This is a genomic window from Paenibacillus ihumii, assembly GCF_001403875.1.
Classification (GTDB): domain Bacteria; phylum Bacillota; class Bacilli; order Paenibacillales; family Paenibacillaceae; genus Fontibacillus; species Fontibacillus ihumii.
Genome location: NZ_LN884299.1, coordinates 1,674,823 through 1,730,993 on the forward strand (window position 1 = coordinate 1,674,823; position 56,171 = coordinate 1,730,993).

At 52.3% G+C, this 56,171-nt stretch carries 66 protein-coding genes and 1 other annotated feature (2 of these 67 only partly in view); of the genes, 63 read left to right on the forward strand and 3 right to left on the reverse strand.

Annotation, left to right across the window (positions count from 1 at the left end; all coding sequences use genetic code 11):
- The 4 genes from resB to BN2762_RS14985 all read left to right on the forward strand — a co-directional run.
- Positions 1-310, forward strand: partial view of a cytochrome c biogenesis protein ResB gene (gene resB / locus BN2762_RS14970; RefSeq protein WP_055107735.1) — the 3' end only. 1,367 nt of this gene lie to the left of the window's left edge; 310 of the gene's 1,677 nt are visible here — the last part of the coding sequence; its start codon lies off the left edge, out of view; its stop codon occupies positions 308-310.
- Positions 307-1,560, forward strand: coding sequence for a cytochrome c biogenesis protein CcsA (gene ccsA, locus BN2762_RS14975; RefSeq protein WP_055107736.1), 1,254 nt, complete (start codon positions 307-309; stop codon positions 1,558-1,560). Before resB ends, ccsA begins: the two co-directional genes overlap by 4 nt.
- Before the next feature lie 62 nt (positions 1,561-1,622).
- Positions 1,623-2,339: a response regulator transcription factor gene (locus BN2762_RS14980; protein ID WP_055107737.1), complete on the forward strand. Its 717-nt coding sequence runs from the start codon at positions 1,623-1,625 to the stop codon at positions 2,337-2,339.
- Positions 2,340-3,782 (forward strand): ATP-binding protein, encoded by a 1,443-nt coding sequence (locus tag BN2762_RS14985; protein ID WP_055107738.1) that lies wholly within the window; start codon positions 2,340-2,342, stop codon positions 3,780-3,782.
- 150 nt (positions 3,783-3,932) lie between these two features.
- On the opposite strand, the gene serA is transcribed toward BN2762_RS14985, so the two are convergent.
- Complete coding sequence (gene serA, locus BN2762_RS14990; protein WP_055107739.1) at positions 3,933-5,522, reverse strand: phosphoglycerate dehydrogenase; 1,590 nt, start codon at positions 5,520-5,522, stop codon at positions 3,933-3,935.
- Between the two features lie 348 nt (positions 5,523-5,870).
- Positions 5,871-6,100, reverse strand: a binding site (T-box leader).
- Positions 6,101-6,246: 146 nt separating this feature from the next.
- Positions 6,247-7,158 carry a hypothetical protein gene (locus tag BN2762_RS14995; protein WP_055107740.1) on the reverse strand — a complete coding sequence of 304 codons (912 nt, stop codon included), beginning with the start codon at positions 7,156-7,158 and terminating at the stop codon, positions 6,247-6,249.
- A 111-nt stretch (positions 7,159-7,269) separates the two neighbouring features.
- On the opposite strand from BN2762_RS14995, the gene BN2762_RS15000 reads away from it, so the two are divergent.
- The 3 genes from BN2762_RS15000 to BN2762_RS15010 all read left to right on the forward strand — a co-directional run bounded on the left by BN2762_RS15000 (position 7,270) and on the right by BN2762_RS15010 (position 8,863).
- Positions 7,270-7,869, forward strand: coding sequence for a CPBP family intramembrane glutamic endopeptidase (locus BN2762_RS15000; RefSeq protein ID WP_055107741.1), 600 nt, complete (start codon positions 7,270-7,272; stop codon positions 7,867-7,869).
- Positions 7,862-8,335, forward strand: coding sequence for a hypothetical protein (locus BN2762_RS15005; protein ID WP_055107742.1), 474 nt, complete (start codon positions 7,862-7,864; stop codon positions 8,333-8,335). Before BN2762_RS15000 ends, BN2762_RS15005 begins: the two co-directional genes overlap by 8 nt.
- A 111-nt stretch (positions 8,336-8,446) precedes the next feature.
- Positions 8,447-8,863 carry a pyridoxamine 5'-phosphate oxidase family protein gene (locus BN2762_RS15010; protein WP_055107743.1) on the forward strand — a complete coding sequence of 139 codons (417 nt, stop codon included), beginning with the start codon at positions 8,447-8,449 and terminating at the stop codon, positions 8,861-8,863.
- A gap of 117 nt (positions 8,864-8,980) precedes the next feature.
- Here BN2762_RS15010 and BN2762_RS15015 read toward each other — a convergent pair whose 3' ends face one another.
- Positions 8,981-9,820 carry a polysaccharide deacetylase family protein gene (locus BN2762_RS15015; protein WP_055107744.1) on the reverse strand — a complete coding sequence of 280 codons (840 nt, stop codon included), beginning with the start codon at positions 9,818-9,820 and terminating at the stop codon, positions 8,981-8,983.
- Positions 9,821-9,925: 105 nt separating this feature from the next.
- On the opposite strand from BN2762_RS15015, the gene BN2762_RS15020 reads away from it, so the two are divergent.
- From BN2762_RS15020 to BN2762_RS15285, 56 genes are all read left to right on the forward strand, one after another.
- Positions 9,926-10,291, forward strand: a complete 366-nt coding sequence (locus BN2762_RS15020; protein WP_055107745.1) for a hypothetical protein — start codon at positions 9,926-9,928, stop codon at positions 10,289-10,291.
- A 189-nt stretch (positions 10,292-10,480) separates the two neighbouring features.
- Positions 10,481-11,098 (forward strand): genetic competence negative regulator, encoded by a 618-nt coding sequence (locus tag BN2762_RS15025; RefSeq protein ID WP_055107746.1) that lies wholly within the window; start codon positions 10,481-10,483, stop codon positions 11,096-11,098.
- 78 nt (positions 11,099-11,176) lie between these two features.
- Entirely contained in the window at positions 11,177-11,887 is a 711-nt protein-coding gene (gene prsW / locus BN2762_RS15030; protein WP_055107747.1) for a glutamic-type intramembrane protease PrsW, read from the forward strand.
- A gap of 56 nt (positions 11,888-11,943) precedes the next feature.
- Positions 11,944-12,093 (forward strand): hypothetical protein, encoded by a 150-nt coding sequence (locus tag BN2762_RS27315; RefSeq protein WP_187386534.1) that lies wholly within the window; start codon positions 11,944-11,946, stop codon positions 12,091-12,093.
- Positions 12,094-12,196: 103 nt separating this feature from the next.
- Positions 12,197-13,564 (forward strand): germination protein YpeB, encoded by a 1,368-nt coding sequence (ypeB, locus tag BN2762_RS15035; RefSeq protein WP_055107748.1) that lies wholly within the window; start codon positions 12,197-12,199, stop codon positions 13,562-13,564.
- A gap of 224 nt (positions 13,565-13,788) precedes the next feature.
- Positions 13,789-14,442, forward strand: a complete 654-nt coding sequence (locus tag BN2762_RS15040; protein ID WP_055107749.1) for a flagellar brake protein — start codon at positions 13,789-13,791, stop codon at positions 14,440-14,442.
- A gap of 108 nt (positions 14,443-14,550) precedes the next feature.
- Positions 14,551-14,760 carry a hypothetical protein gene (locus BN2762_RS15045; RefSeq protein WP_055107750.1) on the forward strand — a complete coding sequence of 70 codons (210 nt, stop codon included), beginning with the start codon at positions 14,551-14,553 and terminating at the stop codon, positions 14,758-14,760.
- A 128-nt stretch (positions 14,761-14,888) separates the two neighbouring features.
- A complete protein-coding gene (gene cmk / locus BN2762_RS15050) occupies positions 14,889-15,599 on the forward strand; it encodes a (d)CMP kinase (protein ID WP_055107751.1) in 711 nt (236 codons plus the stop codon).
- Entirely contained in the window at positions 15,589-16,158 is a 570-nt protein-coding gene (locus tag BN2762_RS15055; protein ID WP_055107752.1) for a lysophospholipid acyltransferase family protein, read from the forward strand. The genes cmk and BN2762_RS15055 overlap by 11 nt, the downstream gene beginning before the upstream one ends.
- 136 nt (positions 16,159-16,294) lie before the next feature.
- Positions 16,295-17,527, forward strand: coding sequence for a 30S ribosomal protein S1 (gene rpsA / locus BN2762_RS15060; protein ID WP_055107753.1), 1,233 nt, complete (start codon positions 16,295-16,297; stop codon positions 17,525-17,527).
- Between the two features lie 267 nt (positions 17,528-17,794).
- Positions 17,795-19,117, forward strand: coding sequence for a ribosome biogenesis GTPase Der (gene der, locus BN2762_RS15065; protein ID WP_055107754.1), 1,323 nt, complete (start codon positions 17,795-17,797; stop codon positions 19,115-19,117).
- A gap of 12 nt (positions 19,118-19,129) precedes the next feature.
- On the forward strand, positions 19,130-19,741 hold the full coding sequence (gene plsY, locus BN2762_RS15070) for a glycerol-3-phosphate 1-O-acyltransferase PlsY (protein ID WP_055107755.1): 612 nt from the start codon (positions 19,130-19,132) through the stop codon (positions 19,739-19,741).
- Positions 19,734-20,771: an NAD(P)H-dependent glycerol-3-phosphate dehydrogenase gene (locus BN2762_RS15075; protein ID WP_055107756.1), complete on the forward strand. Its 1,038-nt coding sequence runs from the start codon at positions 19,734-19,736 to the stop codon at positions 20,769-20,771. The genes plsY and BN2762_RS15075 overlap by 8 nt, the downstream gene beginning before the upstream one ends.
- Positions 20,772-20,870: 99 nt before the next feature.
- Positions 20,871-21,143, forward strand: a complete 273-nt coding sequence (locus BN2762_RS15080; protein WP_055107757.1) for a stage VI sporulation protein F — start codon at positions 20,871-20,873, stop codon at positions 21,141-21,143.
- A gap of 231 nt (positions 21,144-21,374) precedes the next feature.
- Positions 21,375-21,554 (forward strand): DUF2768 family protein, encoded by a 180-nt coding sequence (locus BN2762_RS15085; protein WP_055107758.1) that lies wholly within the window; start codon positions 21,375-21,377, stop codon positions 21,552-21,554.
- Between the two features lie 67 nt (positions 21,555-21,621).
- The gene (locus BN2762_RS15090; protein WP_055107759.1) at positions 21,622-22,263 is read left to right on the forward strand and encodes a nucleotidyltransferase family protein; all 642 of its coding nucleotides are present in this window, start codon (positions 21,622-21,624) and stop codon (positions 22,261-22,263) included.
- Positions 22,264-22,274: 11 nt separating this feature from the next.
- Positions 22,275-22,622, forward strand: a complete 348-nt coding sequence (locus tag BN2762_RS15095; RefSeq protein ID WP_187386535.1) for a 2Fe-2S iron-sulfur cluster-binding protein — start codon at positions 22,275-22,277, stop codon at positions 22,620-22,622.
- Positions 22,623-22,669: 47 nt separating this feature from the next.
- A complete protein-coding gene (locus BN2762_RS15100; protein WP_055110086.1) occupies positions 22,670-23,407 on the forward strand; it encodes a hypothetical protein in 738 nt (245 codons plus the stop codon).
- A 302-nt stretch (positions 23,408-23,709) separates the two neighbouring features.
- Positions 23,710-25,188, forward strand: coding sequence for a stage IV sporulation protein A (gene spoIVA / locus BN2762_RS15105; RefSeq protein ID WP_055110088.1), 1,479 nt, complete (start codon positions 23,710-23,712; stop codon positions 25,186-25,188).
- A 158-nt stretch (positions 25,189-25,346) separates the two neighbouring features.
- Entirely contained in the window at positions 25,347-26,453 is a 1,107-nt protein-coding gene (locus tag BN2762_RS15110; RefSeq protein ID WP_055107760.1) for a sugar ABC transporter substrate-binding protein, read from the forward strand.
- Positions 26,454-26,568: 115 nt separating this feature from the next.
- Positions 26,569-28,059, forward strand: coding sequence for a sugar ABC transporter ATP-binding protein (locus tag BN2762_RS15115; protein WP_055110090.1), 1,491 nt, complete (start codon positions 26,569-26,571; stop codon positions 28,057-28,059).
- Positions 28,060-28,070: 11 nt separating this feature from the next.
- Complete coding sequence (locus tag BN2762_RS15120) at positions 28,071-29,042, forward strand: ABC transporter permease (RefSeq protein ID WP_392391593.1); 972 nt, start codon at positions 28,071-28,073, stop codon at positions 29,040-29,042.
- A gap of 185 nt (positions 29,043-29,227) precedes the next feature.
- Entirely contained in the window at positions 29,228-29,500 is a 273-nt protein-coding gene (locus BN2762_RS15125) for an HU family DNA-binding protein (protein ID WP_055107762.1), read from the forward strand.
- A gap of 122 nt (positions 29,501-29,622) precedes the next feature.
- Positions 29,623-29,883, forward strand: coding sequence for a trp RNA-binding attenuation protein MtrB (gene mtrB / locus BN2762_RS15130; protein ID WP_055107763.1), 261 nt, complete (start codon positions 29,623-29,625; stop codon positions 29,881-29,883).
- Positions 29,884-29,985: 102 nt separating this feature from the next.
- A complete protein-coding gene (locus tag BN2762_RS15135; protein ID WP_055107764.1) occupies positions 29,986-30,528 on the forward strand; it encodes a hypothetical protein in 543 nt (180 codons plus the stop codon).
- Between the two features lie 184 nt (positions 30,529-30,712).
- Positions 30,713-31,555 (forward strand): heptaprenyl diphosphate synthase component 1, encoded by an 843-nt coding sequence (locus BN2762_RS15140; protein WP_230202522.1) that lies wholly within the window; start codon positions 30,713-30,715, stop codon positions 31,553-31,555.
- 13 nt (positions 31,556-31,568) lie between these two features.
- On the forward strand, positions 31,569-32,294 hold the full coding sequence (locus BN2762_RS15145) for a demethylmenaquinone methyltransferase (RefSeq protein ID WP_055110092.1): 726 nt from the start codon (positions 31,569-31,571) through the stop codon (positions 32,292-32,294).
- On the forward strand, positions 32,287-33,159 hold the full coding sequence (locus BN2762_RS15150; protein WP_055107766.1) for a UbiA-like polyprenyltransferase: 873 nt from the start codon (positions 32,287-32,289) through the stop codon (positions 33,157-33,159). The genes BN2762_RS15145 and BN2762_RS15150 overlap by 8 nt, the downstream gene beginning before the upstream one ends.
- Positions 33,159-33,785, forward strand: a complete 627-nt coding sequence (locus BN2762_RS15155) for a UbiX family flavin prenyltransferase (RefSeq protein WP_055107767.1) — start codon at positions 33,159-33,161, stop codon at positions 33,783-33,785. Before BN2762_RS15150 ends, BN2762_RS15155 begins: the two co-directional genes overlap by 1 nt.
- Entirely contained in the window at positions 33,766-34,632 is an 867-nt protein-coding gene (locus BN2762_RS15160) for a menaquinone biosynthetic enzyme MqnA/MqnD family protein (protein ID WP_055107768.1), read from the forward strand. Before BN2762_RS15155 ends, BN2762_RS15160 begins: the two co-directional genes overlap by 20 nt.
- Positions 34,629-35,603, forward strand: coding sequence for a polyprenyl synthetase family protein (locus BN2762_RS15165; RefSeq protein ID WP_055110094.1), 975 nt, complete (start codon positions 34,629-34,631; stop codon positions 35,601-35,603). Before BN2762_RS15160 ends, BN2762_RS15165 begins: the two co-directional genes overlap by 4 nt.
- A 137-nt stretch (positions 35,604-35,740) precedes the next feature.
- Complete coding sequence (gene ndk, locus BN2762_RS15170) at positions 35,741-36,184, forward strand: nucleoside-diphosphate kinase (RefSeq protein WP_055107769.1); 444 nt, start codon at positions 35,741-35,743, stop codon at positions 36,182-36,184.
- Positions 36,175-37,005 carry a CheR family methyltransferase gene (locus BN2762_RS15175; protein ID WP_055107770.1) on the forward strand — a complete coding sequence of 277 codons (831 nt, stop codon included), beginning with the start codon at positions 36,175-36,177 and terminating at the stop codon, positions 37,003-37,005. Before ndk ends, BN2762_RS15175 begins: the two co-directional genes overlap by 10 nt.
- Before the next feature lie 60 nt (positions 37,006-37,065).
- Positions 37,066-37,236: a hypothetical protein gene (locus BN2762_RS27320; RefSeq protein ID WP_187386536.1), complete on the forward strand. Its 171-nt coding sequence runs from the start codon at positions 37,066-37,068 to the stop codon at positions 37,234-37,236.
- Positions 37,237-37,439: 203 nt separating this feature from the next.
- Positions 37,440-38,543, forward strand: coding sequence for a 3-dehydroquinate synthase (gene aroB, locus BN2762_RS15180; protein ID WP_055107771.1), 1,104 nt, complete (start codon positions 37,440-37,442; stop codon positions 38,541-38,543).
- Positions 38,536-38,910 (forward strand): chorismate mutase, encoded by a 375-nt coding sequence (gene aroH / locus BN2762_RS15185; RefSeq protein WP_055107772.1) that lies wholly within the window; start codon positions 38,536-38,538, stop codon positions 38,908-38,910. Before aroB ends, aroH begins: the two co-directional genes overlap by 8 nt.
- A 404-nt stretch (positions 38,911-39,314) precedes the next feature.
- Positions 39,315-40,868 carry an anthranilate synthase component I gene (gene trpE, locus BN2762_RS15190; protein WP_055107773.1) on the forward strand — a complete coding sequence of 518 codons (1,554 nt, stop codon included), beginning with the start codon at positions 39,315-39,317 and terminating at the stop codon, positions 40,866-40,868.
- Between the two features lie 25 nt (positions 40,869-40,893).
- Positions 40,894-41,934, forward strand: coding sequence for an anthranilate phosphoribosyltransferase (gene trpD, locus BN2762_RS15195; RefSeq protein WP_055107774.1), 1,041 nt, complete (start codon positions 40,894-40,896; stop codon positions 41,932-41,934).
- Positions 41,924-42,727 (forward strand): indole-3-glycerol phosphate synthase TrpC, encoded by an 804-nt coding sequence (trpC, locus tag BN2762_RS15200; RefSeq protein ID WP_055107775.1) that lies wholly within the window; start codon positions 41,924-41,926, stop codon positions 42,725-42,727. The genes trpD and trpC overlap by 11 nt, the downstream gene beginning before the upstream one ends.
- A 30-nt stretch (positions 42,728-42,757) precedes the next feature.
- Positions 42,758-43,426 (forward strand): phosphoribosylanthranilate isomerase, encoded by a 669-nt coding sequence (locus BN2762_RS15205; RefSeq protein WP_055107776.1) that lies wholly within the window; start codon positions 42,758-42,760, stop codon positions 43,424-43,426.
- Entirely contained in the window at positions 43,423-44,622 is a 1,200-nt protein-coding gene (gene trpB / locus BN2762_RS15210) for a tryptophan synthase subunit beta (protein WP_055107777.1), read from the forward strand. The genes BN2762_RS15205 and trpB overlap by 4 nt, the downstream gene beginning before the upstream one ends.
- Positions 44,619-45,440 (forward strand): tryptophan synthase subunit alpha, encoded by an 822-nt coding sequence (trpA, locus tag BN2762_RS15215; protein WP_055107778.1) that lies wholly within the window; start codon positions 44,619-44,621, stop codon positions 45,438-45,440. Before trpB ends, trpA begins: the two co-directional genes overlap by 4 nt.
- A gap of 27 nt (positions 45,441-45,467) precedes the next feature.
- On the forward strand, positions 45,468-46,565 hold the full coding sequence (gene hisC / locus BN2762_RS15220) for a histidinol-phosphate transaminase (RefSeq protein WP_055107779.1): 1,098 nt from the start codon (positions 45,468-45,470) through the stop codon (positions 46,563-46,565).
- Between the two features lie 52 nt (positions 46,566-46,617).
- Positions 46,618-47,718, forward strand: coding sequence for a prephenate dehydrogenase (locus tag BN2762_RS15225; RefSeq protein WP_055107780.1), 1,101 nt, complete (start codon positions 46,618-46,620; stop codon positions 47,716-47,718).
- 445 nt (positions 47,719-48,163) lie between these two features.
- On the forward strand, positions 48,164-48,757 hold the full coding sequence (locus tag BN2762_RS15230; protein WP_055107781.1) for an RNA polymerase sigma factor: 594 nt from the start codon (positions 48,164-48,166) through the stop codon (positions 48,755-48,757).
- Complete coding sequence (locus tag BN2762_RS15235; RefSeq protein WP_055107782.1) at positions 48,754-49,356, forward strand: anti-sigma factor; 603 nt, start codon at positions 48,754-48,756, stop codon at positions 49,354-49,356. Before BN2762_RS15230 ends, BN2762_RS15235 begins: the two co-directional genes overlap by 4 nt.
- A gap of 108 nt (positions 49,357-49,464) precedes the next feature.
- Positions 49,465-50,052 (forward strand): histidine phosphatase family protein, encoded by a 588-nt coding sequence (locus BN2762_RS15240; RefSeq protein WP_055107783.1) that lies wholly within the window; start codon positions 49,465-49,467, stop codon positions 50,050-50,052.
- A 108-nt stretch (positions 50,053-50,160) separates the two neighbouring features.
- Positions 50,161-51,249, forward strand: coding sequence for a hypothetical protein (locus BN2762_RS15245; protein WP_055107784.1), 1,089 nt, complete (start codon positions 50,161-50,163; stop codon positions 51,247-51,249).
- Positions 51,250-51,341: 92 nt separating this feature from the next.
- The gene (locus BN2762_RS15250) at positions 51,342-51,845 is read left to right on the forward strand and encodes a gamma carbonic anhydrase family protein (protein ID WP_055107785.1); all 504 of its coding nucleotides are present in this window, start codon (positions 51,342-51,344) and stop codon (positions 51,843-51,845) included.
- Positions 51,846-51,860: 15 nt separating this feature from the next.
- Entirely contained in the window at positions 51,861-52,058 is a 198-nt protein-coding gene (locus BN2762_RS15255; RefSeq protein ID WP_055107786.1) for an IDEAL domain-containing protein, read from the forward strand.
- Between the two features lie 80 nt (positions 52,059-52,138).
- Entirely contained in the window at positions 52,139-52,561 is a 423-nt protein-coding gene (locus BN2762_RS15260) for a DUF2487 family protein (protein WP_055107787.1), read from the forward strand.
- Between the two features lie 186 nt (positions 52,562-52,747).
- Positions 52,748-53,290, forward strand: a complete 543-nt coding sequence (locus BN2762_RS15265; RefSeq protein WP_055107788.1) for a Rieske 2Fe-2S domain-containing protein — start codon at positions 52,748-52,750, stop codon at positions 53,288-53,290.
- 16 nt (positions 53,291-53,306) lie between these two features.
- A complete protein-coding gene (gene qcrB / locus BN2762_RS15270) occupies positions 53,307-53,978 on the forward strand; it encodes a menaquinol-cytochrome c reductase cytochrome b subunit (protein ID WP_016311825.1) in 672 nt (223 codons plus the stop codon).
- Positions 53,979-54,000: 22 nt separating this feature from the next.
- Positions 54,001-54,873, forward strand: a complete 873-nt coding sequence (locus BN2762_RS15275) for a menaquinol-cytochrome c reductase cytochrome b/c subunit (protein WP_055107789.1) — start codon at positions 54,001-54,003, stop codon at positions 54,871-54,873.
- A gap of 103 nt (positions 54,874-54,976) precedes the next feature.
- The gene (locus BN2762_RS15280; RefSeq protein WP_055107790.1) at positions 54,977-55,603 is read left to right on the forward strand and encodes a DUF1405 domain-containing protein; all 627 of its coding nucleotides are present in this window, start codon (positions 54,977-54,979) and stop codon (positions 55,601-55,603) included.
- A gap of 55 nt (positions 55,604-55,658) precedes the next feature.
- Positions 55,659-56,171: the 5' portion of a sporulation protein YpjB gene (locus BN2762_RS15285; protein ID WP_083484951.1), read on the forward strand. 384 nt of this gene lie beyond the right edge of the window; the window shows 513 of its 897 coding nt (coding positions 1-513); its start codon is at positions 55,659-55,661; the stop codon falls past the right edge of the window.

Consider the following 56,171-nt stretch of genomic DNA (forward strand, 5'->3'; position numbering starts at 1 on the left):
GCTAAGATTCGATTTGCTTGCCATGGAGGACGTGGACTTCATTCGTTCCAAGAGTTATTTGAATATCCGCATCGATCGCGCCATGCCGTTCGTATGGACCGGTCTTGGAATCGTCATGCTCGGACTTATTATGGGCTTCTATTGGCAGCATCGCAGAATATGGCTGCGCGTCGATGGGGATGTCCTGACCCTGGGCGGACATACGACCAAGAACTGGTTTGGAATGAGGAGGGAAGTGTCCTCCTTCTTGAAGAGCATGGGGATTGAAGTGGATGAGAAGTCATTGGATAACGGAGGAAACCGGTCATGAATCTTTTAGATATTAGTAAACAGGCATTTGTCATAGCATTTTTGCTCTATTGTGTGGCATTTTGTTTCTATGTGGTGACAATTACGGGGAAGAAGTGGAAGAATCACGAGCCGCAGCAGCATGAGCGCAAATGGGGGAGAGTTTCGTTTGTTACCTCTACGCTCGGTTTGATCACTCATTTGGTATACGTTATCACGAGATGGGCTTGGTCAGGACATATTCCGGTCAGCAATATGTATGAATTTATGTCCTTCCTGTCCTTGATGATCATGCTGGCCTTTACGATCTTATACTTGATTTACCGCAAAGCCTTGCTCGGTCTGTTCGCTACGCCGCTGGCGATAATCATCATGGCTTATGCAGCGGTATTTCCAAGCGACGTGCAGCCGCTGATCCCATCCTTGAACTCGATATGGCTGTACATTCACGTGACGCTTGCCGCAGCCGGGGATGCCTTCTTTGCTGTTTCCTTTGCCGCGGGACTGATGTACCTCCTGCGTACGGTTGACTTCAAAGGCACCGATAAATCAGCGCGCCGGCAGAAACGTTGGCTTGAAATTACGTTTTATTCTATTATTATAGTAGTGGGATTTATCGTGTCGGTTTTTGCATTCCGTGCCTCGGGATACGAAGCTGTATTCACGCCTAAAGCCGCGCCTAATGAAACCGCGAAGGTCAGCTCGGCCAGAGAGGTATACAACCTGCCGCCGATCGTCGCTCCGCATAACAGCCAGCTGGAAAGCGCAGATTCCTTCCTTGGCTTCAGCAAGCCGCTGTTTGAGGTTCCTGGTTGGTTCAAGGGCGTGAATGCGGGCCGCAAATCGAATACGATAGTATGGGCGCTCATTACGGGGACGATTCTGTATGGCCTGTTAAGGCTTATTTTACGCAAGCCGCTTAGCGAGGCATTGTCGCCGGCTCTGAAGGGCATCGACGCTGACGATCTGGATGAAATCAGCTATCGGGCGATCGCCATCGGTTTTCCGGTGTTCACACTGGGAGCCCTTGTCTTTGCAATGATATGGGCCCAGCAGGCCTGGGGCCGGTTCTGGGGATGGGATCCCAAGGAAGTATGGGCACTCATTACCTGGTTATTCTATAGCGTGTATCTCCATTTACGGCTCTCCCGGGGATTCCACGGCCGCAAAGCCTCCTGGCTTGCCGTATTGGGATTTCTGGTTGTCATGTTCACGCTCGTAGGCGTTAATTTGATCATCGCCGGTTTGCATTCATACGCGGGCACGGACTAATGATATAATTTAACCATTGCTAGCGCTCAAGCGATTGGAAGATGATGAAGGGGTTGTTGTTCATGTCAGATCAAGAAAACCGCATTCTCGTAGTGGACGATGAGGAACGTATTCGCCGTCTGCTCAAAATGTACTTGGAAAAAGAGGGGTATGAAATTGATGAAGCGGAAGACGGCGAGACCGCTCTCAAGAAGGCAACCTCGAATGATTACGGCCTGATCCTCCTGGATGTTATGCTGCCCGGAATCGATGGGGTCGAGGTGTGCAGCCGCTTGCGCCAGATCAAATCGACGCCGGTGCTGATGCTTACGGCCAAGGGGGAAGAGATTAACCGGGTACAAGGGTTTGAAGTCGGGGCGGACGATTATGTTGTTAAGCCGTTTAGTCCCCGTGAGGTGATATATCGCGTTAAAGCAATCATGCGGCGTGCATCGGCCACGGCCTATTTGACCAAAGAGAGCGGAACCAGCAACAATATCGTGTTTCCTCATCTTGTCATCGAGCATGATGCTCACCGGGTAACCGCAAGCGGGCAAGAGGTCAGCCTTACGCCGAAGGAGTATGAGCTGCTCCATTACTTGGCGACTTCACCGGATAAAGTATTCTCCCGCGAGGAGCTGCTCAAGGACGTATGGAATTACGAATTTTTCGGCGATCTGCGGACCGTAGATACTCACGTGAAGCGGCTCCGCGAGAAGCTGAACAAGGTGTCGCCGGAATCAGCAGCCATGATCACTACCGTCTGGGGCGTAGGCTATAAGCTGGAGGTCGCGAAATAAGTGAGCTTCTGGAGAACGCTTGTAGGTAAACTATGGATTACAATCATCGGTCTCGTGGCCTTTGTGTTAATGAGCATGGGGTTGTTTCTGCTGCCCTATATCGATACGAATTTCACCGATCCTGTAGCGGTCAAGAAGCTGTTTGTCATTGTGGCGATCATCGGTTTTTCGTTGACGACGTTTTTTGCCTTATTCCTCTTCACGAAGATCACACAGCCGATGCAGCAGCTGATCAGCGCTGCCGACGCGATCCGCAAGGGGAAGTACGATACGCGGCTGTCGTTGCAAACGAGCGATGAAATCGGTGAACTGGCCAACACATTTAATCATATGGCTGAGGAGCTGGAGAATACCATCCGCAGCCTAAACCATGAGAAAGAACACCTGTCCAGCGTTTTAAGAAGCATGAATGATGCAGTGATTACGTTAGATTGGGAAGGGGCCGTCATTCTGACCAATCCTCCGGGGGACCAACTGCTGCAATTGTGGAGCGATCTGCCGGATGAAGAGAATGATGCCCTTCAATTGAATATACATGGCGAACGGTCGATGGCGATTCCGAAGCCGCTCATTCCGATGTTCCATAAGGTGCTGGATCAGGAAGGGGATCAGAGTGACAATATTCACGTCAAGCAGAGCGTGTGGTCGGTGCATATGGCGCCGCTCTCATCAGACGGGGAGGTTAGAGGCGCTGTAGCCGTGCTGCGGGATGTTACCGAAGAGGTGCGCCTGGAGAAAATGCGCCGGGACTTCGTAGCCAATGTCTCGCATGAGATCCGGACGCCGCTATCCATGATGCAGGGGTACAGTGAAGCGCTGCTCGATGGAATGGCGGCTTCCCCGGAGGAGAGCCAGGAGCTGGTGCAGGTCATTCACGACGAGTCCCTGCGCATGGGCCGATTGGTGCGCGATTTGCTCGATTTAGCCCGGATGGAAGCGGGCCATACCGATATTCCGATGCACCGGGTGGACGTAAGGGAGCTCATAGAGCGCGTGTACCGCAAATTCGCGGTACGGGCGAAGGAGCATAATATCCAGCTGGAGCTGGAGCTGGGCAGCGGAGCGATGATTGCCGAAGCCGCGAACGAGGACCGTTTGGAGCAGGTGCTGACCAATCTGCTCGACAATGCCTTCCGGCATACCCCGGAGGGGCGCAGCATCTATATCGCCGCGGAAGCCCAGGAAGGCAAGCAAGGGCCTGAGCTGCATATCTCGATACGCGATGAAGGCTCCGGCATTCCGACCGAGGATTTGCCTTTTGTGTTCGAGAGATTCTACAAAGCCGATAAGGCCCGGGTTCGGGGAACCGCTGCCGGAACGGGGCTTGGTCTCGCCATTGTGAAAAATATCATCGATGCTCACCACGGTTCGATCCAGGTGTATAGCGGTGTTGGCAAAGGGGCGAATTTCCATATCGTCCTTCCTGTCGAAAAGGTTCAATAATCGTAAAAACATCCTTACCTCGTAAGGATGTTTTTTGTTGAAAATTTACTGATCTCGAAGATAAATCTTGTTAATCGTGGAACAGCAGAAAAGGGCCTCAGACGGGTGAATACTACGTCTGAAGCCCTTCCTTAATGTGCAGGCTGATTATTATTTAAATTCGATTTGCAGAGCAGTGTTCAGCTCTTGCAGGCTCATTAATTCATCAAGCACTTTCTTGGAAACCGTCTTGTCCACGGTCAGCACCATGATCGCCTCGCCGCCGATAATTTTGCGTCCAACTTGCATGGAAGCGATATTTACATCATTTTTACCGAGCAAGGTCCCTACGCTTCCTACAATGCCAGGCTTATCGTTATGAGAGATAAAGATCAAGTTGCCTTCCGGAGCAATATCGACTGGGAACTTGTCAATCCGTACGATCCGTGCGCCATATTCTTTCAACAAAGTGCCCGCGATGCGGCGGTCTTTGCCGTCTTCTGTTTTCAGCGTAACACTGATGCGGTTCGTAAAGCCTTTACTAGCCGAGGATTGCGATACAACCACATCAATGTCGCGTACCTTGGCGAGGTGCACCGAGTTGACGATGTTCACATCGTTGCCGAAGTGGCGGGACAATACACCTTTGATGATGTAGCGCGTTAATGGTTGAGTATCCACCTCTGCCAAATCGCCGGCGTATTCGACATGAATTTCATTCACAGCCTGGTTGTTCAACTGGGCAGCAAATGCGCCGATTTTCTCGCCAAGCTCGAAATACGGCTGCAGCTTGTTCATAACGCTTGCTGCCACTGGCGGCATGTTGACCGCATTCTTGAACGGCTCGTTGCGCAGAATGTGCAGCACCTGCTCCGACACGTCGATCGCTACGTTCTCCTGAGCCTCTACGGTTGAAGCGCCCAGATGCGGGGTAACGATTATTTTCGGATTGTGAAGGAAAGGATGATCCGGTGCAGGCGGCTCCTGCTCAAATACGTCGAAGGCTGCACCGGCAACGATACCTTTATCGATCGCTTTGACCAGCGCTTGTTCATCGACAACGCCGCCGCGCGCGCAGTTGATGATGCGCATGCCTTTCTTCATGACCTCGAACTGCGGAGTGGAAATCATATGCTTCGTCTCCGGAGTCAACGGGGTGTGAATCGTAATGAAGTCGGCGTTGCGCACGATTTCGTCGACGGTAGCCAGCTTTACGCCTAGCTTCTCGGCGCGTTCCTCCGTCATGAACGGGTCATAGCCGAGGATGTCCATGCCGAACGCCTTGGCGCGTTTAGCGACTTCGCTGCCGATCCGGCCCATGCCGAGAACGCCCAGCTTCTTGTTGCGCAGCTCCACGCCGAGGAACTTACGATCCCAGGTTCCTTGGATCGTCTTAGCGTAAGCTTGCGGAATATGGCGGGCAAGAGCCATCATCATTGCAAAAGCGTGCTCACATGTCGTAATCGTGTTGCCGTCAGGAGCGTTGATCACGATGATACCGCGTTTGGTGGCTGCATCCAGATTTATGTTATCGACACCGACGCCTGCACGGCCGATCACTTTCAGATTGGTTGCGGCTTCCATGATTTTCTCGGTAACTTTCGTCTGGCTTCGTACGAGCAGCGCGTCGTAGCCGGGAATGATTTGGATGAGCTCATCCTCCGAAAGTCCCGTTTTTTTCTCTACCACAACGTCGCTTGCGTCCATCAACTGCTGAATTCCGAGGTCGCTGATGGGATCTGATACTAGTACTTTAAACATGATTTCTTTTCCTCCTAAAAGTTTTGTATATAGCATTGCTTCTTCGAAAGTCATCGATACAAAACTCTCTTCGGAAGCATTCGCTTAAGTTTTGTATATAGCATTGCTTCTTCGAAAGTCATCGATACAAAACTCTCTTCGGAAGCATTCGCTTAAGTTTTGTATATAGCATTGCTTCTTCGAAAGTCGTCGATACAAAACTCTCTTCGGAAGCATTCGCTTAAGTAGGAATACTATGGCCCGGTACCGTTCCAGCGCATTAGAGAAGCGCAGCAGCAGCGCTTAAAAATGCCCAGCAATCGGCTGTTCAAAAGCAAAAAAACTCTCAATCCGCACACTACTTCCGTAGTAAGGGACGAGAGTTGTTCGTGGTACCACCCTAATTCGCTGCATCCTCACAGATAACAGCCTCAGTTGTCATTATGACATGTTGATAACGGAGTTCCTCCGACTGCGCCTACTAAGGATCGTTCAACGCAATTACTCAGGATCGCTGGAGTTCCCATTCCGCTACCGGTTTGCAGCACCACCGGCTCTCTGTAAGCTTCGCGACAACTCGTTTCCTTCATCGTGTTTTGCAAATGCAATTTTTCATAATGTATCATGATCGGAAGGAAAGTGTCAATACCCGACATGATGAGGGCCGGAGGAACCTTGAATAAGCTTGGTATTTTGGTTATGATTTTAATATTGTCGAAATGGCTGAGGATACACGTCGCGGCCTCTATTGCTCAGTGAAGAAAGGCAGCTCGGGCATGAACTCGGCGGCATAATACGTCGATTTCCACCTTAGGAATTCCTTGCCATGGACGGCTTCGGTATCCGTAAGCACCTTGACGATCGAGGAGACCGAATTCAGCTTCAGGGAGCTGGCTTTGCCGCTATCGATCATTTGGTCGATTTTTGCCGTCATATCCTGCGGGAGGTAAGATACATATAGATGGCTGCCCGCCATTAGATCGCTGACGATTTTATTTTTAACCGCGAGCGGGTAATTCGACCATTCCTTAATGCTCATCCCGTCCTGGAAGGCAATATCCGCCGGGATGGATTTATTGCTCTTAGCGGCCCATTTCATCATGGACGTATAATATTTCTGCTGGGCATTTAGTCCGTACTTCTCGGCATTTTTCGTAAACTCGTCTTGGGCGAGCAATTTGGCAAGCTGAGCTCCGCTCTGATTGCCGACCTCGATCCGGCCAATGCTCTCATCAAACAGCTTCAAGCTTTTCAAGACATCCGTTTGTGCATCTTGTAACAAGGGTGAAGACACGGTAATGGACTGCGCTTGAATCTGATCATACTGCTTGCGGGAGGCGCTGCGGATATCCTTCATGATCCCGATCGAGGTCAGCCGGGAGTCGCTGCGGCTCAGCTGATCAATCAGCCCGAAATATTCATCCTTGAACTGCTCGTATGGCTGAAAGACAACATAGTAGTAGGCGACGAGATCCTGCTGTTCATAGGAAGCTGTCGTTTCGAAGCCGACCCGGTCCGTCAGATGGGCGTATTTGGCCTCGGTCTGTTTGATTCCCATTTGGAGCCCCAGGAAGAAGGTGCCGAAGGCGGCGACTAGCGTGAACAGGAACCCGAGCATGAATAATAGTTCGAATCGAAAAGATTTTTTCTGCATCATCAAAACGCTCCTCTTACAAGTTTTTTTCAGTCCAAGAGCACTAAAGCTTATAATGCCTGGTACCGTAATTGTGTTTAGAACTATAGTAAAGGACAGGGTTTGACGAATACTATGAAAAAAGACAAGTTTCGCAAAATAAAAATTCAAAAAGTCGATCCCGGTCAGCTGAATGAGCGCTTATTATTGATTAATTTATACCTTACTCAGGGGCTTACTTTATTTATCGGAATCATTATTTTGTTTTTTCAGAAGCGAAGCGGGATTGCACTGCTTCAGTTTCCGGAAAATTATCGATTTCTGCTGTGGGGATGTGGGCTGGCTGCCGTCATGTTCGGCATCGACTTTCTGTTGTCCAGATTCGTTAAAGAGGAGAGTCTGGATGACGGGGGAATTAATGAGATGCTCTTCCGCAACCGCCCGATTTGGCATATCGCCGTAATTTGCGTCGTTGTGTCGATTTGTGAAGAATTGCTGTTTCGCGGAGCGATTCAGCACGGAATCGGACCGTATTGGACGAGCATTATTTTTGCATTGATCCATATTCGTTATCTCAGGCACTGGATTCCGACGGGGTGGGTATTTCTAAGCAGTTATGCCTTGGGATACATCTATATTCAGACGGGTACGTTATGGGCTCCGATTGTGTGCCACTTCCTCATTGATTTCATATCGGGACTCGTCATCAAATATCGTGGAGGAGAAAATGAGTGAACGCTTGAGCAGGATGGAGCGGTACGGTCAGCGCCGCAATCCGAAGGACAGACAACAACGAACCGGGGCCGCCCGGAAGCATCCAGAGCAGCATAGATCGAGCGAAGCTAAAGCTAGGGTTCCCGTAAGCAGCCCAGTCAAATCCAAAAAAACAGAGGGCAAGCAGCCCGTGCGCGGCCAACGCGTCGAGGTTATCCCAGCGGCGGACATGAGCCCTGCAGCGGACAATGCCTTCCCTGCCACCCCATATGCATTGCACCCGCTTAGCCCCCAGGCGGAGAGAGAGGAGGCAGATGCTGTAAGTGTCCAGGAGCTGCCCTCCCGGCGGGAGGTCTACCCTTCCCAGCGGGTCAAGCTGACGAGATATTTTTTTAACACATTGCTATTTATCTTTATCGCTGTCATGGTGGCTTTGTTCTGGTGGGGCATCAGCGAATCGCCATGGGGCGTGAGCAATGGTTTATAGCATAGCTGGCTGTATTTGCGATATCTGCACATTGCAATATGGTGGTTCAACTTGCTCGAGATGGGTACGCTATAACAAGAAACCCATTATATACTGAGGAGTGATGCTGCCATGGGCCAGGCTCAATTGGAGCAGAATATTATCCAGGCTATAGAGAAGAATAAATTCTGTGCTATGGGGACCGTGGAGAACGGGAAACCCAAAGTCCGCTATATGGCGATTTATAACGAAGGGATGAGTATTCATCTGGCGACTAACCGCAAGACGCATAAAATCGAGGAGCTGCGGGACAACCCGAACGTCTGCCTGCTGCTTGGTTACGAGCTGGGCGGGACGAAGGAGGTCGTCGAGATTGAAGGTACTTGTGAGATTACGAAGAACGCTCAACTGCGCCAGCAGGTATGGAATGATGATCTGAGGCCATGGTTTGCCGGCCCGGACGATCCGAATTATGTTATTCTCGACGTAACGCCGACGCGTATAGAATATACGGCACACGGCTCTGATCCGCAGATGTGGAGGCCGTAAAGTGTCATTAGCGATTTGAACTCCATCCGCCGTCAAATAAACAAGGGGCATCCCCGGTCTGCTTTAGACCTTCAGGGATGCCCCTTGCTGCCGTCACGATGACGGGATATTGCTTTCTTAGGACTCCGCAGGATGGGATATCATTCGCGGATCGACGAAGCCGTAGCCTTCGGATTTGATTTTTGTCAGCAGTTCATCCAGTGCTTCTGCCGTCCACGGCAGCTCATGCATCAGGATATTGCTGCCCGGGTGAAGCTGATCCATGATGTTGTTGACAACGCTTTCAGGATTATTGAATTTGGGATCCCAATCCATCGAATCGTTGGACCAAGTTATGTAAGTAAGATCGTTATCCTCGGTGATGCGATGCAGCGTTTCGTTGCTTGAGCCGAAGGGGGGACGGAAGAATTGCGGCCGTTCGCCGATGGTCTCTTCAACGATTTTCTGCACATCCTCAACCTGCTTTCGGGCGCTGTCTGCCGATTCCTGCTTCAAATCGATATGATCCCAGCTGTGGTTGCCGATCAATTGACCCCGATCATGAATGAGCCTAAGCAAATCGGGATTGCTCTGAACATGATAGCCGTTGACAAAAAAGATCGCCTTGGCTTCATGCTTGTCCAGCGTATCGAGCAGTTGCTCCAGCACTTCCTTTTCCTTAGGGCCGTCATCAAAGGTGAGCAGAACAACCTTCTTATCAGCGCCTTCGTTGTTCGGAATGACGCGGTACGCTTGATCGAAATGATACCCAGGTTCCGACAGCTGCTGATTGGCATCTTCCTCTGCATTCGAGTTACTGCCTCCATTCGGAGCGCCGTCGTTGGCCCCTGTATTCGTCTCCGCATGCTGATTTTGGCCCGCATTGGACGAAGCATTGCCGGCGGAGGAGCCGCTAACGCCGCAAGAGCTAAGGATCAGGCAGCAGGCCGCGATAAGCAGAAACATCTTGTTTAGCATATGATTTCACCTCCTTTCCGTGATTCTTCCTGTATTTAATGCGCATGAGTTTGAAGTATTGCGCGAACACTAAAAATGATTTTAACATATAAGGAGGTTTTTTGGGTGAAATCTGTCTCATTCTTATGTGGTGCATTGGTTGGAGCAGCGGCGGTCATTTGGTCAGCCAGAAGAAACGGCGGCAATCTGGGCCTAGGCAAGAATGGTATTATGAAGCTGGCAGGATTGTCGATGAATTCCGCAGGCAAAGGAAGTGGACAAGAGCAGCAATCTTCGCAAGGGCAAGGCATATTCAAAGCCGGTGAATCGAAGGAGTATCCCAGTTTCAGCTCTTCATCCTCGTCCGATGAGAGTCATTCGAAGGAATACAATCTGAAGCAGATTACGGACTTCATCAAGGGAAATGCGGATGTGCGCCGCGAGGTTGAGCAAATTCTGAAAGAGACGAATACAGTTATTCCCGGACTATAAAAACCTGCCGATTTATGGATCATTTTCTGCTCCTTAGAGGTCGAGCGGAAAATGATTCTTTTTTTGTCTATTTTATTGCGTGCATTTAAGTAAGATAAATGATAACATACTTACAAAGAACCATTTCCAGCACATATTACAGCACGTTTCATAATCTGTTATAACAAGGCTTGGGGAGGAGGATCCTGTATGAAAATTGAAAGACTTGGCCAAGATAAGATACGGATTTTCCTCACGTTTGACGACCTTAGCGAACGCGGCATTCAGAAAGAGGACATGTGGCAGGAAATTCCCAAGGTTCATGACCTGTTCACGGAGATGATGGATCAGGCTTACAATGAAGTGGGATTTGACGCTACAGGCCCGTTGGCCGTTGAGGTATTCGCGCTTCCTGCTCAAGGAATGGTCGTCATAGTGACGCGCGGTAAATACGATCACCACCATGGGATCGGATCGCACTATGAGGATGAATTACCGGATGAAGTCTATGAGATGGAAGTAACGCTGGAGCAGAGCGACACGATTCTATATTCCTTTGATGATTTTGAAGTTTTGATTGAAGCGGCTCACGTTCTGCGGCCTATGCTTACGGAAGCTGGCAGACTATTTAAATATAATGGGAAATGGGTTCTTCAACTAGAGCCGGAAGAGCTGGAGGAAGGAAGACATCCGGCGGTAATTGCGGTGCTCGCTGAATTTGGCGAGGCGACGTCGGTAACACCGGCCATGCTCGAGGAGTACGGCAACCAGGTCATGTCCGAGAACGCAATTGGGGTTATTTGCAGTAATTTCAAGCGTCAGGACTAAGGCGATGATGCGATGTATCTTCTATTGGATCCGTCAGAGTATGAATAGTTGTGTCTGGTCGATAAGGGGGGAATACCGTTGATTTTTTTCTCGATTGCGACCGCAGCGGTAGCCCCCGGAATCGCCTTGTTAACTTATTTCTACCTTAAGGACAAGTATGAAGCCGAACCGTTGCATATGGTCATCAAGGTTTTCTTGCTGGGCTTCATTATCATTCTACCGGTAATGATCATTCAGAGCGGTTTGATGCTGTGGCTCGGAGAAGGCTCTTTGGTCAATGCTTTTATCATTTCCGCCGGCGTTGAAGAGACGCTGAAATGGTTCGTACTGTTCCATATGATCTATAATCATACGGAATTCGATGAGCCCTATGACGGCATTCTGTACGCTACGGCCATTTCGCTGGGCTTTGCTACGGTAGAGAACGTCATTTATTCCTTCGCACAGCAGGCCAGCGTTGGAACATTGATGCTGCGGGCATTGCTGCCGGTCTCAGGCCATGCTATGTTCGGCGTGATGATGGGCTATTACATGGGCCGCGCCAAATTCTCTACGGGCAGGGACAGCCGAAGATTTCTTGCATATTCCCTGCTGCTGCCCTTATTCTATCATGGTGTTTATGACTGGATTCTGGATAATATTACCCATTACTGGATTTGGTATATTATTCCGCTCATGGCATTTTTATGGTACGGAGGCATCGGGAAGATGTATAGGGCTAACAAGAGGTCACCCTTCCGGCGGCTGCTGGAGGACAGGGTTAACAATACCGAAAACAGGGCATCCTAATGACAGTTTATTGGCGATAGCATATATCGCGAGACTGAAGGGGGTGCCTTTTTTTAGTGCGTGTTAAAGTGAAAATCATCTGCAAAACATGCGGCGAGCGCTTCATTCTGCGCGGCAGAAAGGAGCGGGGCCAGATTGAGACCGGGTTCAAGCAATGTCTTTGCGATAACCGCCATGATTTTGTCATTGAAGAGGACATGCTTTGATAACAGTCTGAAGAAGTTTTTTGCGGAGCCGTGAAAAGTGAATAATCTTCCTTCCTTCAAGTCAAACTAACTTCAGTTCGTTGAAGGAAGGAGTGTATATGATATGTATAAACGTTTGAGTGCCATATTATTTCCGATCGCCACAGTTTTGTTAATCGGTGCTTTAATGTGGGGCTATCAAGAAAACCAAGAAAAAAACTCGATTCTGATCAAAGCGGAAAACCAATATCAGCGGGCTTTTCACAATTTGTCATTCCATGTCGACAAGCTGCATGGAGAGCTGGGGAATACACTCGCGGTGCACAGCGCTTCAACGGGGTCTCAGCGCAAGGGCTTGGTCAACGTCTGGCGAATTACGAGCGAAGCGCAGAACGAAATTAACCAGCTGCCATTAACCCTGCTTCCTTTTAACCAGACGGAGGAATTCCTGTCCAGGATTTCCAGGTTTTCTTACCAGGCGGGGGTTCGCGATCTCACCAAGCAGCCGCTCAGCGAGAACGAGATGAAGAATTTAAAGGAGCTCTACAAGAGTTCTGCCCACATATCCAAGCAGCTTCAGGAGGTACAGGACAAGGTCATCTCCAAGCGCCTTCGCTGGATGGACGTGGAGACGGCGCTTGCCAACCCGAACGAGCAGCGGGACAATACGATTATCGACGGGTTCAAGACGGTAGACAAGCGTGTCGGAGAGTACCCGGAGCTGGAGTGGGGGCCATCTGTTTCGAGCATTTATGACAAGCGATCTGTAAAGAAGCTTGGAGGCCAGCCCGTCACGGTGAATGATATCAAGACCAAAGCAGCCCGGTTCGCCGGGGTTCATTCCGGCAACAACATTCAAGTGATTGAGAATGGCAAGGGAACGGAGTGGGCCTCGTATACGGCCAAGGTTCAGGGGGGAAGCGGCTCTGAGTCCGTTACGCTGGATTTCACGCGCCATGGCGGCCATCTGATCAATTACTGGAGCGACCGGCATATCGGGCCGAAGGCTATCTCCCACCAGCAGGCCAGGGACAAGGCAGATCAATTTCTGAAAAACAAAGGCTATAACGATCTGACGCCGGTGACTTACGATGAATACGACAATATCGGCAGCTTCACATTCGTTAGAAAGGATGGCGACGTGCTCATCTACCCGGAGAAAATTTCCGTCCGGGTTGCTTTGGACAACGGGCATGTAGTAGGCATGCAGGCGAGCGATTATGTCTATGAGCAGCAGAGCGGCAAGGATCTGAAGCTGTCTAAGCCGAAGCTCACTCTTGAGCAGGCTCGCAAATATTTGAATCCCGAATATAAAGAGCAGTACAACCGCCTTGCGCTGATCGAAAACGATTTGTCCGAGAAGGTGCTGACATACGAATTTGGAGGGGCCATAAACGGCTCGCGCTACCGTATTTACCTGAATGCTGACAACGGAAACGAAGAGGTTGTTGAGCAAATCCGCGACGGCCGTGCGAAGCAGGGTTCGAGGTAAGCATCATTTGCGGCGGACAGGCCGGTGGATAGCATGTTAGACGCAGGATTGGAGCGAATCGCTCCAATCCTTTTTATGCTGACTATAAGCTTGGTATGGATTTGGAGACGCCAGCATGTAAAATGAATTTACATCGATTGGGGTTTTTCTTGTTGATCCAGTAGACCTATGCCATGATATAATAAAATAGTAATTATTATTTAGAAACAAGGTGGTGGAGGGGCTTGTTTCCTAGTGTAAATGACCTGTTGCATATTCAGGTCGCATCGGCAGACGGCAATGACAAGGACAAGGAATACAAGTCACGTATCGCCGATGTCGAGGATGACACGCTTCTGGTCGAGGTTCCGATCGAAAGCGGCAGCGGACGAATGAAGCGGCTGCATATGGGGGACGAGCTGGCGGTCTACTTCATAACCGCCGAGGGAGTCAAAAATTATTTTAATACATATGTTCTCGGCTTTGCGGATGACATCGTGCAGCTGGTAAGAATCAGAAGGCCGGACCCCGAGACGATTACTAAAGTGCAGCGGCGGCATTTTCTGCGAGTCGTGGCCAAGCTGGATATCGCAGTCAAGCTTAGCGACGGCAGACGTTTCGTAGCATTGACCGAGGATGTAAGCGGGGGCGGAGTATCTCTGATTACCGAAGGCCAGTACGGCCTGTCCGAGGGGGAGCCGCTTTATTGCTGGCTGTTGTTGAACTACAAGAACGGCACCATCGATCATGTTCCCTTTGAGGCCGAGATCGTGCGCACAAAAAAGCTTGAGACCGGGCGAATGATGGCGATGCTGAAGTTCGTCAGCATATCCGATATGGAGAGACAGAAGCTGATCCGGTATTGCTTCGAACGCCAGTTTGATTTTAAGAACCGTTAGCGCCAACCGCTAGTGCCCGTGCGCGTAAGGTGAAGATGCCGATAGACTGGCAGCTCCCTGCTTTGGATATGATAAATTTAACAATCCAATGCGGGAGGAGTGAGATGAATGCAAAGAGACAACGACGCCGAGGAATATACGGAGCTGTTCCTGTCATTCAGCAACCGGATGGAAGCGTGGCTCAGAAAAGCTTTGATCGCAACGCTCGCCGGGCTTTGCCTATGCCAGCTTCTGCTCCGAATTCCGGCTTTGAGAGCTTATATCGCTTCGGCCGACCGTTATGAAGGCGTGGCTATCGACCGCGCCGGAGAGCGATAATAAAAAGCAGGCTTGCAGACGGGCGGGCTTTCCCGCTTTTGCATCCAACCACGTTGTGTGGTATAATTTTCACGTCGCAGGCAATGCCTGCTTTTTTATTGAGACCGTGTTTTGAGGAGGCGTCCGCGTTGGCAGAGACAACGTCATCACACAACGGCAAGATCAACATCGCGATCGACGGACCTGCCGGTGCGGGGAAGAGTACTATAGCCCGGATGGTTGCCAGCATGCTGTCATACGTTTATGTCGATACCGGTGCCATGTACCGGGCCGCGACCTGGTATTTGCAGAAGCTTGGAATCGGGCCGGAAGAAGTGGATAGAGTGCTTCATTCGGTACAGAACTTGGGTATAGAATTAATACCGGGAGAAGACGGGCAGAAGGTGATCGTAAATGGTCAAGATGTGACCGCCGAAATCCGCTCTTTAACGGTGAGCTCCCAAGTGTCCCGATACGCGCAAATCGAAGGGCTGCGAAGCTGGCTTGTGTCTCTTCAGCGGGATATGGCGCTCCGCAAAGGCGTCGTTATGGATGGACGCGATATCGGTACGACGGTGCTCCCGGATGCTGAAGTGAAGGTGTTCATGACGGCGACCGTAGAGGAGCGCGCACGCCGCCGATTCAAGGAAATGCAGGATCAGCAAGGAATTACATTGGAAATGATCGCCCGCGATATCGCTGAGCGGGATCGGCTGGACCAAGAGAGGGAAATATCCCCCCTTCGTCAGGCTGAGGATGCGATTCTGCTCGATACGACGCGTTTGACGCCTCAGGAAGCAGCAGAGCGTATCGTTTCATTAAGCCAATCTTATGGGAGAGAGAACAGGAATGATTTATAGCTTTTGCCGTGGTGCATTATTACTTATTTATAAAGCGCTATTCCGTTTGGAGGGGAAAGGGCTCGAGCATATCCCCAAGGAGGGCGGCGTGCTACTCTGTTCCAACCATATCAGCCTGCTGGATCCACCGACGATCGGTGTCTTTTTGAAGCGGAAAGTACACTTCATGGCCAAGAAGGAATTGTTCGACATTTTCGGATTTGGCTGGCTGATTACGCAGCTTGGCGCATTCCCTGTCAAGAGAGGCGGGGTCAGCAAGGAGTCGATCAAGACGGCATTGACGATTCTGCGTACCGGTAAAGTCATGGGAATTTTCCCGGAAGGCTCCCGTTCCGGTGGAATGGGGAAGAGAGGAGCGGCGACCTTTGCGCTTCGCAGCGATGCCGTCATCATTCCCGTAGCCATTGTTGGGGGTTATAAGCTATTTAAGAAGACAAAGGTGATTTACGGAGCTCCAATCGATATTTCGGAGTTCAAGGAAGGCTCTGATCCAGATGCCGCAGAACGCGTAACGGAAATGATTATGTCCAGGATTGCGGAGCTTAAGGCTCAGGGATGACTGGATTGATGGCTGGACAAGAGTGTATAATGCATGAAGGCAGGAGACTTTTGGAAAGCTATCAACATCAAGTGTTTTGAACTTCGCTTCAAGCGGGTTTAAATAAATGGGTTGCTGAATTGAGGAGGGTATTGACATGTCGGAAGAAATCAAGAATCAAGAAGCTGTTGAAGCAGCGAACCAGGATGAACTGGATCAAATCGTATCCTTGAAAAAAGGGGACACCGTCAAAGGAACGATCGTCAAAATCGAGGACAACCAGGCTTATGTGAGCATTGGATATAAATATGACGGCGTTATTCCTATTCGTGAATTGTCCTCTGTTCATTTGGACAGCGCTGCGGATGCCGTTCAAGTAGGCCAAGAAGTCGAGACTAAAGTCGTTAGCATCGATGACGAGAAAGAGCGTCTCGTGCTTTCCAAACGGGCGATCGACAGCGAGAACGCATGGGAAGAGCTGCAAAAGCGCTTTGAAAGCCAAGAGACTTTCGAAGTTACCGTTGCCGATGTCGTTAAAGGCGGTATCGTGGCGGATGTTGGCGTGCGCGGATTCATCCCTGCTTCGATGGTAGAGCGTCATTTCGTAGAAGACTTCAGCGATTACAAAGGTCGTACGCTTCGCGTCAAAGTGAAGGAAATCGATCCAGAGAACAATAAAGTAATCCTGTCGCAAAAAGACGTTCTGGATGAGGAATTCGAAGCGAATAAGCTCAAAGTGATGAGCGAGCTGCAGGAAGGCCAAGTCATTGAGGGGACGGTTCAGCGCCTGACCCAATTCGGAGCGTTCGTGGACGTAGGCGGCGTAGACGGTCTGGTTCACGTATCCGAAATCGCTTGGAACCATGTTGATAAGCCATCGGATGTTCTTTCCGAAGGACAACAAGTCAAAGTCAAGGTACTTAAAGTGGACCCTGAGAAAGGCAAAATCAGCCTCAGCATCAAGGCTGCAACGCCTGGTCCATGGGAAACGGCTGGCGAGCAGTTTAAGACAGGAGACATCGTAAGCGGTGAAGTGAAACGCCTCGTCAACTTCGGAGCTTTTGTCGAAATTGCGCCTGGAGTGGAAGGACTCGTTCATATCTCGCAAATTTCCCATAAACATATCGGAACACCGCATGAGGTATTGAAAGAGGGACAGACGGTTCAAGTCAAGGTTCTGGATGTTAACACGGCAGAGCAGCGGATCAGCCTGAGCATCAAGGAGACGGAAGAAGCTCCAGCTCCGGCGCCGAAGAGCGAGAAGCCATCCAGAGGCAGCAGCGTTAGAAAAGAAGACTTGAACGACAACCCTAACGTTTCGCTGAACAATCAAGGCCTTAGCGTTACCCTTGGCGAGCGGTTTGGTGACAAATTGAGCAAGTGGAAATAGACGGGATTTAGCAGGCATAAGATCGGCGGCCCCCTAACACGGGTTCGCCGATTTTATTTTTTTAATGCTGTTTTATTGAGAGTAAAGAAAAAGCTCGCGGCTATAATAAAAACGTTTACTTTGCCGGAATATGAGCAAAACGCATGGATGAAATTAGTCATGAAACGTTAGCCAATTAGTGCTTTTTTTGCTATGATGATAATCGTGAATCATGGACTGCGCAAGCGTTTTGTTTAAATATACGAACAATAAATAGGAGGTAACGGTATGGCAAGACCCGTTGTGGCAATCGTAGGAAGGCCGAATGTAGGCAAATCAACGATTTTTAACCGGATTATCGGTGACCGGCTGGCCATCGTTGAAGACAAGCCCGGTATTACCCGCGATCGGATTTACGGCGTAGGTGAATGGAACGGCAAGCCGTTCAGCATCATCGATACGGGAGGTATTGAGCTTGGCGATGATGAGCCGATTTTGAAATCGATCCGCATGCAGGCTGAGCTCGCAATCGAGGAGGCGGATGTCATCGTCTTTATGTGCGATGCCAAGGCCGGGGTAACCAGCTCGGACGAGGAAGTCGCCAATTTATTGTATCGCTGCGGCAAGCCGGTGATCGTAGCGGTGAACAAGGTGGACAATATCGGACGAAGCGATCATATTTATGAGTTTTACAACCTGGGCTTCGGAGAGCCAATCGGTATTTCAGGCAGCCACGGCACTGGTATCGGTGATTTGCTTGATGCAATCGCAGAGAATCTGCCGGAGCTAACGGATGATGAATATGACGAGGATGTGATCCGTGTCGCGCTTATAGGCCGGCCCAACGTGGGGAAATCATCTCTCATCAATGCGATTCTTGGAGAAGAACGGGTCATCGTCAGCGATATTGCCGGGACGACCCGCGACGCGATCGATACGCCGTTTGAGAAGGATGGCCAGCGGTACGTGCTGATTGATACGGCAGGCATGCGCAAACGCGGCAAAGTCTACGAGACGACCGAGAAATACAGCGTCATGCGCGCGATGAAGGCGATCGAACGGGCTGACGTCGTCCTTGTGCTCATCAATGGAGAGGAAGGCATTATCGAGCAGGACAAGCATATTGCCGGCTATGCATTCGAGGCGGGCAAGGCTTCTGTGTTCGTCGTGAATAAATGGGACGTCGTAGAGAAGGACGATAAGACCATGCATCAGTTCGAGCAGAAGATCCGCGATCACTTCCTGTTCATGACCTATGCGCCGGTTGTCTTTCTATCGGCAAAAACCAAGCAGCGCCTGCACAGATTGCTGCCTGTCGTGCAGCATGTGGCGGATCAGCATGCGAAGAGGGTACAGACGCATCTGCTGAACGATGTTGTCTCCGATGCGATCGCCATCAACCCGCCGCCGACCGATAAAGGAAGAAGGCTGCGGATCAATTATGTGACCCAGGTATCTGTGAAGCCGCCGACGATCGTCGTGTTTGTCAACGATCCAGAGCTGATGCATTTCTCTTATGAGCGGTATTTAGAGAATAAGATTCGGGCCGCATTTGATTTTGAGGGTACGCCAATTCGGTTGTTCACACGCCGGAAGTCTGATGAAGGTTAGGAGAGGAAAAATGTGATTTTACCCGTGATTGCAGTAATTTTCAGTTATTTGTTGGGATCGGTCAGCTTCAGTGTCCTGCTGGCGAAGTCCTTGAAAGGAATTGATATCCGTCAGCATGGGAGCGGCAATGCTGGAGCAACCAACACACTGAGAGTGCTCGGCAAAGGTCCGGCGATCATGGTGCTAGCTCTTGATGTGCTTAAGGGAATAGCCGCCGTTTGGCTGGGAAGATGGCTGGGCGGGGACCATGTATGGGTTCCTCTCTTATGCGGTCTTGCTGCCATTGTGGGCCATAATTGGCCGATCTATTTCCGCTTTCGCGGGGGCAAGGGGATTGCCACGACGATTGGCGTAATGGCATCCTTGTTCTTTTTTCCTGCGCTTTATGCAGGAATTGTTGCTATCTTATCTATCGTTTTTACAAGGTACGTATCTCTCGGTTCGCTGCTATTTGTTCTGCTGACCCCTGTATTTCTTCTGATCACGGGGGAAACGGGTCCTTATTTATGGACAAGTCTCATTATTTTCGTCTTTGCATTTTGGAGGCATCGGACGAATATTGTGAAACTGGTTCAAGGTAAAGAGAATAAACTGGGCTCCAAGGGAGGTAAACGAGTTGTCTGAGAAAGCTGCCGTATTAGTGGCTGGAAGCTGGGGAACGGCGTTAGCCAGCGTTCTGGCCGATAAGATGGATGTGATGATCTGGACTCGTAGCGAAGCACAAAGAGATGAGATTAACGAGAAGCATCGTAATGAAAGGTTTTTGCCTGGGATCGATTTGTCGCCGCGCATCGTCGCCACAACCGATATGGGCGAAGCTGTCGCGGGGGCTAAAGCGGTAGTCATCGTGGCGCCATCCTCCGCTATGCGGGAGGTGGCGCGGTCGCTGAAGCCGCATTGGCACGAAGACATGACCATCGTACACGCGACCAAAGGCTTTGAGACGGAGAGCCTAAAGCGCATGTCCGTTGTCATTGCCGAGGAGCTGGGCTGTGAAGAGGGCCGGATTGTCGTTCTCTCGGGTCCAAGCCATGCGGAAGAGGTCGTGAAGCGCTGCCCGACGACCGTAGTCGTCGCTTCGCTGGTGGAAGAACAGGCGCAGCTGGCGCAGGATTTGTTCATGAATTCCTATTTCCGGGTCTATACGAACCGGGATATGGTTGGGGTTGAACTCGCTGGTGCATTGAAGAACATTATCGCTCTTGGCGCAGGCATGTCAGATGGACTGGGGTATGGAGACAATGCCAAGGCAGCTCTGCTGACGCGCGGGCTTGCGGAGATTACCCGGATCGGGGTGGAAATGGGGGCGAACCCGCTTACTTTCGCCGGACTAGCCGGCGTTGGCGACCTGGTCGTAACAGCAACCAGCCGTCATAGCCGGAACTGGCGGGCTGGCTTCATGCTCGGCGAAGGCAAATCGCTGGATACCGTTCTCGCCTCCATGGGCATGGTCGTAGAGGGCGTTCGCACAACGAAGGCCGCCCGGACGATTTCTGAGAAGTTCCAGGTGCAGATGCCGATCGCACAGCAGCTGTACCGCGTGCTGTTCGATGGAATCGAGCCGAGGGTTGCCGTAGAAGCTTTAATGGGAAGGGACCGCAAGACCGAGATGGAGGTCATGTCGCTGGAGACCTGGGAGCAGTGGCATGCTTAAGCGCGGGGCAAGGCATCTACGAGGAAGCTAGTCTGCCATACACACCTTTTTCGCAAGCTGCTCATACACTATGGGAGAGCCATGCGAAGGGGGGAGAATATGAGCAAAATTTCCAAAGATGCCCTGAACGCGATCAACAAAAAAGCCGGCAAGCGTATTTCCGAAAGCTCCGTCAAAAAATTGGCCGGTACCGTGAAGCCATCCACTTTGCAGAGCGAAGCGGAGCTGCGCAGGCTGATTAAGCAGGTATCCGCGATGGCTAAAGTGCCTGTCACGGAAAGTACGATATCGGAAATCGTCGGAGCCGTGAAGAAGAGCGGCATGAATCCGAGCAATATGGAAGCGCTGATGAAATTAATGCTGAAGAAGTAACTTCCTAGGGAGCCTGGTGACTGGCTCCTTTCATATGTCATAGTCGGCTATGAGGCGCAATGGTTGGACGGCACCGGCAGGTGCTTTTTTATATATCAGACATATATCAGATCCTCCTGCCGCTTCCCGGCCCAAAGAATTGCGGGCATGGCCTGCGCTGCGTAGCCTGTTGAGGTTCAAAATGCTATAATATTCATCATATCAATTATGGTAAATGGGAGAGTTACGTTCATGGATGCAATGACGAAGATGTGGTTATCGATCGCGGCGATACTCGTAATGGGGGTGTCTGTCTTTTTGGTCACCTTTGCCCGGACCAAAACGAAAGGCATCGTGAAGGGGATTCTGTCTCTGCTCGCCTTCATCATTATGCTGACAGGCTTCCTAATGGGGCTGGTATCGATCACTTAGAGCCTCAATAGGCGTGGAACGCAGCGGAAGCTGAAGTACAACGGAGCCAAGGGAAGAGGTATTCAAAATGACCATAGAAATCGCAGAAGAAGGACAACCCCCTTTGCTCGCGGCGCTGCGGGAGCTGGGGGCCCGGCTTGGCGGAGCTCAGCCAGTGTGGCTGCTGGGCGGGAGCTGCAGTCTGTGGCTGCAGGGAGTGCCGTTGAAGCGCCCTCCTCGGGACATTGACGTATATTATGACAGGGCTGACGCAAAGGCGCTGCACGGCCATCTAGCCAGTCTGGCACTGGATAAGCCCGTCTTGGACGAGAGCGGCCGCTACGCCTCCTTGCTGAGCCATTACCGAATGGGCTCGCTGACGCTGGAGCTTGTAGGCGGCTTTGAAATAAGGAATGGCAGATCCAGGTATCGCACGGAGGTGAACGGCGTTCTGTCCGGACATGCTGAGCAAATCCATCTGGACGGTATAGCGGTCCGATTGATGCCCTTGGCACATGAGTTGCTCTTTAACGTGCTGCGGGAACGGGAGGATCGCTATCATGCTGTAGCCGAGGTGATCCGGAGCTCGCCGGGGCAGCATGCATGCCTGCTGAAGCTGCTGCTGGCACGGAACCAATGGGAAGCTGCAACGGTGCTGAAGGTTGCGGAATTGCTGGGCGCTCCAGAAATTTATGAAGAGTGGGTGCAGCAGCCAAGGCAGAATGCATAGGAGGTACCCGAGTGGATTATAGAATCAGATTTATGCCCCAGGACAAGTCGGTAAAGGTCCGGCCGGGGACTACTGTTCTTCGTGCGGCGCGCGATGCCAGAGTGCATATTTCTACGCGCTGCGGGGGCCATGCAGGCTGCTTGATGTGCAAGGTGGAGGCGGATGCCGGAAGCCTTCGGGCCTTAAGCGCCCCTAGCGAAGCGGAGCGCCGCAAGCTGGGTCCGCTTCTGGAGCGGGGCATCCGCCTTGCTTGCCAAGCCAAAATCATCGGCTCAGCCGAGGTTCATCTGCCGGAAGATCCGCTCAAGGCGGCCATCCGCAAGCAGCTCGAACGGCAGCAAGAGGATGATTTATGGTGAAGGATACGAATGACGTATGATATTGCAAAGGATGAAGCGTTTTGAAAATGACGAATAGACGAAGCTTGGTTGGGTTGTTCGTGGTTCTGATCGGAGTGTCCCTGCTGTCGGGGTGCATGTATCCTGGCGGCAGCCGGCAGGAGCAGGGTGTCTCTTACCGGGAAAGCGTGGAGAGGATTCAGAGCGCGCTGGATGCGTTCCAGCGGGATAAAGGCATTCTGCCGATAATTACGGCGGGTGAAGAGGTGCCCAGGTACGAGAAATACCGGATCGACCTGGATAAGCTGAACAAGCAAGGGTACATCGACGAAATCCCGGCTACGGCGTTTGAGCAAGGGGGCAGAGCGTATTTTCTCGTCATCGATGAAGAGACGGATCCCACGGTCAAAGTCATGGATTTGGTGACGGTGCAGAAGGTTAATGATGTACAAAGGCTGGTGGATCAATATGCAAGATCGAATCCGGGTCAATGGCCGACTGCTCAGGAAGAGGAGCTGCATCCGGGATTGCATGAGGTTGACTTGAAGAAAATCCGCGGGGAGGAGCATGCCCTGCTTAGCGTTTATTCCAGGGAGCCGCTCCCTTACTTGATCGACGAGTCGGGTCGGGTATATGTTGACTATGCCTGGGACATCATGCAGGCGATCGATAAATCCGGAACAGCTGTCAGTGAGGATCAGGGAGATCTCAGGGTGCTGCTGACCGAGCATTCCTACTTCGTTCCCGTGAAATCGCTGCCGTATGTTTGGAAAGACGGCATGCCGGTAGCTCAAAGCGAGAATTAGCAAGAGCGGTATAGCTCAGTTTCAAGCCTTTCTATGATGGAATCATAGAAAGGCTTTTTTCGCATGGCATAGCAGCCGGGCTTCGAACATACAATGGTGATATGGCGGAAACCGTGATGCCGCCGGGCGCGGCGGTATAGCAAAAAAAAGTAGGCGCGGACGGTATAATCCGTCATAATAGTGCATTTGCTACATATGATGTTACTAGTCCAACCGAATGTACGAGTTGTTGCAAATAACGAAGCGGATGCTCTCAAAGCATTTTTCCTTCGGCGAATTTTGAGGAGGGGATATCATTGGTATTGGAGAAAGTGGACATTTACAAGGACATTGCCGAACGCACCGGAGGAGATATCTATCTTGGTGTGGTCGGAGCCGTCCGAACCGGAAAATCGACCTTTATTAAACGCTTCATGGAAACGGTCGTTCTGCCGAACATTTCCAGCGAAGCCGATCGGATCCGTGCAGTGGATGAACTTCCGCAAAGCGCAGCCGGCAAGACGATCATGACGACCGAGCCGAAATTCGTTCCTAACAATGCAGTGCAAATTAAGGTCGCAGAGGGGCTGGAAGTAAACGTCAGGCTCGTGGATTGCGTCGGCTATGCCGTCGAAGGGGCAAAAGGCTATGAGGATGAGAACGGGCCGCGCATGATCTCGACGCCGTGGTTTGAAGAACCGATTCCGTTCCAGGAAGCAGCGGAGATCGGGACGCGCAAGGTCATTCAGGAGCATTCGACGTTAGGCGTCGTAGTGACGACGGATGGCACAATCGCGGATATTCCGCGCTATTCCTACGTGGAGTCCGAAGAGCGGGTAATTGCTGAGCTTAAGGAGGTCGGCAAGCCGTTTGTCCTCGTCATCAACTCGACGCGCCCGACCAGTGAGGAAACGCAGCAGCTTCGCGGGGAGCTTGCCGTAAAATATGATATTCCGGTGATTGCGCTAAGCGCCGCAACGATGACGGAGGAGGACGTAACAGGCGTCCTGCGGGAAGTGCTCTATGAATTCCCGGTACATGAAGTTAATGTGAATTTGCCGAGCTGGGTGATGGTACTGAATGAGAATCACTGGCTGCGAAGCAATTACGAGAACTCAGTACGGGATACGGTTAAAGATATCCGCCGCCTTCGCGATGTAGACCGCGTCGTCAGCAACTTCCTCGAATACGAATTCATCGAGCGTGCCGGGCTTAGCGGCCTCAATATGGGTCAGGGCGTAGCGGAAATCGATTTATACGCGCCGGATGATTTGTATGATCAAATTCTGATGGAGGTCGTCGGCGTTGAAATCAGAGGCAAGGATCATCTGCTGCAGCTGATGCAGGAGTTCACGCATGCGAAGAAGGAATATGACCGCTTCGCGGAAGCGCTCGAAATGGTCAAGACGACCGGATACGGCATCGCTGCTCCTTCATTGGCCGAAATGGCGCTGGATGAACCGGAGCTTATCCGTCAGGGCTCCAGATTCGGCGTGCGCCTGAAGGCGACCGCTCCGTCGATTCATATGATCCGGGTCGATGTGGAGTCCGAATTCGCGCCGATCATCGGCACGGAGAAGCAGAGCGAGGAGCTCGTTCGCTATCTGATGCAGGACTTCGAGAATGATCCGATTAAAATTTGGGAATCCGATATATTCGGACGCTCCCTGCATTCCATCGTCCGGGAAGGAATTCAAGGCAAAATCGCCATGATGCCGGACAATGCCCGCTATAAACTGCAGGAGACCCTGGGCCGCATTATCAATGAAGGCTCGGGCGGACTGATTGCTATCATTTTATAGAACAACATCCTGTTTATTCCAACCGTGCACCAAGCTGAAATAGCTGTGTGCGGTTTTTTATTTTTATAAACAAGTAAAAACCGATTTACATACTTGGATTTAAGATATATATTAATTTATAAAGATTTTAAAGATACATACTTAGAGGGGGAGAAACCATGAAGAAAATCACATTTTGGCAAAGAACATGGACGACGGCGCTGCTGCTGCTGCTCGTGCTCGCCGTCAGCGCCTGCGGCATTAAGAAGGAGCCGGCCCCAGCCCCGGTGGCGCCAGCGGCTGCAGAGGAAGGCAGCGAGGCGGCAGACGTAAGCGGCAAGGAGCTTGCGGGCAAGAAGGTAGCTCTGATCATGGAGTTCAATACGGGCACGTTCTCGCAGCAGTATGTGCAGGGCGTGACGGAAGAAGTGAAGAAATTCGGCGGGGAGCTGACCACATTTGTGGCGGAAAATGATAAAGCGAAGATGGCTTCGTTGCTCGAATCCGCGGTAAATCAAAATTTTGACATTATTCTGACGGATCATGGCGCGGCTGAATTTTTGGAGCCTGGCATTAAAAAAGCAGTGGAGAAGGGAATCGCGGTCGTCGTATTCGATGCGCTGGTGGAGGTGCCCGGCGTGACCGTACTCTCACAGGATGATCAAAGCATGGCTGCATTGTCGCTGGAGCAGCTGAAGCAGGATTCGGGCGGCAAGGGCAATATCGTCAAGGTATGGGTTGCCGGCTTTGCGCCTATGGAGCGCCGTGACGTGGAGTACAAGAAGTTCCTGGAGGAGAATCCGGAGATCAAGGAAATCGCCAGCTTCGGAACAGCTTCTAATCCGGCGCTTGATTCGCAGACGCAGATGGAAGCCGTCCTCAAGAGATATCCGAAGGGTGAAATTACGGCTGTTTGGGCTGCATGGGATGAGTTCGCCAAAGGAGCGGCCAGAGCGATCCAGCTTGCTGGCAGAGACGAGATTAAAGTGTACGGCATCGACTTGAGCGATGAGGATTTGCAGATCATTCAAGATCCAGCCAGCCCGTGGGTTGCTTCTGCAGCTGTCGATCCGAAGGATATCGGCCGGGTGCAGGTGAGATATGCGTACCAGAAGCTGCATGGCGATGACACCGAGGATAATGTGGTTCTGCAAGCGGTGCTCGTTAAGCGGGATGCGCTGCCTGACAAGCAGGTATCCACAGATGATTTGTCTCAATACGTAGAAGGCTGGGGCGGCTCCAAGCAAGGCATCAAAGAGTGGATGAAAGAGTATGGCGTAGAGTAAGGGAGCTAGAGCTGTAAAATGCAAAGAGCGCGCCGGAAGGCGCGCTTTTTAGGTAAGGGAGTGCTGCTAAGTGGCATCAACGGAAACGACGACTAAGCAACAATATGTGCTGGAAATGACGGGGATCACAAAGTCGTTCGCCGGCGTACCGGCCCTTCGCGGCGTGGATTTTCGGTTGAGAGCCGGGGAGGTGCATGCCCTACTCGGGGCGAACGGCGCAGGCAAAAGCACACTGATGAAAATTTTGGCAGGAGCCTATGAGTACGATGAAGGCACGATGCTGCTCGTTGGGCGTCCTGTGAAGCATAAGTCGCCGGCGGACGCCAAGAAGCTCGGCATCCACTGCGTCTATCAGGAGGTCGACGCCAGCCTCGTTCCTCAGCTGACGGTGGCGGAGAACGTCATGCTGGATGAGATCGGAGCAGCGGGCGGGAAGGCATGGGTAAGTCCAAGGCGTCAGGCGCAGGAGGCGGAGCAAATCCTGGCATCGCTTAACGCGAACATTCCGGTGAAGAGGAAGGTCGCCGGCTTAAGCATAGCGGAGAAGCAGATGGTGCTGCTCGCGCGCATCGTCAGGCAGGAAGCGAAGGTCATTATTTTTGATGAGCCTACTGCCCCTTTAAGCGGCTCGGAGGCGGATACCTTCTTCCGTATTTTGAGCGAGCTGAAAAAGCGCGGGACGGCATGCGTCTTCATTACCCACCGGCTGCCCGAGGTAATGGAGCATGCTGACTATGTCACGGTGATGCGGGACGGGGCTAAGGTGCACGCCGGCGTAGTCGATGCTCTAAGCATGGGAGGACTTGTCGCCCAAATGCTGGGCAAGACCTTCGCGGAGGAGTTCCCGAAGCTGCCTGCCGAGATCGGGGATGTCGTGCTGAGCGTAAGCGGGTTGTGTCAGGGCAACAAGGTCAAGGGCGTCGACCTTGAGGTGCGAAGCGGCCAGATCGTTGCCGTCGTCGGTCCGGTAGGCGCAGGCAAGACGGAGATCGCCCGAATGCTGGCGGGAGCGGAGCGTCCGGATGGCGGTGTCATTTGCCTGCACGGTCAGAGCATGCTGTTCAAGCAGCCGGCGGACGCAATCGATGCAGGCATCGTCAGTGTGCCCGAGGAGCGGCGCAAGCAGGGAATCGTCATTCACGAGTCTGTGGAGCGCAATATCAGCCTCCCGCTGCTTGACCGAATCAGCCGCTTCAGCTTCATTTCCGGCGAGCGGGAACGGGGGCTTACCGAGCGTGTGATATCCTCGCTGGGCATCAAGACGGCTTCCGCGAAGCTGCCTGTGAAATATTTAAGCGGCGGGAACCAGCAAAAGGTCGCCATCGGCAAATGGCTGGAGAAAGAGGCGGACATTTTTCTGTTCGATGAACCGACCAAAGGCGTTGATATCGGGGCCAAGAGCGATATTTTCCGCATTATCGGACAATTGGCCTCCGCAGGCAAAGGCATCCTGTATTTGACGAGCGAGCTTGACGAAGGGCTTGGGATTGGCGATGTGATCGCCGTGCTGTACGACGGCAGGATTGCGGCCGTACTGCCGCGCGGAGAGGCTACCCTGGAGAAGATTTTGTACTTTGCAAGCGGTGGACGGGAGGAGAATTTGTGAAAGACAGATTGATGAATATCACGTTCCGGTATGGAACGATAACAGTGGTTTTGGCGGTCATTGCCTTTTTTTCGATCCGGCTGCCGTACTTTTTTACTTACAGCAATCTTAGCGACATCCTGAATTCAATCGCGATCGTAACCTTCGTTGCCATCGGCGTTACGCTGTCGCTGGCCGTGGATGGCTTCGATCTATCCGTGGGCTCCACGGTTTCGCTGACGACGGTCGTCTCGGCCTCGCTGATGATCTGGTATCAGCTGCCGCTTTATGTCGTTATTATTTTCCCGCTGCTGATCGGAGCTTTGATCGGTCTATTGAACGCTTTTCTGATCATTAAAATGAGAATTCCGGATTTGCTGGCGACCTTGGCCATGATGTACATCGTCGCAGGAATCCAGAAGACCTATGCCCAGGGCTACACGATCTATAATAATATGCAATTCCCGGACGGCAGCAAGGCGGCGGGCAAAATGGACGAAACCTTCCTGCTGCTCGGGCAGGGCGAGCTTCTGGGCGTTCCTGTCAGCGTCATTCTGCTCATCTTCTTCGTTATTGTGGTGCACTTATTTCTGACCCGCACGAAATACGGCCGCCAAATCTATATAACGGGGGGCAATGAAGAAGCGGCCAGGCTGTCGGGGATCAAAGTGAAAAAAGTGCGGCTGTTCGCATACATGGCTTCCGGCGTCTTCGCGGCCATCGGCGGCTTGCTCTTCGCCTCCCGGGTCGGCTCGGGCCAAATCGATGCAGGCGCCCCTCTGTTAATGGAGGCCGTTGCCGCAGCATTCGTCGGCTTCTCCGTCTTCGGCGCGGGCAAGCCGAACATTATCGGCACCTTTATCGGCTCCGTACTGATCGGCGTGCTCGTTAACGGGTTAACGATGATGAACGTCCAGTATTTCGCGCATGATATCGTGAAAGGCTCGGTGCTGGTGCTCGCTTTGTCGATTACTTTTTACGTGCTGAACCGTTCCAGGACTTAAAAAACTTGAAATTCTAGGTGGGCTGTATTACTATAAGTTTGTTCCGCGCCTTTGGCGGCTGCGGCAAATGAACTTTTTGCTGGGCAAAAATCCAGTAATAATGTTAGAATTACGTATATTCTGCGGTAAAACGGAAACACAGAATATCAGAGCGATGTATTTTTTGTACGGGGAGGTGAATTTTGATGAATAAATCCGATTTGGTGAACCAGGTTGCCGAGAGCACAGAGCTGTCCAAGAAAGATGCGGCTAAAGCGGTTGATGCTGTCTTTGAAGCGATCTCCACGGCGCTGCAAAACGGCGATAAAGTACAATTGGTTGGCTTTGGCAACTTTGAAGTTCGCGAACGTTCCGCCCGTAAAGGACGCAACCCGCAAACAGGAGAGGAAATCGAAATCCCTGCGAGCAAAATTCCTGCATTCAAACCAGGTAAAGCGCTCAAAGACGGAATTAAATAAAGATTTCTACATATCTTCTCTGATAAAAAAGTCCGTGGGCGGTTGTTCACGGCCTTTTCTTTTAGCAGGGGGAAGTAATGTGGATCTTCAGTGTATTTATCCGATGGGAGGAGTCGCACAGGATGGATCAGCACAATCACAGTGCCGGAGGCGGGGAAGAGCGGAACGTGAATAACGGCGATTATTTCGTCGTGAAGGCGAAGGAGCAGGGCGTGCAGGTCATCGGGCTGACCCGTGGCAAGGACACGCGCTTCCATCACACGGAGAAGCTGGACAAGGGCGAGGTGCTTATCGCCCAATTTACCGACCATACGTCGGCGGTGAAAATCAGAGGCAAGGCTGTCGTTATGACCAAGCACGGCAGAATCGATACGGAAGAATGATTTTGATTTTGCAGGCATAGCCTGCTTTTTTTAATTGTACAATGGGGTATAGGCCATGAAGACCGTATATAATTCTGGTCATAATTCAAGGGAGAATGCCTCATGAAGAGTACCATTATTGTACAGGCGCTGTTTGTCTCCATGAGCTGCGCCTTGCTGCTGGCAGCCTTGTCCTGGCTTGCGGGAAGAGCGGGCGAGGCTGCGCCCGCCCATGCTGCGCTATTGGAGAAGCATGATCAGCCTGTTGAGCTGAGGAATGATAACCTGGTCGATGAGCTGATCGCCTGGAAGCTGCTTGTCCCGCTCGAGAAGGTGGAGCTGAGCGGAAGCATATTGGCGGTCGACTTCAAGGTGACGGAAGGGAACGACCGGCCGCAGCTGCTGTACCAAGGACTTGCTCAGGCGATTGACCGTTCTTTCCAGGATACGGTCAACGTGGATCGGCTGCTGGTCAGGTTCATCGCGGAAGACCGGTGGTTCGGGAACAAGCATTTGCTGCTGGCCGCGGATATCCGCAGGGGGGAGTGGCCGAAGGAAGCTCTGGAGGAGCTGCGTGCCTGGGGAGACCGTGGGCTGAACCATGAACTGAAAAGCTGGTTCAGGGTCACGGAGACGAATCTGTGGAAGACGATGATCCACAATTAGTTGCCGTTAAGAACAAATCGTATTTTTTATTGCGAAATAAGCGCTTCATTTTGTGCGCGGCGAAATAACATATGCTATAATAGACAGGATTGTGACATCTCTTTGAATTTAGCTGGAATTCGTAAAGGGATCGTCAGTATTAGCGGCTCGGAGGCAGAGGATGAAACCTTATCGCATAACAGAAATGGCACATAAGTATGTCGGATACGACATGATTACCAACCACACGGAGCTGCCGGAATACCCGGTCGCCCGTGTTCGTTTGCTTTATATGTTTCTAAACATCCGCGACGGCGGCAAAATGCGGGCGCATGAAACTTCCGCACTGGCGGCGTTTCTCGTTCAGCTCGGGCTCGATACGCATGATATGATCGATGTCGATTCGTCCTGCAAGGAGGAGCGAAGCATGCGTTCCCGCCAGCTTAAGGTGCTGGCGGGCGATTATTTCAGCAGCCTGTTCTATGAGTTGCTCGCGAAGGCGGGACAAATCGAACTGGTGTCTTCCATGAGCACGGCGATTTGCGAGGTTAACCGGCTTAAGGTCGGGCTGTACATCAAGCTGAAGAAGCTGCTGCCTACGGAGGACTATTTGAAGGAATGCACGCATATCAAGATGGGGCTGTTTCAGTCGTTCTCCCATCTGTTGGACAAGCCGCTTCAGAACCTGTGGAGATTGCTGCTGGCCGAGCTCAGCCGCTGCGAGGTCGTGCTGGGCGAGATGAAGGCGAGCAGCATGCTGCCGGAGGAACGTCAGGGCTATGCCTATCTTCGGATTATGGAGACGGGCACGGCTGAGGATAGGGAGGCCATCTCGAAGAGCAGGGTTGACCGGCGCGAGTGGTCCTCGCTGCTGGAGAAGTACGGTGTGAACGAGCTGCTCGTTCACAAGCTGCATCAATCCGTTGAACGGGTGCAGGCGCTCGTGCAGGAGCTCAAGGGAGACAAGGAGCAGTCCGAGCTGACCGCCATTGTCGAACCATTTCGCGCCGCGCTGACGCTGCAGCGGCGTGCAATGCAGGAAGGATGAGGTGACAGACATTATGAGTAATACGACTTCAGAGCCGAAGGAGCAATTTGTTCATTCGGTATTCGAGAGCATTGCTCCGAAGTATGACAGGATGAACGATATTATCAGCTTCCGTCGGCATAAAGCCTGGCGCAAATTTACAATGGCCAAGATGAAGATGTCTCCGGAGGATACGGCGATTGACCTTTGCTGCGGGACTTGCGATTGGACGATCAGCATGGCTCAGACCAGCGGCGGACACATTACCGGCCTGGATTTCAGTGAGAACATGCTGCAGTTCGGCCGCCGCAAGGTCGTCGAGAGCGGGCTGGAGGATCGGATTACACTCGTCCAGGGGAATGCGATGGCGCTTCCATTCGAGGACAATACTTTTCATTATGCCACCATCGGCTTTGGTCTTCGCAACGTGCCGGACCTGCACCAGGTGCTTCGTGAAATGAAGCGGGTGGTCAAGCCGGGGGGGATGGTCGTCTGCCTGGAGTTGTCCAAGCCGACCTGGCAGCCGTTTAAGGGCATTTACTATTTTTATTTTAATAAGGTGCTGCCGCTGCTCGGCAAGCTGTTTGCTAAACGTTATGAGCAGTATAAATGGCTTCCCGACTCGCTTACAGCGTTCCCGGGCAGGGAGGAGCTGGCGCAAATCTTCCGTGACATCGGACTGAAGAACGTTGAAGCGTATCCTTTAACGGGCGGAGTTGTCGCCTTACATATCGGAACGAAGGAGACGCCTTATGTTTAGAAAAGCCGTTATTTTTTTGCAGATGATCAAATTTGAACATACCGTATTTGCCCTGCCCTTTGCCTTCATGGGCTCACTGCTCGGCTCGGTGATGATACATCAGAAGCTTCCGTCCTGGGAGCAGATCGGCTGGGTGCTGCTGGCGATGTTTGGCGCGAGAAGCGCGGCCATGGGACTCAACCGGCTCATCGACCGGGTGAGTGACAAGAAGAATCCCCGTACGGCCAATCGGGCGATTCCGGCCGGACTGCTGAAGATCGGCGAGGTCATAGTATTCATTATCGTCTCGTTCGCTTTGCTGTTCTGGGCGGCGGCCGAGCTGGATCCGCTGGCGATGAAGCTGCTGCCGATTGCCGTCATCATGCTGGTGCTGTACTCCTATACGAAGCGCTTCACCTGGCTCTGCCATGTCGTGCTGGGCTTAACGATCGCGCTGGCTCCGCTGGGCGGCTGGGTGGCTGTTACGGGCAAGGTGGACCTCACCGCCATGATCCTGTTCGCCACGGTGACGTTTTGGGTGGCTGGATTCGATATCGTCTATGCCTGCCAGGACGTAGAGTTCGACAAGAAGGAAGGGCTGTATTCCATTCCGGCTCGCTTCGGGGTTGCGGCCTCTTTGAAGATTGCCCAAGCCTTTCATATCATCACGGCTGCCGGCTTTATCGCCCTGCTGCTGCTCAGCGATCTGGGCTGGTGGTACATCGCCGGAATGATCATCGCTTATCTGATTCTATTCTACGAGCATTACATTGTATCGCCGGGTGATCTCAGCCGGCTGCAGACCTCCTTCTTCCTGATGAACGGCGTCCTGAGCATCGTGGTATTTTCGTTCACCCTGATCGATTTGGTGGTGCGGCACCATTGATGTCCAGCAGCGCAAAGAGACGTGGGATGGTCGTCGGAATTACGGGTGCCAGCGGTTCAGTTTACGGTGTCAAACTGGTCGAGTCCCTGCTAGGGCTGGGATTCGACGTGCACCTCGTTATCACGAATGCCGGCTGGAGAGTTATGAAGGAGGAACTGGGCTGGAATACATCGGATCGCGAAGCGGTGCTTCGCGAGCGTTTTGCAGGCTTCCCGGGGCAATACATCTATCACCCGATCGCCGATATCGGGGCATCGATCGCGAGCGGTTCTTATTTGGTGGACGGCATGATCGTCATGCCGTGCTCCATGGGCACCCTGTCGGGCATCGCACACGGAGCGTCCGATAATCTGCTTACCCGCGCGGCGGACGTCATGCTGAAGGAGGGGCGGCCGCTCGTTCTGGTTCCGCGGGAAACGCCGCTGCATGCGATACATCTCGAGAACATGCTGAAGCTGGCCCGGCTTGGAGTGCGAATCGTTCCAGCCATGCCGGCATTTTATTTCGGGCCGCAGAGCATCGATGATCTGGTCTCTTTCTTGGTTGGTAAAGTACTCGACACCTTACGAATTGAACATAATCTGTTTACCAGATGGGGGGAGCAAAGTGAAGAGCAGCAACCATGACGACGTGCGGATTGGACGGATAAAATACAGCAACGTCTGGCCCGTATTTCATTATTTCAATACGGAAAGCCTGCCTGGCAGCGCCCGCCTCGTGACGGAGGTTCCCTCTCTGCTGAACCGGGGAATGCTGAACGGATCGCTCGATATCGCACCGGTCTCCTCGTTCGCCTTCGGGCTGGGCTGGGAACGGCTCTGCCTGCTTCCGGGCCTTTCCGTAAGCTCGGACGGCCCCGTGAATTCCATTCTCCTATTCTCACGGAAGCCGCCGGAGCAGATCGGCAGCGGCGTGATTGCCCTGACGAACACCTCCGCGACCTCTGTGAATCTCCTCAAGATTATTATGGAGAAGGCCTATGGCGGCAAACCGACCTATTGGGACAGCGAGCCGAATCTGGATGCAATGATGGAGAAGAGCGACGCAGCGCTCCTGATCGGGGATCATGCTATTGAGGCCTCATGGCGGAAGCATGATTATATCTTGACGGATTTAGGGGAAGTCTGGAAAAGATGGACAGGGTATGGAATGACCTTCGCGGTCTGGGCCGTGCAGAAAGCCTTCGCCGAGCAGAATCCCGTCTTCCTGTCCCGCGTATGCTCCTCCTTTGAGGAAAGCAAGCGCCGCAGCCTGAACGATTTAAGTCCGCTCGTGGATCAGGCCTGCCGGCAAATCGGCGGAACCTCGCGGTATTGGCGCCATTATTTTAATAATTTATGCTATGATTTTAACGAGGAACAGCAGGCTGGATTAGCTCTATACTTCACTTACGCTCGGGAGCTGGGACTTCTTGAGCATGAGGTAAGATTGGATATATGGAGCGACAATACGTTGATACGGGTGAAAGAATGAAACTAATGGATATTTTCGGTACATTGAAGAAAGATATGGACTTCATCGAACGGCAGTTGTACCGGAGCATCGAGGGCGATGAGGAATTGCTGAACGAAACCTCGCTCCATCTTCTGAAGGCAGGGGGCAAACGGCTGCGTCCGATCTTTGTGCTGCTGGGCGGCAAATTCGGCACGTATGATCTGGACCGGCTGCAGTACGTGGCCGTGCCGCTGGAGCTGATCCACTCGGCATCGCTCGTGCATGACGATGTGATCGACGATGCAGGAACGCGGCGGGGCAAGCCGACGGTCAAAGCGAAGTGGGACAATAAAATCGCGATGTATACGGGCGATTATATTTATGCCAAAGCCTTGATGCTGGCCACCCAACTGGCTGATCCGGAGGTCCACCGGATTTTATCCAAGGCGCTGGTGCAAATGTCGATCGGCGAAATGGAGCAAATTCGCGATTTCTTCAATACCGAGCAATCGGTCCGCCATTATTTGCTGCGGATTCGCCGCAAGACCGCCCTGCTGATCGCCATCAGCTGCCAGCTTGGGGCGGTGGTTGCCGGGGCGTCAGCCCGGACGAGCTCGCTGCTCTACCGGTATGGCTACAACATCGGCATGGCCTTCCAGATTCGCGATGATCTTCTGGATTTGTGCGGAACGGAGAAGAGCATCGGCAAGCCGCCGGGCAGCGATATGCGCCAAGGAAATATTACTCTTCCGGTAATATATACGCTCGCCGATAGCGGGCTGCGGAAGCCGCTGCTTCAAGCGATTGATGGAATTCGGAGCGGGAAGGGCGAGGATCACATCGCCGAGGCGATTCAGATCATCAAGTCCGGCCCTGGCATCGCCCGCGCCGAGCGATTGGCGGAGACCTTTACCGAGAAGGCGCTGAATGCCCTGGATCAGCTTCCGGAGAACAAGGCCAGAACCCATTTGAAGGAGATTGCTCTATTCGTCAATAAACGTTCCTACTAAGGCGGCCGTTTCCTTGCGAACGTGAATTTTGTGGTACCCATACTCCCTTTTTTCTGGTAAAATACGCTGTAGTCGCAGCTTAAAAAATTTAATAAAAGTCGAAGCAATCTATGTAACGACATTATGGGAGGTAAACCATGGAACGGACATTTTTGATGGTCAAGCCGGATGGGGTTCAGCGTGGTTTGGTAGGCAGAATCGTTAGCCGCTTTGAAGACAAGGGACTGAAGCTGATTGCCGGGAAGTTTGTACAGGTTACGGAAGAGCAGGCTAAGCGCCATTATGCCGAGCATGAAGGCAAGCCCTTCTTTGAGAGCCTGGTGCGCTTTATTACGTCGGGTCCCGTATTTGCAATGGTATGGCAGGGAGACGATGTCATCGCGTTATCCCGGATGGTCATCGGCAAAACTCAGGTGACGGAGGCTCTGCCGGGAACGATCCGCGGGGATTTCGCCGCTCACACACCGTTTAATCTTATCCATGGTTCCGACGGCTTGGAGAGCGCAGAACGGGAGATCGCCAATTTCTTCGAGCCTCATGAAATACTTCATTATTCCAGAAGCATTGATCCATGGATATGAGAGAGCTGATCAGCGATCCAGTTCGCCTGAATCAAGACGGCGCTCCCGATCCGGACTATTTGGGATTTATCCGAAATGTCAAACAGCTGACGGGAATCGATTTGGCGCAGTACAAAGAGGCTCAGATGAAACGGCGCCTAACTACGCTTCGAAATAAGAACGGATATCCGACCTTCGCGTCATTTTTCTCAGCGATGACGTCAGATAAGAAATTATTTTACGAGTTTCTGGACAAAATGACGATCAACGTGTCCGAGTTCTGGAGAAATCCGAACCGCTGGGAGACGCTGCGTGACAATGTGCTGCCTGAGCTGGCGGCCGGCAAATCCCGGCTTCGGGTATGGAGCGCAGCCTGCTCGACCGGGGAGGAACCGTACACGCTGGCGATGATTCTGAACGATCATGGACTTTTGCAGAATACATATTTGCTGGCTACCGACATTGATGACGGGGCGCTTGCGAAGGCCGCTGAGGGGCTATACCTCGAGCGGTCGCTCAAGGATGTGCCGCCTGATGTGGCTAACCGGTATTTTACTCCAGACGGCGTGATGTACCGCTTCGATCCCAAGCTGAAGAAGGCGGTTACATTTAAGAAGCAGAATATGCTGCTTGACGAATTCGAGGATGGCTTCGATCTGATCGTCTGCCGCAACGTGATGATCTATTTCACGGAAGAAGCGAAGCAGAAGCTGTATCACCGATTTGCGAAAGCGCTTCGCCCGGGCGGCATACTGTTCGTGGGCAGCACAGAACAGATCTTCTCACCGGGCAACTACGGTTTGGAAGCCTCGGAAACTTTTTTCTATCGCAAAAAGGAATGATGTATATTCATGCGAGTCTTGCCCGATACTTGGAATATCCAATGTCGTGGGGGGTAAGTCATGGATAAGAGAAAAGTGATCGATGCCTATCGCCGGGGGTTCCTGACGCCTCAGGAGTGCGCGCAAGTGCTCGGCGTGGAACGCGGCCAGTTGAACGGGCTGCTGGATTTGCCCGCGGATTCACGGCGAATTGCCGCTGCATCGGCGAACAACCGGCCGGCTTCGAGCTAGCCGGCTAGTGGATATCATCAGACGCACCGCAGTTGCTGCTTCAGCGCAGTAGCGGCGGTGCGTTTTTACAAATATAAGGATGGGCCATTCGTCCGTCAGCGGCTTTCTTGTCAAAAGGAAAGAACGTATACTATAATTAGCAAAGATATGTTCGGATTTTAGCTCTTTACAGTTTAGCAGTTTAAAGGGGGAACGCATCATTGATGAGAACATTAACGGTAGATTTAGAGGATCGCTCGTATCCTATTTATATTGGCGAAGGCTTGCTGAATAAGTCGGGAGAGTACTTCCTGCAGCATCAACTGACGACGAAGAGCCCCGTGCTGATCGTATCCGACGAGAATATTGCCCCGAGATATTTGCAGACTGTGGAGCAGTCGCTGCAGGCGAGCGGATATCGTACAGTAAGCTCTGTGGTGAAGGCTGGCGAGAAGTCAAAATCGCTGGAGGTATTCGAAGAGGTGATGACGGCGGCGATCGAGGGCGGGCTGGACCGCAAATCGACTGTCGTCGCCCTCGGCGGCGGTGTCGTCGGGGATTTGGCAGGGTTTGTTGCGGCAAGCTTCATGCGCGGCGTACATTTTGTGCAGATGCCGACAACCATCCTGGCGCATGACAGCAGCGTCGGCGGCAAAGTGGCCGTCAATCACCGCTTGGCCAAGAACATGATCGGCGCATTTCATCAGCCGACCATGGTGCTTTACGATGTAGACACGCTGCAGACCCTGCCGGAACGCGATGTTCGCGCCGGCCTGTCCGAAATGATCAAGCACGGCTTGATCTGGGATGATAAATTTGCATCCTGGTGCCGGGATAATGCGGAGCGGCTGCTGGCGCTGGACCGTGAAGCGCTCACGCACGGGCTTACAGAGGGCTGCTCCATCAAAGCCAAGGTCGTCTCGGCCGATGAGACGGAGCAGGGCTTGCGTGCAATCCTTAACCTGGGCCATACAATTGGCCATGCGCTCGAGGCCATTGGCGGGTATGGCGAGTTTCTGCACGGCGAGGCCATCTCGATCGGGATGGCGGCTTCGGCCCTGCTTGCCGTCAATCGGGGCAGAGACCGTTCGATCTACGACGAGACGACTGCCTTGCTGAGCAAATTCGGCTTGCCGACTGCGATTCCAGCGCATTTGAACGATGAGGATATCATATCGGCGATGCTCCACGACAAGAAATTCAAAGAGAACAAAATCGTCTTCGTGCTGCCCGTCCGTATTGGAGAGGTAGAAATCGTATCCGACATGACGTTGGACGAAGTACGCAAGGTGATCAAACAATTGAAAGGGGAAGGGCAGCATGTATAATCGGGGGATTCGGGGAGCCACGACGGTTACCCGCAATGAGGAAACGGAAATTTTACAGGAAACGGCTGTGCTTCTGAAGGAAATCGTTGCTCGAAATGAAATCGAGCCGGAGGATATCTGCAGCGTATGGATTACCGTGACGGCTGATTTGGACGCTACATTCCCTGCGCGCGCCATTCGCGTGCTGAAGGGCTGGGAGCTGGTTCCGTTAATGTGCTCGACGGAAATTCCGGTCAAAGGCAGCCTGCCGATGTGCATTCGCCTGCTGATTCAAGTGAATACGAATAAGAGTCAGCGCGAAATGAAGCATGTGTACTTGAATGAGGCGAAGAGCTTGCGCCCGGATCTGGCGGCATCAGGCTCCTAAAATATTTTTCGCAACAGATGGTTGCCAACGAACGAGGAATCATGTATATTTGATTACAGAATTTAGTCTTGTTAGTGATTTATGAGCTGAGTAGAGTTTTTAGATGAGCAGAGCAGAGCTGAGTTACAGTATTCCTGAGCATAGACATGAGAACATAAGTCGTGGATTTGGACGCCTTGTAGGATGGGCTGGCCTTGCGCCTGCTGTTTATCATCAATTGAGGCCGCTGCAATCCATAAGCTGACTTGTTGTTGCTTGTGCGATTCATGGGATCTGTGTAGCCATATGTGACTTGCGAATCTAAGCCAACCTCTACTTCGGTAGAGGTTTTTTTATTTTATTCGACAACTAGAACCCATCACAGCTTGCAGCATCATAATGTTGAGGAGAAGGAAGTGAAGGACATGACAACCGCGCATGTTGAAGAGGTAATCAAACTGGCTAAGCAATACAATTTAATTCCGATCGTACGTCCGCTGCTGGCTGACATGGAGACGCCAATCCGCATTTTTCGCCGGGTTGCCCAGCGGGAACAGGCATTTTTGCTGGAAAGTGTAGAAGGGGGAATTCAATGGGCCAGATATTCCTTCATCGGTACCGATCCTTTCATGATGGTCAAGGCGAAGAAGGGCAAGGTGGTTGTTGAGCGCGCGGGCGAGCAGACGGAGCTTCCCGGCAAGCCGCTGGAGGAGCTAAAGGCCATCCTGCGGAAATACCGCAGCCCGAAGCTGCCGGAAATGCCGCCGTTTACGGGCGGGGCAATCGGATTCTTCGGATACGATTTGCTGCAGTATTACGAGAAGCTCCCGGCCCATCAAGTCGACGACATGAACATGCAGGATATTCAATTTATGTTCTGCGACCGGGTGATCGTCTTCGATCATGTGAAGCAGAATATTCTGCTGGTGGCAAACGTCCACGTTCAGGATGGCGATAGCGACGAGGATATCCGCCATACCTACGGGCAGGCGCAGCAGGCTCTGGATGAAATGGCGGATCTGCTGCTGGATGAAGGTCCGGGCGAGCGGCTTAACCGCCGGCCGGTTCCCGTCGACGTGGAGCTGGGAGAGATTCAGTCAAACATGACCAAGCAGCAGTACCTCGAGATGGTGGAGAAAGGCAAGGAGTACATCCGGGCTGGCGATATTTTTCAGGTGGTGCTGTCCCAGCGCTTCCATATCGAGACGGAGGTCGATCCGCTTCATGTCTACCGTGTGCTGCGTACGATGAATCCTTCCCCGTATATGTATTATTTGAAAATGGGCGAGGAGATCATCGTCGGCACCTCCCCCGAGGCGCTCGTTAAGGTGGAGGGCGACCGCGTGGAGACGCGGCCCATCGCCGGAACTCGGCCAAGAGGCGCGACGACGGAGGAGGACCTGGCGCTGGAGGCGGATTTGCTGCAGGACGAGAAGGAGCGCGCCGAGCATGTGATGCTGGTCGATCTGGGACGGAACGACCTTGGACGCGTATCTGAATTCGGCACGGTGAAATGTGAGAACTACATGGACATCGAGCGTTATTCCCACGTTATGCATATGGTGTCCAAAGTATCCGGCAAGCTGCGGGACGACAAGGACTTTTTCGACGCCTTCATCTCCTGCCTTCCGGCGGGCACGGTGTCAGGCGCTCCGAAGTTGCGGGCGATGGAAATTATCGCGGAGCTGGAGCGGGAGGCCCGCGGCACTTATGCCGGGGCGATCGGCTACCTCGGCTTCTCCGGAAATATGGACTCCTGCATTACGATTCGGACGATCGTCTTCAAGAACGGCAAGGCCTATGTGCAGGCCGGGGGCGGAGTTGTCTGGGATTCGCTGCCGGAGAATGAATATCAGGAATCCATGAATAAAGCGAAGGCGTTGCTGAAGGCGATTCGAACGGCCGAGGCGATGTTCCCGTCCGAATCGGGCGACGAAGCGGTCATTAACCAGGATTATTTGTATGAATATACCCCTTGAATAAAGGGATGAGGAGGAAGGGACTATGAGCGGACAGGAAATGCTGCAATCGGTGCTTCACCGTTTGATACAAGGTCAGAATTTGAAGCGGGAGGAAGCGCGAAGCGTGATGGAAATGCTGATGAACGGCGAAATGACGAACGCCCAGATCGGCGGGCTCCTGACGGCGCTTCGGATCAAGGGGGAGACGGTTGACGAAATCGCCGGGTTTGCAGAGGTGATGCGCAGTCACGCGAACCGGCTGCACACGGAAACGAAGCAGCTGCTGGATACTTGCGGTACCGGGGGCTCCGGCATCCACAAATTCAACATTTCTACAACCTCGGCCATCGTAGCCTCATCGGTCTCTGTCCGGGTAGCCAAGCACGGCAACCGTTCGGCCTCAGGGCGTGCCGGAAGTGCGGATGTACTAGAAGCGCTCGGGGTCAACATCCACCTCAGCGCGGATCAGGCGAAGCATTGCCTGGACGACATCGGCATCTGCTTTCTCTTTGCCCAGCTGTATCATCCATCGATGAAATACGCTGCGGCTCCGCGCAAGGAGCTGGGCGTACGGACCGTATTCAATATGCTTGGCCCGCTGACCAATCCGGCGGGAGCGGATCGTCAAGTGCTGGGCATCTATGATCGGGAGAAGACGGAGACCGTCGCCGAAGTGATGCGGGAGCTCGGTCTGAAGCGGGCGCTTGTCGTGACGAGCTATGAAGGTCTCGACGAGATCAGCATCTCTTCCGGGACACGCATTTCGGAGCTGAGAAATGGAACGGTGACGACCTATGATGTGCATCCAAGCGATCTCGGACTCGGAACCTATCCGCTGAGCGAGATGATGGGCGGCGATCCGGCTACGAACGCGGACATCATTCGCCGCGTGCTGCAGGGAGAGAAGGGCGCTTACCGGGATGTTGTGCTGGCCAATGCCGGTGCATGCATCTATGTATCCGGCCTTGCGGACAGCATTCGCGAGGGCGTCGTCATCGCCGCAGAATCGATCGACTCGGGCAAAGCTTATGGTAAACTGGAGGAGCTTATTAAAACAACGGAGGCACTTAGCTATGTATCTTGATAAAATAGTAGAAACGAAACGTCAGGAAGTTGCAGCGCTAGCCGAACATTTCTCGCAAAAGGAAGCTGAGCGGATGATCTCCGGCATGAGTCCGACCAGGGGCTTTCACCGCGCACTGGCGGAAGGTAGAAATCGGGCAATGGGGCTGATTGCCGAGGTGAAGAAGGCATCGCCCTCCAAGGGCTTGATTCGCGCGGATTTCCATCCGGTAGAAATTGCCCGCAGCTATGAGGAGGCCGGAGCGGACTGCATTTCCGTCCTTACGGATGAGGCTTATTTCCAAGGGAGCGGCGAATATTTGCAGGCCATTCGCGAGGCGGTGCAGCTGCCGCTGCTGCGCAAAGACTTCATTATCGATGAGCGTCAAATTTATGAAGCAAGGCTGCTTGGGGCAGATGCCGTCCTGCTCATCGCCGCGATTCTGGATGATGCCCAGCTGCAGGATTATTTGCAGCTCGCAGCCTCGCTCGGGCTCGACTCTTTGGTAGAGGTTCATGATCATACCGAGCTGGATCGCGTCCTTAGACTGGGGAACGCAGAACTGATCGGCATCAACAACCGCAATTTGAAGACGTTCGAGACGACGCTGCAGGTGACGGCGGAGCTGGCTAAGCAGATGCCCTCCGGCATTACGCTCATTAGCGAGAGCGGCATTCAGACCGCGGAGGATATTCAATTCCTGGCGGATTGCGGCGCTAAAGGCGTTTTGATCGGCGAGACCTTCATGCGGCAGCCGGATGTAAAGCAGGCGGTTTATGACGTCATGGGCTCACTGAACCGGGTTGGACGTTAATTTTTGTCAGGGAGAGGAGCCTGTTAGAAAATGAGCAGCACAGCGGTAAAAATCTGTGGACTTCAATCCGTTGAAGTGCTAAAATCTATGGTACACTTACCTATAGATTATATTGGCTTTGTATTCGCCAAGAGCAAGCGTCAGGTAAGCGGGGCTGAGGCTGCTGAATTGATTCCTATACTTCAGGATTGGATGACGGGAACGGCGCCGGCAAGCGTCGGCGTGTTCGTTAATCCGACTCTACCGGAGCTTTCGCGAATATTGGCGGAAGCTCCTCTCGATATAATACAGCTGCACGGCTCGGAGACGCCTGATTTCTGCCGGGAAGTGAGGCAAGCGTTCGGGGTGAAGATATTTAAAGCCCTGTCGGTTAAGGATGATGGTTCGATCCATCATGAACGTCCCTTGGCTGGTTACGAAGAAGCCATAGACGGTCTGCTTCTGGATACGTACGATCCGCTCTATGGCGGGGGATCTGGCAAGACCTTCGCCTGGGAGAGAGCGGAGCCCTACAAGGCGTGGGCGAATCAGCACCAGATCGAGTTCCTGGCGGCAGGCGGACTCCATCCCGGCAATGTGGGGGAGCTGATCGGCTGCCTTGCACCGGATGGCGTGGATGTGTCCAGCGGCGTAGAGACTGACGGAGTAAAGGATATAGTTAAAATTACAGCATTCGTGGAGAGGGTGAAAGGGAAATGACGCAAGTACCTGACGAACAGGGGCGCTTTGGTCCCTTTGGCGGCCGATATGTGCCGGAGACATTAATGAACGCGCTCATCGAACTGGAGGAATCATACCGTAAATATGAGGATGACCCGGATTTTCTGGAGGATATCCGCTATTTACTGAAGCAATATTCTGGCCGGGAAACCCCGCTTTATTATGCCAAGCGGCTGACGGAGCATCTCGGCGGGGCGAAAATCTATTTGAAGCGTGAGGACTTGAACCATACCGGAGCCCATAAAATCAATAATGCGATCGGGCAAGCCCTGCTGGCCAAGCGGATGGGCAAGAACAAGGTCATCGCGGAGACGGGCGCGGGGCAGCATGGCGTAGCTACTGCGACGGTAGCTGCTTTGCTCGGGCTGGAATGCAAGGTCTTCATGGGCGAGGAGGATACGAAGCGCCAGCAGCTGAACGTATTCCGGATGAAGCTGCTTGGAGCTGAGGTCGTTCCTGTCACCTCCGGTACGCGGACGTTGAAGGACGCCTGCAACGAGGCGCTGCGCTACTGGGTGAGCAATGTGCAGGATACGTTCTATATTCTCGGCTCGGCTACAGGTCCGCATCCGTACCCGATGATGGTCCGGAATTTCCAGCGGATTATCGGTGACGAGACGCGCCGCCAGATTGTCGAAGCGGAAGGGCGGCTTCCGGATATGCTGGTCGCTGCGGTAGGCGGCGGCAGCAATGCCATCGGCATGTTCTATCCGTTCGTGGAGGATAAGTCCGTTCAATTGGTCGGCGTAGAGGCAGCCGGCCGGGGAGTGGATACCGAGCATCACGCGGCAACAATGACCAAGGGAACAAGGGGCGTATTCCAAGGCTCGATGAGCTATTTGCTGCAGGATGAGCACGGTCAAGTGCTGCCTGCACACTCCATTTCGGCTGGCCTGGATTATCCCGGCGTCGGACCGGAGCATTCGTATTTGAAGGATATTGAGCGGGCTCAGTACGTGCCGATCACGGACGCAGAGGCGCTGGATGCCTTAGGGCTCTTAAGCCGTACGGAGGGCATCATTCCCGCGCTGGAATCGGCGCATGCCGTGGCTCAGGTTGTGAAGCTGGCACCCGGGATGAGCAAGGACAAGATTATCGTCATCTGCCTGTCAGGGCGCGGAGATAAGGATGTCGAGTCGATCATGGCTTACACGGAAGGAGCGAAGCAATTATGAAGGCAGCGGCATTAAATAGCTTGGATGTGACTTTCGAACGACTTCGGGCCGAAGGCAAGACAGCGCTGATGCCCTTTATTACGGTTGGCGATCCGGATCCGGCTACGACAGTGGACATTCTCGTTGCCCTGCAGGAGGCAGGGGCTGACATTGTGGAGCTGGGCGTTCCGTACTCGGACCCATTGGCCGACGGACCTGTCATTCAGCGCGCTTCCGAGCGCGCGCTTGTTCATCACATTACGATCGATACGTGCCTCGACGCTGCGCGTAAAGCCAAGCAACGCGGCGTGACGATGCCGTTCGTGTTATTTACTTATTACAATCCTGCCCTCCAAATCGGTCTTGAGCGGTTCTTCGCTATGCTGCAGGAGGCAGAGATTAGCGGCCTTATTATTCCTGATCTGCCTTTTGAGGAATCCGGCGAGGTGCTTGCCATGGCGGATGCGGCCAATATCAGGCTTGTCCCGCTCGTAGCACCTACATCTAACGATCGGATTGCCCGGATTATGTCATCGGCGCGCGGTTTTATTTACTGCGTCTCGTCACTGGGCGTTACCGGGGAGAGAACATCGTTCTACGAGGGCGTGGAACAGTTCATAAATACGGTTAAGTCGGAAACGGAACTGCCCGTAGCGATCGGTTTCGGCATATCCAGCCGGGAGCAGGTGCGCCGTTTCTCGGAAATTTGCGACGGGGTGGTTATAGGCAGTGCGATCGTGCGCAAAATCGAGGAATCCATACCCCTCCTGCAGAATCCAGCAACGAAATCGCAAGGCTTATTGCAAATTCGCGACTTTGTGGCACAATTAAAATCATAGCTTTTTACTCAAGGAGGAACTTAACTGATGCTGCCAAAATCCCGAATAGTCAACCTTCCTGTCTACCAGCCAGGCAAGCCGGCTGAAGAAGTAAAGAAGGAACTAGGCCTTAAGGAAGTCATTAAGCTGGCTTCCAATGAAAATCCATTCGGCTGCTCTCCGCGTGTGCGCGCGGCGATTGAAGCAGAGCTTGCCAATATTACGCAGTACCCTGACGGGAGCTCCGCGGAGCTGACCGAGGCGCTTGCAGAGCATTTGGGCGTAAGCAAGGAACAAATCATCTTCGGCTGCGGCTCGGATGAAGTCATCGCTCTGATCTGCCGTGCCTTCCTGCTGCCGGGGGATGAGACGGTCATGGCGGATCAGACCTTCTCCGTCTACAATACGAATTCGCGGATTGAAGGTGCGGAGATTATCGAGGTCCCGCTGCAGGACGGCACGCATGATCTTGAAGGGATGCTGGCCAAGGTCGGCGAGAAGACCAAGATCGTGTGGATCTGCAATCCCAACAATCCGACGGGTACCATCGTCACGGACGACGCATTGCGCTCGTTCCTCGACCGCGTCCCGGACCATGTTCTCGTTGTGCTTGATGAGGCATACGCGGAGTATGTGACCGATGCATCCTATCCGGACGGAATCAGCCTGCTCGGCAGTTATTCTAACGTAATCGTCCTGCGGACCTTCTCGAAGATCTACGGCCTTGCTTCCTTGCGGATCGGTTATGGCGTCGGCCAGCCGGAGGTTATTCAGTTAATCAATCGCGTCCGCGAGCCGTTCAATACGTCCCGTTTTGGCCAGGCTGCCGCCAAGGCATCCATCGCTGACCATGAGTTCGTGAAGGAATGCCGGGAGAAGAATGCCGAAGGCATTCAATTTTTAAGCGCAGAGTTTGATCGCTTAGGCCTTGCTTATTTTCCGGCACATGGCAATTTCATGCTGGTTCAGGTCAACAGACCGGGCGGGGAGGTATTCCAGGAGCTGATGAAGCTGGGCGTCATCATTCGTTCGGGCTTCGGCAAATATCCGGATTATATTCGCGTCACCGTTGGAAGCAAAGAGCAGAATGCTAAATTCATCGCCGCTCTGGAACAGGTGCTGAAGATCGGCCAGGTACAGGCCTAGCTCTCGAAGAAGCATATATTAAATCCAAATCGTAGAAATTGAGTGAGAATTCATGTCCATCAAAGTAGCTATTTTCGGAGTAGGATTAATCGGCGGTTCGCTGGCGCTTTGCCTCAAGGGCAAACCCGGCTTAACCGTCGTTGGGCATAGCCACCGCCCTGAATCTCAACGAAGAATCCTGGATCGCGGCGTCGCAGACGCCGTGACTCTATCCATGGAAGAAGCGGCGTGCGACGCCGATTTTATTTTTTTATGCGTTCCTGTGGGCAATCTTGAGCCGTATTTGCAGAAATTAAGCGAGCTGCCGCTTAAGGAGGGCTGCATCATTACGGACGTCGGCAGCACGAAAGCGTCGGTGGCGGCGTGTGCGGCGAGGTTGAGCCGTCCAGGCGTTCATTTCATCGGCGGCCATCCGATGGCCGGCTCCGAGCGGTCCGGGGTCGAGGCTGCTTCTACGCTGTTGTTTGAGAATGCGTATTATGTGCTGACCCCTTCGGAGGACGTTCCTGAGGAAGCATACGTGAGGCTGGAGGAGCTGCTTGCTCATACGAAGGCGCAAATCGTCCGGGTAGATCCGGTGCTGCATGATGAGATCGTCGGTGCAATCAGTCATTTGCCGCATATTATTGCGGTTGCGCTCGTAAATCAAGTCCGGTCATACAACAACGCGGATGAAGGCGGCTTGTACCGGATGCTGGCTGCTGGCGGATTTCGGGATATTACGCGAATCGCCTCCAGCGACCCGGTCATATGGCGTGATATCCTTCTAAGCAACCGGGACATTTTGCTCAAGCTGCTGAAGGATTGGAACCGCGAAATCGAGGATTTCATCCATCTGCTGGAATCGCGGGATGGAGAAGGCATCGAGGCGGCTTTCGCTACCGCCAATCAATTCCGCAGCGAGCTGCCGGAGCGGCGCAAAGGCGCAATTACCTCCCTGTACGATATTTATATCGATGTGCCCGATCATCCCGGCATCATAGGGCAAATTGCGACCCAGCTCGGCGATCAGCACATCAATCTCAGCAATATGCAAATTATCGAAAGCCGGGAGGATGTACCGGGAGTCATGCGCTTATCGTTCCGCCAGGAGCCTGAAATGGAGCGGGCGAAGCAGCTCTTGCAGTCTTTGGATTATAAAGTTTACGTTTAGGCGGAGGGTGCAGGGCACCCCCGCAAAAATGTAAATGAAAGCGATTAAAAAATAGTGTTGACAAAATGAAAACGTATACAATATAATAAGAGTACAGTATGGTTTCTCTCCACTCCTATCCAATAACTGTTGCTCTAAATTGAGCAGTGGCCACTTTACGAAGTGGCCTTTTTTTTTGCTCTCTAAATAAATAGCAGATTTATGCAACAATTTCTCCGCTGCTTACGTTTATAGATTAGTTGGCAGTTACATAAGGCTTATTTTTCAAATTAAAATTCTATGGTATAATATTCAAGGATTGTATGAACGCCTGCTAAAACAGAAATAATTTGGTTTTTTAAAAAAATAGCTTAGAAACCGCAACTTTTTGGATCCTGTTCGGTAATAAAGAGAAGAGAGTCGAACGGGAAGAAGCACATGGATGGGCGAGGAGGATCGCACTCAAATGACGGATTCCCAAATGATTCGTGAAATTAAGGAAGGCAATACGGAGCTGTATTCTGAGCTGATGCGGAGATACCAGCGCAAGATATTGGCCTTCATCTACCACATGTTGAAGAGCGCTCATATGGAGCTGCTCGCAGAAGATTTATGCTCGGAAACGTTCTATAAAGCATTTCGGAGCCTGCACTCCTTCCGCGAAGTGGATGCATCGTTCTCTACGTGGCTGTACACCATCGCGAGAAACACCGTACTGAGCGAGCTGCGGAAGCAGCGCGCCGGAAGCGTTCCGCTGGAAGAGAGCGGCGTTGTTCCGGTTGCGCCTAACGAGCTTGCGCCGGAGCAGGCGATACTGCGGAGCGAGAAGGTTGGCATGGTGCGCGAAGCGATTAACAACCTGCCGGAGAAGCAGAGGTCGGCGCTCATCCTTCGGGAGTACGACCAGCTGGATTATCAGGAGATTGCCAACGTGCTCGGACAGAGCGTAAGCGCGGTGAAATCCTTGTTGTTTCGTGCACGAAGCAGTGTGAAAAGTCAGCTTGAACCCTACTTTTATGAACAGATTTACGAGCCGTATGAAGGGATGAAAAGCAGATGAATTGTAGAGAAGCCCAAGAGCTGTTCGGATTAATATCTGATTTACCGGACGATCATCCCCAGCGTAAGATGCTGGAATGGCATGTTTTGGGCTGCGAATACTGTGCGGCTGAATATTCCGTATGGCAAGAGAGCGTGGATATTATTCAGGAACTGCCGGTAGAGGTCTCCGCCGAGGAGGCCGAGCGGGTGAACCGCAGAGTCATGGATCGAATTTATGCGGAATCGCCTTGGCTTGCACCTGGCGGCGAGCATAGCAAGATCACCAACCGGATCAGGCGGCGCGTCTCGCTGTGGTCTGCCTGCTTCCTGGCCGTATTCTTGTGCAGTGTACTCGTATTCCTGATCGGCGGTTACGGCAAGGACAGCGATTCGATCAGTCCGGCCACTGGAGTGCTCCAGCCGGTTGTCATTACGGAGGATATGGGCCATTCCTCGGAGCTGCCTATATTGGATCTATCCACCGTTTCACGGGGAGTCGTCGAGCCTTTCGTGGTCCAGATGGGGCCTGCATATCCACAGTATTGGATGGTCCTGTCCATGGCAGGAATGGTCCTGGCGCTAGTATCATATAGTGGCATACGCCGGGCAAGAAGATAATTGAACGTTTCAAGCGCTTCTTCACCTCTAATTGGGAAGAAGCGCTTGTTTTTAAACGCTAGACCGGAATATTACTTTTCAACAAAGCTAAACTACGCGGAGGTTAAGATGATTGTCGGATTAATTCGTCACGGACTGACAGATTGGAATGCAGCGGGAAAAATTCAAGGCCAAAGCGATATCCCCCTCAATGACGAGGGGCGGAAGCAAGCCCTTAAACTGGCGGAAAGGCTTAAGCGCGAGAGCGATGTGCAGCCTTGGGATTTTATCATTACAAGCGGGCTGTCGCGCGCTCAGGAGACGGGTGCAATCATCGCCGATATTTTGGGCATTCCGTTGTACGATCCGGATTCAAGGCTGATGGAGCGGGCTTTCGGGCAGATCGAAGGCTTAACCTCGGAGGAGAGGGAGACGCTATGGGGGAAGGATTGGCATGCGCTCGACCTCGGCCAGGAGAAGGAGGATGACATTCGGAGACGCGCGCTTGAATTCATGGAGGAGCTGAGCGAGCGGTACCCCGATAAGCGCATCCTTGTCGTATCCCATGGGGCGCTGCTGGCTCAGTTGTACATAGCTTTATATGATAACAAATATACGGAACGGATCGGTAATTTATCGCTTACGATCGTAGAGAAGAAGGAGCAGAATTGGGACATGCTGCTGTACAACTGCACACAGCATCTTGAAGAGATTTGAAGAAAACGGAGTAACCCGGCCTCTAGGCCGGGTTACTTTTTTTTGCGGATACGGAATAAAAGCTGCAAAATTTCCCATAATGGTAGTAAAACAGCGAGGCGGTAAAATATGGACTTGGCGGAAATGCTCACTTTTGCCGATATCGGACAGCTTAGCAGAATAGCAGACCATTACCGATGCGAGTGCAATGGCAACTCCAAGCGCGATTTGATCCAGTCGATTCTTCAAACGATTGGGCGAAGGGAGTTTATCGAGCGGCATCTTGATGAATTGAGCTTGGAGGATTTGCGCTTTCTGAACATGCTGCTTTTTGATGGAAGACGCCAGTTCAGCTTGGAAGAATTGATCGCCTGTGCACAGCAGTCGCGTTTCGACCAGGACGCCAAGGACCGCGAGAGTCCCAGGGATATGATCACTAGATTCAGGCAGCGAGGATGGCTGTTTAACGGTACAACAGCAAGCACGAGGTACTTCTTTGAGGTTCCCGAGGATTTGAAACGGCGCTTCAAAGTGTCGCTGGAGGCCCGCTTCAAGTCGGCCACCTACAAAGCGGACGCGGAACCAACCGTCTACAGGGAAGAGCATGACCTGCTCCCGAAGGATTTGAGAGAGCTGCTGGATTACGTGTATCATCATGAAATTCCCTTGAATGCGGAAGGGGTTATGTACCGCAGAAACCAAATGCAGCTCATGGAGAAGCTCCATATTTCAGAGCCGCTGGTAGGCAAAGGCTGGAGGTTCGGCTACGGGCGCAGGTTCAAGGATTACCCTAGCCGCTTGGCGCTGATCTACGACTATGCGTACCACATGAAATGGATAAGGGAGGAAGGCGGATTGCTGATCTTGACCGCTAACGGGAGCGAATTTCTTGCGGGCAATAAACAAGAACCGATGATACAGTTTGTTAGCTTTTGGTTAAGACTTTATAAAGGGCCTGTCCCTAACTTGCTCTCTCTCATCTATTGGATTGAGCGGTGCACCGGAGAATGGGTAACGGCGGCTTCGCTGTATGCAACCCTGGAGCGTTTGATCAAGCCTTTTTTCTATGATACTCCGGAGTCCATTTTCGAAGAACGCCTTCTGCGGATGATGCTTCATCTGGGCATGCTGCGGATCGGTGAAGGCGATGCCGGCGTCAGGCTCGTCCAATCAACCCCCTTTGGCAGGGAATGTGTTCAGCAGCTTCAGAAGCATTAGCGTACCGCAAGGAAAGGGCTCGGCCCGTCATTGACAGCGGCCGATTGCAGCTGTTACAATCACACCCAATCAAATGCGGGGGAGTGGTTAATATGTTGCTTGATTACCGGGGAAAGCGGCCTGCGGTGGATGCTTCAGTATTCGTTGCGGAAGGCGCAAAGCTGATCGGCGATGTTACGATCGGCAAGAATAGCAGCGTATGGTTCAATGCAGTGTTAAGAGGGGATTTGGCGGAAATCGTAGTCGGAGAGAGAACCAATCTCCAGGACGGAGTGGTCGGCCATGTGAATGCGGGGCAGCCCTTAATCGTCGGAGATGATGTCTCCGTTGGCCACGCCGCGATTATTCACGGATGCCGAATAGGCAAAGGCACTTTAATCGGCATGGGGGCGATCATCTTAAACGGAGCCGATATCGGTGAATATGCTTTAATAGGAGCAGGTTCTTTAGTCACGGAAAATACAGTCATTCCGCCCTATACGCTGGCTTTAGGCTCACCGGCAAGGGTTGTACGCGAACTTACGGAAGCCGATTTGCAGCGAATGAAGCTGACTTCAGACGGCTATGTAGTGAAGGGAAAAGAATACAGGATCTAGTTGGAGGTGCATCCTATGGATCAAATGAAGGTTACTTACGAAGTGATGCTTGGCCTAGCTGCGGAGATGATATGGGATGAAGCTCTGCGGAAACACCGTTCCGAGCAAATTTATAGTGAAATAGATTCCGCCTTGGCCAAGGGTGACGAAGAGGCTTTTCGAGCTTTAACGGAAGAACTGAAAGCGCTGGAGGGTTTGAAAGAATGCCGCTGATGGCATTCTTTTTTTGCAATTCTTTTATTTGGCGGTCCCCTTTGTATATAATGTTTAAAGAATAAAGGAAGGGGATAGACATGAAATTCAGTGAAGTAGATGAAGCATCATGGGAGGAATTGCGCCCGTATCTGGATACTTGCCTCATTCCGGTTACAGGGCTTACCGGGAACGAACAGCCCTATGAGGTGACGGCGGCGCTAGAGAGACTGAGAGACATCATGGACTGGATCGAAACTCCATTCAAGGGCAGAGTGGTTACATATCCTTCTTTTCAGTATGGAAGGGATGATATTATGCCGCAAATAAATGAAGTTTGTCACCATGTCAAGTTATCGGGGTTTACCTTTGTTATTGTCGTCTCTGCCGATGTCAAACTGGCTGCGGATAAAATTCCCAATGCCGATTTAATCGTTGCGCCAAGCGAGTTTGAGGGGATGCAGGGTACAGAGGCAAGCTCTAGAGTGAGCAGGCAAATTCTGCAGATGTGGGAAATGGGCTAAATCCGTCAATTGTGACAAATTATCAACATTTTATGTACTCGTGGAGTGACGGGAGCGTAAAAAGACACCGGATATTCTTGACGCTCTAGGAACCCTAATATATTATTAATATGTCTTACCAAAACATGTGATATTTCTCATTGAAACGGGAGAGAGAATTGGCTTGCAAAGGGGGTTGAAGAGAGTATGAGCATTCATAACGACGAGCATGAATCATCGCATAGACCGCCTACACGTAAGGAAATGTCCCGTCGGCAGTTTCTTACATATACGCTGGGAGGCGCTACCGCTTTTATGGTAGGGGGTGCAGCGCTGCCAATGGTACGCTTTGCTGTAGACCCGATTCTGCAAAAGAAAGGCGAGGGCACTTTTGTTAAAGTGGTTGAAGCCAGTAAAATAACAAATGAGCCGCAGGAGTTCAAATTCGAACTGCAGCAGCAGGATGGCTGGTACTTGAGTACCGCATCACTCGTCGCTTGGATCCGCAAAGATGAGAGCGGCAAAATTTATGCGCTTTCACCGATCTGTAAGCATTTGGGCTGTACGGTCGGCTGGAACAGCAATGCGAATTTCCCTAACGAGTATCACTGCCCTTGCCATGGCGCGCACTATACGAAAGAGGGCAAGCAGCTGGCAGTCGCGTCCGCTCCGCTTGACGAATATAAAGTCATGCTGAAGGACGATTGGGTCTATTTGGGAGAAATTATCCCGAATACGATCGTGAAATAAGGAGGCGTAGATTCGGATGTTTAAAAATGTGTACAACTGGATTGATGAACGTCTTGATATCACGCCGATTTGGAGAGATGTTGCGGACCATGAGGTTCCAGAGCATGTTAACCCCGCGCATCACTTCTCCGCTTTCGTGTATTGCTTCGGCGGCTTGACGTTTTTTATTACTGTAATCCAGATCCTGTCGGGGATGTTCCTTACGATGTACTACGTTCCTGACATTATTAATGCTTACGCCAGTGTAGAGTACCTGCAGACACAGGTGGCCTTTGGCCAGATCGTCCGCGGTATGCACCACTGGGGGGCAAGCCTGGTTATCGTTATGATGTTCCTTCACACGCTCCGGGTATTCTTCACAGGCTCTTACAAAGCGCCTCGCGAGATGAACTGGGTGGTGGGCATGCTGATTTTCTTCGTCATGATCGGACTCGGTCTGACGGGCTATTTGCTGCCATGGGACAACAAAGCTTATTTTGCAACGAAAGTTACATTGGAAATTGCTAACTCTGTGCCGGTTCTCGGACCTGTCATTAAAGAATTGCTTCAGGGCGGTACGATCGTTGGCGCTGAGACGCTTACTCGGTTCTTTGCCATTCACGTGTTCTTCCTTCCGGCCGTGCTGCTTATCCTTCTGGTAGGACACTTTATTATGATCCGCAGACAGGGTATTTCCGGTCCGCTATAAAATTGAGAAGGGAGGCATTAACATGGCTCACGTAGACAAATCGAAAGAGAAAGTCGTATTTGTCGGCGATTCGCGCGTACGCAAGGGCAACGGATTTATCACTCCTCCCGATTATACGGCATACCCCGGTAAGTCGGAGGCGTTTATTCCGAACTTTTTGTTAAAAGAATGGATGGTCGGCGTTGTAGTGCTTGTCGGGTTCCTGGTATTGACCATTGCGGAACCTGCGCCGCTAGGCTACCCGGCTAACCCGAGTGCATCGGTCATTCCGATGCCGGACTGGTACTTCCTGTTTCTGTACCAGTATTTGAAATATCCTTACGCATCTGGAGATTGGGTTGTACTCGGTACACTCGGTATTCCGGGTGTAGCGTTCGGCGGCCTATTGCTTGCTCCGTTCCTGGATCGCGGGAAGGAACGCCGCTTCTATCGCCGTCCTATCGCTTCATCGCTGATGTTCCTGTCGCTTGCTGCAGTCGTTTATTTGACGAATGTAGCCTGGACGCACTACAAGCATGAGCTTGAAGCTTCGGGCACGCAGCCGGAGCATATCCAGCGTGAAGAAGAGGCTAGGGAGAAGCGGGAACAAGGGCTGCCTACCTCGAATGCCGTTCGGCAGAAGGAGGTTGCCATCGTGGATAAAGACGATCCTGCGATGGAATTTTATGAGAAGGCAACCTGCATCAACTGCCACGCTGCCGATTTGAAAGGGACTGCTGCTCCTTCATTGCGCGGGGTTGGCGACAAGCACAGCAAGGATGAGATTCTAACGATTATTCATGAAGGCTACAAAACGATGCCGCCGATGTATGATGCCGCAACTAGCGCGGGTCTTACAGATGAAGACATCGATCACTTGGCCGGATGGCTTGCGAAGCAAAAAGCCGAACAGTAAAATAGGAATAAATCAAAACCTGATCGTAATGACCGATCAGGTTTTTGATTTCATAAGGACAAGTATGCTGCGGCAGGCCTGCAGTATGAAAGGAGTATGAAAGTTGAGGCTGTCATTGTTGTGGAGCCGGGAATTTCTAACGAGCCGGTTCATTTTATGGGCTTTGTTCGTAAGCAATTTGCTTGGCACGATCTATGGATACATATGGTATGGAGCACAGCTCCAGGAGACATGGGCCAATTATCCCCGCTGGTTGATTCCGTTTGTACCGGACAGCCCGACGGCGAGTCTGTTTTTCACGATAGCGCTATTATTCCTTATGTTTCCGGATTTATTGTCTAAGTATCATCGAATGCGGACTATTATTGAAGCTTTAGCCGTCGTTACAAGCGTGAAATATGGAATATGGGCTGTAAGCATTATTTTTGCAGGGGCTTATCAAGGGGATCCGCTTGTGTGGCAGGATTGGATGCTGGTTGCTTCGCATTTAGCGATGGCAGCCGAAGCGCTGTTGTTCGTGCGTTTTTTCAAGTACGGGACGATTACGCTGCTTATAGCGGGAGCATGGACGTTCCTTAATGATTTTATCGATTATTCTTATGGCGTTTATCCATGGCTGCCGCAAGCCCTATGGGATGATGTCGGCACAGTAATGATCTTTACCGTAGCCCTAACCAGCTTCAGCATCGCCGCCGGCTGGATCGCGATGAGAGCGGCAAAAAGAACATAACGCGGTTCTAAGGAAGGACAGCTTGCCATACCATGTTTGGTAAGGGGGGATGTCCGTGAGGCGGGTTAAGGATAGGCGGGGGCTGCTCGTGCTGCTGGGCGTATTGTTAGCCTTGTGCTGGTCTGTGCCGTACCCGGATACGGCGCAAGCCAGTGAGGCTGATTCTGCGGGGTCTGCGAAGGAGCGGGCTGAACGATTGCAGCATTTCGAAGCGGTGACCGAGCGCCTGTATGATGTGATGCAGCAAGGCGATACGGCGGCCGCTCATCAGGAAATGGATCAATTAATCCAGGTGCTGGAGGGGCTGAGCTTTAAAGGCTTGACCTCTGTAGATGGAATTCATGCTCTTGCAGAATGCATTATGGATACGAGGAATACGATCCACCGGGTGAAGCTGGCGCCGGAAGCCTGGATTGAGACGTCTGCCCGGCTCAGGCTAGCGGTGAACAGCTTGACGCATAAGCGGGACGCCCTGTGGCAGCAATACTATAAAGTGATGTCCAGCAGCCTGCAGGACATGGGAAAGGCGCGCTCGGGCGGCGACCGGACGGGATTCAAGGTAGCGCTG

Bases quoted from the DNA above. Each gene is read 5' to 3' on its own strand.
- ccsA (WP_055107736.1), top strand. From the start codon at position 307: ATGAATCTTTTAGATATTAGTAAACAGGCATTTGTCATAGCATTTTTG.
- BN2762_RS14980 (WP_055107737.1), top strand. From the start codon at position 1,623: ATGTCAGATCAAGAAAACCGCATTCTCGTAGTGGACGATGAGGAACGT.
- serA (WP_055107739.1), bottom strand. From the start codon at position 5,522: ATGTTTAAAGTACTAGTATCAGATCCCATCAGCGACCTCGGAATTCAG.
- BN2762_RS14995 (WP_055107740.1), bottom strand. From the start codon at position 7,158: ATGATGCAGAAAAAATCTTTTCGATTCGAACTATTATTCATGCTCGGG.
- BN2762_RS15000 (WP_055107741.1), top strand. From the start codon at position 7,270: ATGAAAAAAGACAAGTTTCGCAAAATAAAAATTCAAAAAGTCGATCCC.
- BN2762_RS15005 (WP_055107742.1), top strand. From the start codon at position 7,862: ATGAGTGAACGCTTGAGCAGGATGGAGCGGTACGGTCAGCGCCGCAAT.
- BN2762_RS15010 (WP_055107743.1), top strand. From the start codon at position 8,447: ATGGGCCAGGCTCAATTGGAGCAGAATATTATCCAGGCTATAGAGAAG.
- BN2762_RS15015 (WP_055107744.1), bottom strand. From the start codon at position 9,820: ATGCTAAACAAGATGTTTCTGCTTATCGCGGCCTGCTGCCTGATCCTT.
- BN2762_RS15025 (WP_055107746.1), top strand. From the start codon at position 10,481: ATGAAAATTGAAAGACTTGGCCAAGATAAGATACGGATTTTCCTCACG.
- ypeB (WP_055107748.1), top strand. From the start codon at position 12,197: ATGTATAAACGTTTGAGTGCCATATTATTTCCGATCGCCACAGTTTTG.
- BN2762_RS15045 (WP_055107750.1), top strand. From the start codon at position 14,551: ATGCAAAGAGACAACGACGCCGAGGAATATACGGAGCTGTTCCTGTCA.
- BN2762_RS15055 (WP_055107752.1), top strand. From the start codon at position 15,589: ATGATTTATAGCTTTTGCCGTGGTGCATTATTACTTATTTATAAAGCG.
- rpsA (WP_055107753.1), top strand. From the start codon at position 16,295: ATGTCGGAAGAAATCAAGAATCAAGAAGCTGTTGAAGCAGCGAACCAG.
- der (WP_055107754.1), top strand. From the start codon at position 17,795: ATGGCAAGACCCGTTGTGGCAATCGTAGGAAGGCCGAATGTAGGCAAA.
- BN2762_RS15080 (WP_055107757.1), top strand. From the start codon at position 20,871: ATGAGCAAAATTTCCAAAGATGCCCTGAACGCGATCAACAAAAAAGCC.
- BN2762_RS15085 (WP_055107758.1), top strand. From the start codon at position 21,375: ATGGATGCAATGACGAAGATGTGGTTATCGATCGCGGCGATACTCGTA.
- BN2762_RS15090 (WP_055107759.1), top strand. From the start codon at position 21,622: ATGACCATAGAAATCGCAGAAGAAGGACAACCCCCTTTGCTCGCGGCG.
- BN2762_RS15100 (WP_055110086.1), top strand. From the start codon at position 22,670: ATGACGAATAGACGAAGCTTGGTTGGGTTGTTCGTGGTTCTGATCGGA.
- BN2762_RS15110 (WP_055107760.1), top strand. From the start codon at position 25,347: ATGAAGAAAATCACATTTTGGCAAAGAACATGGACGACGGCGCTGCTG.
- BN2762_RS15115 (WP_055110090.1), top strand. From the start codon at position 26,569: ATGACGGGGATCACAAAGTCGTTCGCCGGCGTACCGGCCCTTCGCGGC.
- BN2762_RS15120 (WP_392391593.1), top strand. From the start codon at position 28,071: ATGAATATCACGTTCCGGTATGGAACGATAACAGTGGTTTTGGCGGTC.
- BN2762_RS15125 (WP_055107762.1), top strand. From the start codon at position 29,228: ATGAATAAATCCGATTTGGTGAACCAGGTTGCCGAGAGCACAGAGCTG.
- mtrB (WP_055107763.1), top strand. From the start codon at position 29,623: ATGGATCAGCACAATCACAGTGCCGGAGGCGGGGAAGAGCGGAACGTG.
- BN2762_RS15135 (WP_055107764.1), top strand. From the start codon at position 29,986: ATGAAGAGTACCATTATTGTACAGGCGCTGTTTGTCTCCATGAGCTGC.
- BN2762_RS15140 (WP_230202522.1), top strand. From the start codon at position 30,713: ATGGCACATAAGTATGTCGGATACGACATGATTACCAACCACACGGAG.
- BN2762_RS15145 (WP_055110092.1), top strand. From the start codon at position 31,569: ATGAGTAATACGACTTCAGAGCCGAAGGAGCAATTTGTTCATTCGGTA.
- BN2762_RS15150 (WP_055107766.1), top strand. From the start codon at position 32,287: ATGTTTAGAAAAGCCGTTATTTTTTTGCAGATGATCAAATTTGAACAT.
- BN2762_RS15155 (WP_055107767.1), top strand. From the start codon at position 33,159: ATGTCCAGCAGCGCAAAGAGACGTGGGATGGTCGTCGGAATTACGGGT.
- BN2762_RS15165 (WP_055110094.1), top strand. From the start codon at position 34,629: ATGAAACTAATGGATATTTTCGGTACATTGAAGAAAGATATGGACTTC.
- ndk (WP_055107769.1), top strand. From the start codon at position 35,741: ATGGAACGGACATTTTTGATGGTCAAGCCGGATGGGGTTCAGCGTGGT.
- BN2762_RS15175 (WP_055107770.1), top strand. From the start codon at position 36,175: ATGGATATGAGAGAGCTGATCAGCGATCCAGTTCGCCTGAATCAAGAC.
- BN2762_RS27320 (WP_187386536.1), top strand. From the start codon at position 37,066: ATGGATAAGAGAAAAGTGATCGATGCCTATCGCCGGGGGTTCCTGACG.
- aroB (WP_055107771.1), top strand. From the start codon at position 37,440: ATGAGAACATTAACGGTAGATTTAGAGGATCGCTCGTATCCTATTTAT.
- aroH (WP_055107772.1), top strand. From the start codon at position 38,536: ATGTATAATCGGGGGATTCGGGGAGCCACGACGGTTACCCGCAATGAG.
- trpE (WP_055107773.1), top strand. From the start codon at position 39,315: ATGACAACCGCGCATGTTGAAGAGGTAATCAAACTGGCTAAGCAATAC.
- trpD (WP_055107774.1), top strand. From the start codon at position 40,894: ATGAGCGGACAGGAAATGCTGCAATCGGTGCTTCACCGTTTGATACAA.
- trpC (WP_055107775.1), top strand. From the start codon at position 41,924: ATGTATCTTGATAAAATAGTAGAAACGAAACGTCAGGAAGTTGCAGCG.
- BN2762_RS15205 (WP_055107776.1), top strand. From the start codon at position 42,758: ATGAGCAGCACAGCGGTAAAAATCTGTGGACTTCAATCCGTTGAAGTG.
- trpB (WP_055107777.1), top strand. From the start codon at position 43,423: ATGACGCAAGTACCTGACGAACAGGGGCGCTTTGGTCCCTTTGGCGGC.
- trpA (WP_055107778.1), top strand. From the start codon at position 44,619: ATGAAGGCAGCGGCATTAAATAGCTTGGATGTGACTTTCGAACGACTT.
- hisC (WP_055107779.1), top strand. From the start codon at position 45,468: ATGCTGCCAAAATCCCGAATAGTCAACCTTCCTGTCTACCAGCCAGGC.
- BN2762_RS15225 (WP_055107780.1), top strand. From the start codon at position 46,618: ATGTCCATCAAAGTAGCTATTTTCGGAGTAGGATTAATCGGCGGTTCG.
- BN2762_RS15230 (WP_055107781.1), top strand. From the start codon at position 48,164: ATGACGGATTCCCAAATGATTCGTGAAATTAAGGAAGGCAATACGGAG.
- BN2762_RS15235 (WP_055107782.1), top strand. From the start codon at position 48,754: ATGAATTGTAGAGAAGCCCAAGAGCTGTTCGGATTAATATCTGATTTA.
- BN2762_RS15240 (WP_055107783.1), top strand. From the start codon at position 49,465: ATGATTGTCGGATTAATTCGTCACGGACTGACAGATTGGAATGCAGCG.
- BN2762_RS15245 (WP_055107784.1), top strand. From the start codon at position 50,161: ATGGACTTGGCGGAAATGCTCACTTTTGCCGATATCGGACAGCTTAGC.
- BN2762_RS15250 (WP_055107785.1), top strand. From the start codon at position 51,342: ATGTTGCTTGATTACCGGGGAAAGCGGCCTGCGGTGGATGCTTCAGTA.
- BN2762_RS15255 (WP_055107786.1), top strand. From the start codon at position 51,861: ATGGATCAAATGAAGGTTACTTACGAAGTGATGCTTGGCCTAGCTGCG.
- BN2762_RS15260 (WP_055107787.1), top strand. From the start codon at position 52,139: ATGAAATTCAGTGAAGTAGATGAAGCATCATGGGAGGAATTGCGCCCG.
- BN2762_RS15265 (WP_055107788.1), top strand. From the start codon at position 52,748: ATGAGCATTCATAACGACGAGCATGAATCATCGCATAGACCGCCTACA.
- qcrB (WP_016311825.1), top strand. From the start codon at position 53,307: ATGTTTAAAAATGTGTACAACTGGATTGATGAACGTCTTGATATCACG.
- BN2762_RS15275 (WP_055107789.1), top strand. From the start codon at position 54,001: ATGGCTCACGTAGACAAATCGAAAGAGAAAGTCGTATTTGTCGGCGAT.